Annotated in this window: 38 protein-coding genes and 1 tRNA gene; 13 read left to right on the forward strand and 26 right to left on the reverse strand. The window is 71.8% G+C overall.

The window, feature by feature from the left end:
* Positions 1 to 20: 20 nt before the first annotated feature.
* The 5 genes from AC3WLN_RS09840 to AC3WLN_RS09860 form a co-directional block, all read right to left on the reverse strand.
* Entirely contained in the window at positions 21 to 419 is a 399-nt protein-coding gene (locus AC3WLN_RS09840) for a type IV pilus modification PilV family protein (protein WP_492480824.1), read from the reverse strand.
* Positions 416 to 865 (reverse strand): GspH/FimT family pseudopilin, encoded by a 450-nt coding sequence (locus AC3WLN_RS09845; protein WP_492480825.1) that lies wholly within the window; start codon positions 863 to 865, stop codon positions 416 to 418. Before AC3WLN_RS09845 ends, AC3WLN_RS09840 begins: the two co-directional genes overlap by 4 nt.
* Entirely contained in the window at positions 865 to 1,305 is a 441-nt protein-coding gene (gene gspG, locus AC3WLN_RS09850; RefSeq protein ID WP_492480826.1) for a type II secretion system major pseudopilin GspG, read from the reverse strand. Before gspG ends, AC3WLN_RS09845 begins: the two co-directional genes overlap by 1 nt.
* A 91-nt stretch (positions 1,306 to 1,396) precedes the next feature.
* Positions 1,397 to 2,611 (reverse strand): type II secretion system F family protein, encoded by a 1,215-nt coding sequence (locus tag AC3WLN_RS09855; RefSeq protein ID WP_492480827.1) that lies wholly within the window; start codon positions 2,609 to 2,611, stop codon positions 1,397 to 1,399.
* The gene (locus AC3WLN_RS09860; RefSeq protein WP_492480828.1) at positions 2,611 to 4,365 is read right to left on the reverse strand and encodes a GspE/PulE family protein; all 1,755 of its coding nucleotides are present in this window, start codon (positions 4,363 to 4,365) and stop codon (positions 2,611 to 2,613) included. Before AC3WLN_RS09860 ends, AC3WLN_RS09855 begins: the two co-directional genes overlap by 1 nt.
* Positions 4,366 to 4,499: 134 nt before the next feature.
* Between AC3WLN_RS09860 and AC3WLN_RS09865 the strand changes: the two genes are divergently transcribed.
* Genes AC3WLN_RS09865 through AC3WLN_RS09875 form a run of 3 tightly spaced genes read left to right on the forward strand, consistent with a single transcriptional unit; the run spans position 4,500 to position 6,793 of the window.
* A complete protein-coding gene (locus AC3WLN_RS09865; RefSeq protein WP_492480829.1) occupies positions 4,500 to 5,594 on the forward strand; it encodes a type IV pilus biogenesis protein PilM in 1,095 nt (364 codons plus the stop codon).
* A gap of 30 nt (positions 5,595 to 5,624) precedes the next feature.
* Positions 5,625 to 6,170, forward strand: coding sequence for a GspMb/PilO family protein (locus AC3WLN_RS09870; RefSeq protein WP_492480830.1), 546 nt, complete (start codon positions 5,625 to 5,627; stop codon positions 6,168 to 6,170).
* Positions 6,167 to 6,793 carry a hypothetical protein gene (locus AC3WLN_RS09875; protein WP_492480831.1) on the forward strand — a complete coding sequence of 209 codons (627 nt, stop codon included), beginning with the start codon at positions 6,167 to 6,169 and terminating at the stop codon, positions 6,791 to 6,793. Before AC3WLN_RS09870 ends, AC3WLN_RS09875 begins: the two co-directional genes overlap by 4 nt.
* A 206-nt stretch (positions 6,794 to 6,999) precedes the next feature.
* Here the strand turns inward: AC3WLN_RS09875 and AC3WLN_RS09880 are convergent, their stop codons facing one another.
* The 5 genes from AC3WLN_RS09880 to AC3WLN_RS09900 form a co-directional block, all read right to left on the reverse strand.
* Positions 7,000 to 7,467 carry a response regulator gene (locus tag AC3WLN_RS09880; RefSeq protein WP_492480832.1) on the reverse strand — a complete coding sequence of 156 codons (468 nt, stop codon included), beginning with the start codon at positions 7,465 to 7,467 and terminating at the stop codon, positions 7,000 to 7,002.
* Between the two features lie 289 nt (positions 7,468 to 7,756).
* The gene (gspD, locus tag AC3WLN_RS09885) at positions 7,757 to 10,282 is read right to left on the reverse strand and encodes a type II secretion system secretin GspD (RefSeq protein WP_492480833.1); all 2,526 of its coding nucleotides are present in this window, start codon (positions 10,280 to 10,282) and stop codon (positions 7,757 to 7,759) included.
* A gap of 651 nt (positions 10,283 to 10,933) precedes the next feature.
* Positions 10,934 to 11,194 carry a hypothetical protein gene (locus AC3WLN_RS09890; protein WP_492480834.1) on the reverse strand — a complete coding sequence of 87 codons (261 nt, stop codon included), beginning with the start codon at positions 11,192 to 11,194 and terminating at the stop codon, positions 10,934 to 10,936.
* A gap of 335 nt (positions 11,195 to 11,529) precedes the next feature.
* A complete protein-coding gene (locus AC3WLN_RS09895) occupies positions 11,530 to 11,751 on the reverse strand; it encodes a hypothetical protein (protein WP_492480835.1) in 222 nt (73 codons plus the stop codon).
* A gap of 157 nt (positions 11,752 to 11,908) precedes the next feature.
* Positions 11,909 to 11,983: transfer RNA gene (locus tag AC3WLN_RS09900), tRNA-Val, on the reverse strand.
* A 457-nt stretch (positions 11,984 to 12,440) separates the two neighbouring features.
* On the opposite strand from AC3WLN_RS09900, the gene AC3WLN_RS09905 reads away from it, so the two are divergent.
* The 3 genes from AC3WLN_RS09905 to AC3WLN_RS09915 all read left to right on the forward strand — a co-directional run bounded on the left by AC3WLN_RS09905 (position 12,441) and on the right by AC3WLN_RS09915 (position 23,982).
* Positions 12,441 to 14,648, forward strand: a complete 2,208-nt coding sequence (locus AC3WLN_RS09905; protein WP_492480836.1) for a glycosyltransferase family 2 protein — start codon at positions 12,441 to 12,443, stop codon at positions 14,646 to 14,648.
* A 513-nt stretch (positions 14,649 to 15,161) separates the two neighbouring features.
* Positions 15,162 to 22,580: an SDR family NAD(P)-dependent oxidoreductase gene (locus tag AC3WLN_RS09910; RefSeq protein ID WP_492480837.1), complete on the forward strand. Its 7,419-nt coding sequence runs from the start codon at positions 15,162 to 15,164 to the stop codon at positions 22,578 to 22,580.
* A 25-nt stretch (positions 22,581 to 22,605) separates the two neighbouring features.
* Entirely contained in the window at positions 22,606 to 23,982 is a 1,377-nt protein-coding gene (locus AC3WLN_RS09915) for an aminotransferase class I/II-fold pyridoxal phosphate-dependent enzyme (protein WP_492480838.1), read from the forward strand.
* A 432-nt stretch (positions 23,983 to 24,414) separates the two neighbouring features.
* On the opposite strand, the gene AC3WLN_RS09920 is transcribed toward AC3WLN_RS09915, so the two are convergent.
* Both AC3WLN_RS09920 and AC3WLN_RS09925 read right to left on the reverse strand, forming a co-directional pair.
* Positions 24,415 to 25,806: an Nramp family divalent metal transporter gene (locus AC3WLN_RS09920; RefSeq protein WP_492480839.1), complete on the reverse strand. Its 1,392-nt coding sequence runs from the start codon at positions 25,804 to 25,806 to the stop codon at positions 24,415 to 24,417.
* A gap of 130 nt (positions 25,807 to 25,936) precedes the next feature.
* Positions 25,937 to 27,634 carry a methyl-accepting chemotaxis protein gene (locus AC3WLN_RS09925; protein ID WP_492480840.1) on the reverse strand — a complete coding sequence of 566 codons (1,698 nt, stop codon included), beginning with the start codon at positions 27,632 to 27,634 and terminating at the stop codon, positions 25,937 to 25,939.
* Positions 27,635 to 28,449: 815 nt separating this feature from the next.
* Between AC3WLN_RS09925 and AC3WLN_RS09930 the strand changes: the two genes are divergently transcribed.
* On the forward strand, positions 28,450 to 29,472 hold the full coding sequence (locus AC3WLN_RS09930; protein WP_492480841.1) for a DUF2865 domain-containing protein: 1,023 nt from the start codon (positions 28,450 to 28,452) through the stop codon (positions 29,470 to 29,472).
* Between the two features lie 86 nt (positions 29,473 to 29,558).
* A complete protein-coding gene (locus tag AC3WLN_RS09935; protein WP_492480842.1) occupies positions 29,559 to 30,476 on the forward strand; it encodes an MBL fold metallo-hydrolase in 918 nt (305 codons plus the stop codon).
* A 7-nt stretch (positions 30,477 to 30,483) separates the two neighbouring features.
* On the opposite strand, the gene AC3WLN_RS09940 is transcribed toward AC3WLN_RS09935, so the two are convergent.
* Positions 30,484 to 31,263, reverse strand: a complete 780-nt coding sequence (locus AC3WLN_RS09940; protein ID WP_463776617.1) for a DUF1499 domain-containing protein — start codon at positions 31,261 to 31,263, stop codon at positions 30,484 to 30,486.
* 140 nt (positions 31,264 to 31,403) lie between these two features.
* On the opposite strand from AC3WLN_RS09940, the gene AC3WLN_RS09945 reads away from it, so the two are divergent.
* Complete coding sequence (locus AC3WLN_RS09945) at positions 31,404 to 31,886, forward strand: MarR family winged helix-turn-helix transcriptional regulator (RefSeq protein WP_492480843.1); 483 nt, start codon at positions 31,404 to 31,406, stop codon at positions 31,884 to 31,886.
* Here AC3WLN_RS09945 and AC3WLN_RS09950 read toward each other — a convergent pair.
* The gene (locus AC3WLN_RS09950; RefSeq protein ID WP_492480844.1) at positions 31,883 to 32,611 is read right to left on the reverse strand and encodes an HAD family hydrolase; all 729 of its coding nucleotides are present in this window, start codon (positions 32,609 to 32,611) and stop codon (positions 31,883 to 31,885) included. The genes AC3WLN_RS09945 and AC3WLN_RS09950 overlap by 4 nt on opposite strands.
* Complete coding sequence (locus tag AC3WLN_RS09955) at positions 32,601 to 33,140, reverse strand: hypothetical protein (protein WP_492480845.1); 540 nt, start codon at positions 33,138 to 33,140, stop codon at positions 32,601 to 32,603. Before AC3WLN_RS09955 ends, AC3WLN_RS09950 begins: the two co-directional genes overlap by 11 nt.
* A gap of 102 nt (positions 33,141 to 33,242) precedes the next feature.
* Here AC3WLN_RS09955 and AC3WLN_RS09960 point away from each other — a divergent pair, with 102 nt between their 5' ends.
* The 3 genes from AC3WLN_RS09960 to AC3WLN_RS09970 all read left to right on the forward strand — a co-directional run bounded on the left by AC3WLN_RS09960 (position 33,243) and on the right by AC3WLN_RS09970 (position 36,262).
* Positions 33,243 to 34,640 (forward strand): aminotransferase, encoded by a 1,398-nt coding sequence (locus AC3WLN_RS09960; protein ID WP_492480846.1) that lies wholly within the window; start codon positions 33,243 to 33,245, stop codon positions 34,638 to 34,640.
* A 288-nt stretch (positions 34,641 to 34,928) separates the two neighbouring features.
* Positions 34,929 to 35,144, forward strand: a complete 216-nt coding sequence (locus tag AC3WLN_RS09965; RefSeq protein ID WP_492480847.1) for a hypothetical protein — start codon at positions 34,929 to 34,931, stop codon at positions 35,142 to 35,144.
* Positions 35,145 to 35,311: 167 nt separating this feature from the next.
* The gene (locus AC3WLN_RS09970) at positions 35,312 to 36,262 is read left to right on the forward strand and encodes a metallophosphoesterase (protein ID WP_492480848.1); all 951 of its coding nucleotides are present in this window, start codon (positions 35,312 to 35,314) and stop codon (positions 36,260 to 36,262) included.
* 53 nt (positions 36,263 to 36,315) lie between these two features.
* Here AC3WLN_RS09970 and AC3WLN_RS09975 read toward each other — a convergent pair whose 3' ends face one another.
* From AC3WLN_RS09975 to AC3WLN_RS10020, 10 genes are all read right to left on the reverse strand, one after another.
* Positions 36,316 to 36,444: a hypothetical protein gene (locus AC3WLN_RS09975; protein ID WP_463776593.1), complete on the reverse strand. Its 129-nt coding sequence runs from the start codon at positions 36,442 to 36,444 to the stop codon at positions 36,316 to 36,318.
* 120 nt (positions 36,445 to 36,564) lie between these two features.
* Positions 36,565 to 38,097 carry an acyl-CoA carboxylase subunit beta gene (locus AC3WLN_RS09980; RefSeq protein ID WP_492480849.1) on the reverse strand — a complete coding sequence of 511 codons (1,533 nt, stop codon included), beginning with the start codon at positions 38,095 to 38,097 and terminating at the stop codon, positions 36,565 to 36,567.
* Positions 38,098 to 38,240: 143 nt separating this feature from the next.
* A complete protein-coding gene (locus tag AC3WLN_RS09985) occupies positions 38,241 to 39,191 on the reverse strand; it encodes a phosphatase PAP2 family protein (protein WP_492480850.1) in 951 nt (316 codons plus the stop codon).
* Positions 39,192 to 39,316: 125 nt separating this feature from the next.
* Entirely contained in the window at positions 39,317 to 40,117 is an 801-nt protein-coding gene (locus AC3WLN_RS09990) for an ATP12 family chaperone protein (protein WP_492480851.1), read from the reverse strand.
* A 50-nt stretch (positions 40,118 to 40,167) separates the two neighbouring features.
* Positions 40,168 to 40,842, reverse strand: a complete 675-nt coding sequence (locus AC3WLN_RS09995; protein ID WP_492480852.1) for an HAD-IA family hydrolase — start codon at positions 40,840 to 40,842, stop codon at positions 40,168 to 40,170.
* Between the two features lie 31 nt (positions 40,843 to 40,873).
* Positions 40,874 to 41,323 carry a serine/threonine protein kinase gene (locus AC3WLN_RS10000; protein ID WP_492480853.1) on the reverse strand — a complete coding sequence of 150 codons (450 nt, stop codon included), beginning with the start codon at positions 41,321 to 41,323 and terminating at the stop codon, positions 40,874 to 40,876.
* A gap of 154 nt (positions 41,324 to 41,477) precedes the next feature.
* Positions 41,478 to 42,893 carry an RluA family pseudouridine synthase gene (locus tag AC3WLN_RS10005; RefSeq protein WP_492480854.1) on the reverse strand — a complete coding sequence of 472 codons (1,416 nt, stop codon included), beginning with the start codon at positions 42,891 to 42,893 and terminating at the stop codon, positions 41,478 to 41,480.
* Between the two features lie 91 nt (positions 42,894 to 42,984).
* Entirely contained in the window at positions 42,985 to 44,232 is a 1,248-nt protein-coding gene (locus AC3WLN_RS10010) for an Hsp70 family protein (protein WP_492480855.1), read from the reverse strand.
* 75 nt (positions 44,233 to 44,307) lie between these two features.
* Positions 44,308 to 44,556 (reverse strand): hypothetical protein, encoded by a 249-nt coding sequence (locus AC3WLN_RS10015; protein ID WP_492480856.1) that lies wholly within the window; start codon positions 44,554 to 44,556, stop codon positions 44,308 to 44,310.
* 159 nt (positions 44,557 to 44,715) lie between these two features.
* Positions 44,716 to 46,212: a carboxypeptidase M32 gene (locus tag AC3WLN_RS10020; RefSeq protein ID WP_492480857.1), complete on the reverse strand. Its 1,497-nt coding sequence runs from the start codon at positions 46,210 to 46,212 to the stop codon at positions 44,716 to 44,718.
* Positions 46,213 to 46,635: 423 nt separating this feature from the next.
* Between AC3WLN_RS10020 and AC3WLN_RS10025 the strand changes: the two genes are divergently transcribed.
* On the forward strand, positions 46,636 to 46,914 hold the full coding sequence (locus tag AC3WLN_RS10025; protein WP_492480858.1) for a hypothetical protein: 279 nt from the start codon (positions 46,636 to 46,638) through the stop codon (positions 46,912 to 46,914).
* 170 nt (positions 46,915 to 47,084) lie between these two features.
* On the opposite strand, the gene AC3WLN_RS10030 is transcribed toward AC3WLN_RS10025, so the two are convergent.
* Positions 47,085 to 47,637, reverse strand: a 553-nt coding sequence (locus AC3WLN_RS10030; RefSeq protein ID WP_492480859.1) for a hypothetical protein, incomplete at its 5' end; no start/stop codon positions are given.

The raw sequence follows: 47,637 nt of genomic DNA on the forward strand, positions 1-47,637 counted from the left end.
GGGCGAGGGCGGGGGCCGGCTCAGCCACCGTAACCGCTCGCCACCAGGGTGACGTAGACGGGCCGCCCGTCCGGGCCGCCGCGGGTCAGGCGCACCCGCCACAGGGGCGGCAGGCGCGACCAGCCGAGGCCCGGGCCGATCTCGCCGACGCTCAGGGTCCAGGGCTCGCCGTTGGAGAAGGTGCCCCGCTCCAGGCCGGGGCGCAGGCCGGCGGCCACCCGCAGGGCGACGATCCCCTCCGCCTCGTCCGCCGCGATCTCGGCCGCCGCGACCCGGCCGAGGCCCGCGCCGGTGCTGCCGCCGACCTGGAGGGAGAGGACGAGGCCGAGCGCCACCAGGGCGAAGGCCACCAGCACCTCCACCAGGGTGAAGCCCTCCTGACCCGCCCGGCGCGCCTGGCCCTCGGCGCGGGCGCTCACGGCCTGGCCTCCATCCGATGGGCGAGGCCGATCAGGCTGCCGACCACGAGGACCTGGCCGGCGCGTCCGCGCGCCAGGGTAATGCGGCCGCCGCTGGCGCTGCCGTCGGGCCGGAAACGGATCTCGCCCGGCGTATCGTGCTTGCCGCGCGGGACGTCGACCCGCACGGCGGCCTCCACCGTTATCGGCGCCGCGCCGGGGCGGGAACTGAGGAAGCGGTTGGCGGCGGGCTCGAAGGCAAGGCGCGTGGTGCGGCCGGTGCGCAGGGCCTCCCCGCGCAGGAGGTCGATCTCCGCCCGCAGGGTCTCGGCGCTGCGCTCCAGGCGGCGGGCCGGCAGCACGGCGTCGAGGGCGGGACCGGCGGAGATCGCGGCCAGGGCCAGGATCGCCAGCACCGCGAGCATCTCCACGAGGCTGAAGCCGCCCTCCCCGCCGCCGCGCGCCATCAGTTGCTCGACGCGTCGGCGTCCTCGCCGGTGCCGCCGGGCTGGCCGTCGCGGCCGAGGGTGTAGACCTCGAAGGGGGCGCCCGAGAGCCCCGGGCTGCGGTAGAGGTAGGGCCGGCCCCAGGGATCGGTCAGGCCCTTGGCGTCGCGCACGTAGGGGCCCTGCCAGTTGACGCCGCCGGGGGGCGAGACCAGGGCGGCGAGCCCCTGGCGCGGATTGGGATAGCTGCCGGCATCGAGGTAGTAGAGTTCCACCGAGCGGGCGATGTTCTTGGCCTGCACCTTGGCGGCGTCGCCCTTGGCCCGGCCGAGATAGCCGAGCACCTGCGGCGTCACCATGGTGGCGATCATGCCGATGATCGCCAGGACCACGAGCAGTTCGACCAGGGAGAATCCCTCCTCTCCCGGTGCCGCCGGCGCTGCCGTGCGCGTCTCGCTCATGGACCCTCGCCCCCGTCGTCGTTCCGGTGCAACCCTAGGGCGGGCGGGTAAAGATTGCCTTCCCGGCCGGGACCGCCGCTGACCGCGCGCGTCACTGCGCGAGCTCGCCCACGCTCAGGATCGCGCCCATCACCGACATGATCAGGCCGCCGATCACGCCGCCGAGGATCACGGTGACGAGGGGGGTGAGCAGGGCGAGCAGGCGGTCGATGCGCTCCCGGGTCCGGGTCTCGTGCATCTCGGCGGCGTGGATCAGCACCGGGCCGAGGCGGTTCACCTGCTCGCCGCTGGCGATGAGGTTGAGGGTCGAGGGCGCGTGCGGGCGCAGCAGCGCGAGGCCGGAGGCGAGGCTCGCGCCCTCCGTCAGCCGGCGGGCGGCCTGGTCGAGGGCGGCCCGGAACAGGTGGTTGCGCGCCAGGGGCCGGGTCGCCGCCACCGCCTCGGGAATCGGAACCGCCGCGTTCAGGAGGGTGCCCATCACCCGGCAGAGCCGGCCGAGTTCGGCCCCGACCACGATCTCGCGCACCAGCGGCAGCCGCAGGGCCCAGCGGCTGCGCGCCGCCGCGAAGCCGGGATGGTTCCAGCGCCGGGCGAGGAGGAGGGCCAGCAGGGCCGTGCCGGCCAGAAGGTGGGGCCACCAGGCGGCGAGGCCGTCGCCGAGGGCCCCGGCGGCGCGGATCGCGAAGGGCGGCGGCCGGCCGGTGCCCTCGAACATCGGCGCGAGGGCGGGCACGAGGACGCCCACCACCATCGCCACGGTGCCGAGCGCCATCAGCAGCAGCAGGCTCGGATAGACCATGGCCGAGGAGAGGTGGCGCCGCACCGCGTCGCGCCGGGCCAGCGATTCGGTCAGGCTCGCGATGACGTCGACCAGGGTGCCGGTGGCTTCGCCGGCGCGCACCGCATCGACCATGTCGCGCGGGAAGGCCGCCGGATGGGCCGCCATCGCCTTCGAGAGGGAGGCGCCCGCCACCACCCGTTCGAGGAGATCGCCGAGGACGGGCTTCAGCGCCGCCGAGGCCTGGCGCTGTACGAGGCGCAGGGCCTGGTCGACGGTGAGCCCGGCGCCCAGCAGGGTGCCGAACTCCTTGAGGAAGCCGATGCGGGCGCCGTCGTCGACGCGGTCGCGCCCGAACAGGTCGCGCTTCCAGAATGGCACGCCCCCCGCCGCGGCGGGCGCGATGGAAAAGACCCGCAGGCCGTCGGCGCGCAGGTCCGCCACCGCCCGTTCGCGCCCCCGCGCCTCGATCCGCCCGGTGCGCACCCGCCCGGCCGGGTCGTAGGCCCGGTAGCTGAAGGCCGGCATCAGACCCGGTCCTTGAAGATCTGCCCCTCGAACACCCGGCCGATCTCCTCGAGGGTGGTCTCGCCGGCCAGCACCCTGGCCCGGGCGGTCTCGGCCAGGGTCGCCATGCCGGCGGCCCGGGCGCGGGCCGTGAGGGCGCCCTCGTCGGCCCCGGCGCAGATCAGGGCGCGCAGCTCCGCGTCGAGGGTCATCACCTCGGAGACGACGCTGCGCCCGCGATAGCCCGAGCCGTTGCAGGCCGGGCAGCCGCAGGCCCGGCGCAGGCGCAGGGGCGGGCCCTCGGCCGGGTGGCCGAGGCGGATACGCTCCTGCGGGGTCGCGGCATCCTCGGTGGCGCAGGCGGCGCAGACCCGACGCACCAGGCGCTGGGCGACGACGCCGTTCAGGGTCGCGGCGATGAGGAAGGGCTCGACGCCCATGTCGACGAGGCGCGTCACCGTGGCGGGGGCCGAGTTGGTGTGCAGGGTCGAGATCACGAGGTGGCCGGTGAGCGAGGCCTGGACGGCGATGCGGGCGGTCTCGGCGTCGCGGATCTCGCCGACCATGACCACGTCCGGGTCCTGGCGCAGGATCGAGCGCAGGGCGGCGGCGAAGTCGAGCCCGATGCCCGGATGGGCCTGGACCTGGTTCACCCCCGGCATCCGGTACTCCACCGGGTCCTCGACGGTGACGACCTTGAGATGGCTGCCGTTGATCCGCCGCAGGGCGGCGTAGAGGGTCGTGGTCTTGCCGCTGCCGGTGGGGCCGGTGACGAGGACGAGGCCGTTGGGCCGGCGCGTCATCGCGTCGATCTCGGCGATGGCGGCCCCGTCGAAGCCGAGCCCGGCAAAGTCCTCCACCCGGCGCGAGCCGTCGAGGACGCGCATCACCACGCTCTCGCCGTGGGCGGTGGGCAGGGTCGAGATGCGCAGGTCGATGTCGTGGCCGCGGTCGGCCACCTGCATGCGCCCGTCCTGGGGCAGGCGCCGCTCGGCGATGTTGAGGCCGGCCAGGATCTTGATGCGGGTGGTCAGCGCGAGCTGGACCGACTTCGCCAGGCGCTCGGATTCCACCAGGACCCCGTCGACCCGGTAGCGCACCCGGACATCCGCCTCCTCGGCCTCGATGTGGATGTCCGAGGCCGAGAGCTCGAAGGCCTTGCGCACCAGCCGCGCGGCGAGGCGCACGATCGGGGCCTGGCTCGCCACGTCCTGCAGCCGGGCGAGGTCGCCGTCGAGGACCGCGCCGTCGGCGTCCTCCGCCTCGCCGTCGCCGTAGACGGCCCGGTGCGCCCGCTCGAAGGCGCCGGGGCCGACGAGGCGCAGCGCGATCCGCCGGTCGGTGAGGTGGGCGAGCGCGGCCGGCGTCTCGGCGTCGAAGGGGTCGACCACCGCGACCGCGAGGTCCCCGTCCCGGTCGGACAGGGGCAGGATGCGCGCCCGGGCGGCGTAGTCCCCGTCGATGACATCGGGCCGCACGGGCTGGGCCGGGACCTCGTCCTCGCGCAGGATGCCGAGGCCGGTGGCGTCGGCCAGCGCCGTCACCAGGGTGGCCTCGTGCAGGAGGCCGCTCTCGGTCAGCAGCACCGGCAGGGGCCGGCGGCCCGGCCGGTCGAGGGCGGCCAGCGCCTGGTCGAGGCCGGCGGCGTCGAGGGCCTGGGTCCGCACCAGGTAGTCGAGGAAGTCGCGGGCGGCGTCGGTGCCGTCGCGGCCCGGGGCGCGGCGGTCGGGCCGCGGCTGGCGCGGACGGCTCTTGGCGGCCCAGATCGAGAGCATGCGGGAGGTCCGGTTCCACGGCAGGTTGAGGCGGGCGGCCGGCGACCCGCGCGACTTAAGGCAAATGAAACCACCGCAACGGTAAAGATTGCGTCTCGCCGCCCCGCCCCGCGCGGCCGATTCCGGAGGCTCCGTTGAGCGGATACGTCGCCGGCCTGGCCGAGGCCGGGCAGAGGATCGAGGCGGCCCTGGCCTGGTGGGCCGCGGAACTCGGTGGCGTGGTGGGGGCCGAGGCCAGCCCCGCGCCGGCCCGCAGCGACCTCGCCCTGCATCTCGGACCCCCCGGCGCGGACCAGGACCTCGTCCTGATCGACCGGCGCAGCGCGCCGCCCCGGCGCTACACCCTGGCCGCCGGGAGCGACGACCTGTCCGAGCGCCTCGCGGCGATCCGGGGCACCGGGCGGAAAGCCGTCTCGGTCGCCGTCCTGGTCGATCCGGCCGCCTGCTTCCTGCGCAGCCTGCACCTGCCGGCCGCCGCCCTGCCCCGGATGCGGGAGGTGCTGGCCCAGGAACTCGAGGCGGCGACGCCGTTCCGGGTGGCGGGCATCCATGCCGACTGGTTCGTCGAGGGCGAGGACGAGACCGGCCTGCGGGTGCGCCACGTCGTGCTCAAGCGCGCCCGCCTCGACCCGATCCTGGCCGTGCTGGCCCGGGCCGGGCTGCAGGTCGAGGCCGTCGGCGTCGGCCCGTCCGAGGACCGGGCGCTGCCGGTGGACCTCCTCAGCGGCGGCCGCCGCCCGATCCCGCGCCTGCTGCGGGGCCTGACCTGGGGCGACGGCGCCGCCCTCGCCCTGGCGGGCCTCCTCGCGCTCGCGGCCTTCGGGCTCTGGCGCGCGCACCAGGAGGCGACCCTCGGCGCCCTGGAGACCGCCACCTTCGCGGCGCGCCGGTCCGCCCCGCCGCGGCTCGCGCCGCCGGTCCAAGCCCTGGCCGGCGCGCTGGCGGCGGAGCGCGCGGCCCGCCCGCCGCTCGCCCTCCTCTGGTCCGCCCTGGCCGGAGCCCTGCCGGCGGGCGCCTTCGCCGAGACCCTGCATCTCGGGCCGGAGGGCGCGAGCGCGACCCTGCGGACCTCCGACCTCGACGGCACCCTGCGGGCCCTGCGGACCGCGCCCGGCCTCGGCCCCGTGGCCGTGCGCGAGCAGGACGCCGCGACCGGGCGCCTCGTCATCGGTCTGCTGACGCGCCCCTGGACCGACCCCGCCGGCGGCCCGACGCGGCTGCGTCCCTGATGCGGTGCTCCCCATGATCCGGAAACGCCGATGACCCGCGACCTGCCCGGCCTCCTGCGCGGCCGCCTCGGTGCCCTGCTGCTCCTCGGCCTCGCCGCGGCTGCCGGCACCGGGCTCCTGGCGCAGGCCTGGGGCGAGATCCGCGACGCGGGCGAACAGATCGCCGGCAGCCGGGCGCTCCTCGCCCGCACCCGCGCGGCGGCGGACCGGCCGGCCCCGCCCGCGCCCCTCTGGGGGACGGACGAGGCGGCGCTCCTGGCCGCCTTCCGGACCCGGCTCGACGGACTCGCGGCGGACCGCGCCGTCCTCCTCGACGAGACCCGCCTCGAGCGCGACGCCGACCGGCCGACCGCGCCGCGCCTCGCCGCCGCCCTGCGCGGCACCGCGGAGGGCCTGCACGGCCTCCTCCTCGCCCTGGAGACCCAGGCTCCCCTGGCCGTGGTCGAGAGCGCCGACCTGTCGGCCCTGCGCCCGGCCGATCCCGAGACCGGCGGCCCCACGGTGATGCGGCTCTCGCTGGCCCTGCGCGGCGCCCTCGCGGCGGCCCCGGCCGAGGCCGCGGAGGCCCCGCGATGAGCCGCATCCCGGCCTCGGTCCGGACGATCCACCCGGCCTGCCTCGGGCTTCTCGGCCTGACCGGGCTCGCCGGCCTGGCCGCCGGGCTCTGGCCGGTGGACGCTTCCGCGCCGCCGGCGCCGCCCGGCCCGCCGCCCCTCGACCTCGCCGCCCTCGCGGCGGCCGAGACCGGCGCGGCCGTGGCCGCACCCCTGTTCGACCCGGAGCGCCGGCCCTGGACGGCGCGGGGCAGCCGGGCGGATCTCACCGCCGAGGCGTCGCCGCCGACGATGCTGTCGGTGCGGGGCATCCTCATCGAGGCCGGTGCGCGCCGCGCCCTCGTGGCGGACGGCACCGGCGCCCCGGCCTGGCTCGCCCCCGGCGAGGGACAGGGCGCCTGGCGCCTCGTCTCGGTGGACCCCGAGGCGGTGGTGGTGGCGGATGCCGGCCGCCACTACACCCTCGCCTATCTCGGCGCCCCGGTCGCCCTGCGCCCGCCGCCGCGCCATCCGGGACCGGCCGTCCCGGGCCTGCGCCCGAGCCTCGGCCCCGGCGAAGCCCCGCCCCGGCCCGAGGCCGCCCCGGTTCCGCCGCGCGCCGCCGCACCGGTGCGGCGCATCGCGATCGACCCGCCCGGGCGCTGAGCGGACGACGCGCGCGTCGAGACGCAACGGCTGACGGGGTGACGGTGCGGGACGGGGGGTGACCGGCCCCCGGACGTTCGCCGGGAGGCAGACGTCCGGCTGTCGATCCATGGCGGTTCGCGGGCTTCGGGCCTGTCGATCAGGCCCCTGAGCCCGGAGGCGCGACGCCGGCGCGGGTCACCGACGGACCGTCGCGGCGATCGCGGTCAGGTCTTGTCCGGCTCGGTCGAGGGAGCGGCAATGGCGCCGACGCCGTGACCCAGGTCCAATCCCCGATGGGGCGGGACGCCGCTCGGCACGATGGGGGCGGCCGAGGGCTCGTCCCGCACCTGTCCGAGACCCGCCTCCACCTCCTGGAGAAGGTCCGCCAACTTGTACGGCTTGCTGAGCAGGCGCGTCCCCGGCGGCAAGGCGCGCTGAAGGTCGGCCCCGGCTCCGGAGGTGACGATGATGGCGATCCCGGGCCAACGGTGGTGAACGAGGTGGGCGAGGGCAACGCCATCGCCCACGATGCTGCGCCCGGTGATCAGCATCCGCACGTTGGCCGGTCCTCGAAGCACCGCCAGCGCTTCGGCGGCGGTACGGACTTCCAAGGCCTGATAACCAAGATCCGTCAGCATGTCGGCGGTGACCATACTGACGATCGAGTCGGCCTCCGCCAGGAGGATCGCCAAAGGCTTGGTGTCTGACACGAACGTGCTCCGCGAATTCAGGGCGGGAGCACTCTCTACTCTCAGGCACTGGCGGCCGGGACCGAAGCCAGTGATGGTTGTTCGTACTCCGATTCCCGGCCGGGCGCGATGGCAGGGGGGTGTGGCAGCTTGATCCCCATCACGGTCGCCGGTCTGTCTCCACCGGGCGGCCGGGAGGCGGGCCTTCGCCGGGCTCCGCGAAGGGTCGGCCCCTGGCGCCGCGGCAGCCCGGCGAAGGACGCCCGGGCCCTCGCGACGGCCGCGCCCCGGCTCAGTCCATCGCGCGGCGCAAGATGCCCGGCGGCCCATCGGGCGTGGCGGCGAGCGGCCGGGGGGCCGGCACGGGGCGCACCGGCATCATCGCCCGGACCTGCTCGCGAAAATCCTGGCTGATGCGGTCGGCATCCGCGGTGCCGCGGATGACGCGCGGGCGGATGAAGATGATCAGCTCGGTGCGCACCCGACTGTCGACCCGGTTGCGGAAGGCCGGCCCGATCAGCGGCAGGTCGCCCAGCACCGGCAGGCTCTCGTTGGTGATCAGCGCCTTCTCCTGCACCAGGCCGCCGATGGCGAGGCTGTGGCCGTCCTGCACGGCGATGCTGGTGGCCACCCGGCGCTGGCGGATCGTCGGCGAGTTGATCGAGGAGGTGGTGGTCGGCACCACGTCGCTGACCTCCTGGTTGATGTCGAGCACCACGAGGCCGTTCTTGTTCACCCGCGGCGTCACCGAGAGGATGACGCCGGTGTCCTTCATCTCGATCTGGTTGAGGATCGGCGCCCCCGCCGCCAGGGCGCTCTGCCCCGTCTGCTTCACGATCGGCACCTGGTCGCCGACCTGGAGCTTGGCCGTGCGGTTGTCCATCACGGTGAGGTTGGGCGAGGAGATCACGTTCACCCGCGTGACGCCCTGGAGGGCGTTGACCACGACGTTGAAGTCGGTGGCGTTGAGGAGGTAGTTGAAGCCCGGCACGCCCCGGGTGGCGGCCGCCACCAGCCCGGCGGTGCCCCCCGTGGCCATCGCCGCGACGGTGTTCGCGGGCGCGAGGTTGAACTGGCCCTGGCCGCCGTTCTTGAGGAACCACTGCACGCCGAAGCGCAGCTCGTCGTTGAGCGTGACCTCGGCGATGATCGTCTCCAGCAGCACCTGCGTCGGCATCGCGTCGAGGCGGGCGAGGATCTTGAGGATCTTGTCGTACTGGTTGCGGGTGGCCGAGATGACGAGGCTGTTGTTGGCCTCGTCCGGCATGATGCCGATCTGGTCGCGGCGCGGGCCGGCGGTCGCGGCGGCCATCCCGGGCGGCATCGCCCCGGCCCCGTAGGCGCCGGCCTGCATCCCGCCCTGTCCGCCGGGATCGAAGCCGCCCGCCCCCGCGCCGACGCCGAAGCCGGCATCCGCACCCATGCCTCCGGGATTCATGCCTCCGGAATTCATGCCTCCGGAATTCATGCCTCCCGAGCCCAGACCGCCGGACCCCATGCCTCCGGACCCCACGCCTCCGGACCCCATGCCGTAGCCGGCCCCGTTCCCGCCGCCCGCGTTCAGACTCGCCGAGCCCATACCGCCCGAGCCCATGCCCCCCGAGCCCATGCTTCCGGTTCCCATCCCGCCCGCGCCGGGCAGGCCGAACCCGGCGCCGGCCCCCGAACCGCTGGCGTCGCCGAAGCCGCCGGCGCCCGGGCCGAAGGCGCCGCCGCCGCCATAGGCGCCGAAGGTGCTGCTGATCGCGGCGCTCACCCCGGTCTCGGCCGCGACGACGCCCTGCAGGACGATGGCGAGTTCCCGGGCCGAGCGATTCTGGATCCGGTAGACGAAGAGCTGGCGCTCGCGCTCGGCCGCCATGGTTTCCAGGCGGGCGATCCAGGCGCGGGCGCGGTCGAGATAGGCCGCCCGCGCGCTCACCACCAGGATGGCGCCGAGGGCCTCGTTGGGCACGAACCGGATGATGTCGCCGGTGCCGGCGGTCTCGCTGCCGAAGATCTGGACGAGGTCCCGGGCGAGGGCCGCGGGATTGGCGCTGCGCACCGGGATCATCGCCGTGGACATGCCGCTCATCCAGTCGACGTCGAACACCGCGATGGTCTCGCGCAGGGCCTGGATCTGGGCGCGGTCGCCGGACAGGATCAGCATGTTGCGGGTCTTGTCCGCCCGCAGGATCACGTCGCGGGGCGCCACGGCGGAGAGGATCGCCTGCATCTCCGCGGCGGAGATCCAGCGCAGGGGAATCGCCTGGGCCCGGGCGCCGGGCTCCCCGGCGAGGTCCGGCACGCTGCGGACCGGCAGGATGCCGGGCGGGCCGCCGCTGGGCACGATCTCCACCGTGGCGCCGCGCCGGCGCAGGGCGGCGCCCCGGGCCGCGAGGGCGGATTCGAACATCGCCAGCAGGGTCTCGCGCCGCACGGCGCCGGCGGTCTGCAGGGTCACGGTGCCGGTGACGCGCTCGTCGATCGTGTAGTTCCAGCGCAGGGTCTGGGCGAGCACCGCCTGGGCCGCCACCGGGATCGGCACCTCGACGAGGTTGAGGCTGACCGGGCCGCCGGGCAGCGGACCGGCGACCACCGCCTCGCCGCCGATGAAGCGGTCGCTGCCGCGCTGGACCAGCGGGGCGCTCCGCGCCGACGGAGCGGCCGCGAGGGCATCGGGCGGGACCACGCCGGATTCCGGGCGCCCGGAATCCGAGAACACGAGGCCGGCATCGGCCGCCCGGGCGCCGGTCCCGGCCACCGCCTCGGCCAGGAGGCCGAGCACGAGGCCGATCCGGAGGGCCTGGCGTCCCAAAAGATGTGCCGGTGTCGCCATGTCCCCCGGCGCCTGAAAGTCTGGAAGGTCCGTATCGGGAGCAGGATTAATGGATTTATGGTTAAAGTTTAATTAATCGACTGCATCTCCGTCTTGATAAAGATGTTCTGCAAATCAATCTGTCGATGGATCGTCATCGTGGTGGCGTCTCATGTAGAGATCCGCGCATCGCACCGATGTTGTTCGGGCGTCGATGCGAACTGATGCGGATCTGTGCCGGACGAAAGCTCCCGTCGTCTGCCGCCGCTCAGGGCTGGCCCCGATTTCGGCTGCCCGCATCGCGACGACAACGGTCGAGGGCCTCTGCCTCAGGCGTCGAGGGGTCGGCGCGACGACCAAGCCTTCGCCGGCGCGGCATGTCAGGGGCGACGGTCGCGAGCCACGGCGATTCGCCGGTCCACACGTGCGGCGCTCCCGCGGACGAGGAAGAGATAGAACCCCGCGAACAGCAGGGGGATGGCGGGCGGGCCGATGAGGGCCAGGGCGCCTGTCCCGGCGTAACCGTTCGGCAAGGCAACGGCTATCGCGGCGGTGGTCACCTCTCGGTCATGCCGGCCGCCTATTCGGCCCGCTCGTTCAAACGCATGGCGGCATAGCCCATCCCGATCACGACGAGAGGGAGCACGACGTAGGCGTAGACCCACAGACCTGTCATTTGAGCCTCCTCAACGTGCGACGCGCCATCCAGTGGAGCGAACCGGACGCTGCCAACCAGAGCGCGCTCCCGAGCACAAGGGTAACACCGTGCGCGCCCGATGTCGTCGCCCCGACTCCATATAGGGTGGCGACGATCGGGCCAAAGACCCCGACCGTCAGGCAGGCTGTGGAGGCGCGATCCAGCGCGTTCGCCACGAGCTTGGTGCTCTCGTTCGCGATCAGTTTCTTGCGTTGTTCAAGCTCATCAGATGCCAAGCCGTGGCTCCTTTCTGTGGCGAGAACCCCCACCATGGGTCTCCTGTAGGAAGGACGTTGCGGCTATCTGTTTTTACGCCTGCGAGACATCTCGACATCTCGGCGAGAAACGCCAGAGCTTAAGCTCTCAATGTCTTCGGCCATCTCTTGATCGGACGCCGCTCAGAAGTCCTCCGGCAGCTTCGCAAGACTTTTCGCGAAATTCTGGTGAACGGCCGGCTCTTCACGATCGACGAAAGCCGGGTGAAGGACAAGGAGACCAAGCTGCGGGTCCTCTCGTACAAACGCGCGTGCTACGCGACACTCTTCAGGCACCTCTACGGCCGAGGCTGGGATCACAGGGGGCAGCCGCAGGGCGAACCCATGTCCGGCGAGCCTCGCACGGAGGAGCCAATCCAGGTCCGCCGCATCCGCATCTCGTCGTGCAGCAGCGATGCCTCGTCTGCAAATGCCGCGAACTTGGTTCGACGCAGCACCCAAGCGCGAAATGCCGGATCGGCGATCAGGCTCTCTGCGAACGGTTGCGCGTAGGTCAGTTCGAGCGATCCGTATGACATTGAGGGCTCGTGCTACTGTCGCGCATCGCAATCGAGGATCTGTCGATCGTCGCGCGTTGTCGATGCCGGCGGGTCGTCGAGGTATCCGCACACCTCGGAAACGACGAAGGCGGCCCGAGGGCCGCCTTTCGTGAACCATTCATCCCGTTAGGAAAAATGGTGGGCGCGACAGGGATCGAACCTGTGACCCCTACCATGTCAAGGTAGTGCTCTCCCGCTGAGCTACGCGCCCTCACCGGGGCCGCTCGGCCGCCGGTGGAGGGGGCTATAGCCTGGGGTTTTGAGGGGCGCAAGGGCTCTCATGCGGCGAATATGCGGCCGCGTCCCGGGCGGCCGCCGGTTCGTGCGTCGGCGCTGCGCGGGCGTTCGAAATGCGCTAAGGCCCCCCTGGCCCGGTGGGGTGGCGACACGCGACAATCCGGTCGGCCGTCCCGCGCGACCGGGCGACGGGGCAGCGGGCGGGGCATGCGGGTCATCGACGGGCGCGATCGGGACACGGGCCGACGGGGGCGGGGCGATCCGGCCCGGCCCGGGCGGTCCGACCGTGTCGCCCCGGGACCGGTGCGCGCCTTCGCCGGACCCCGGCCGGAGCCGATCCGCCTCGGCCCCGGGATGCGCGCCCGCCCCAGCGGGGATTCGGTGCGCCCGGATCATGGGCGCAAGAATGGGCGCAGGAGTGGGCGCAAGAGATGGAACGCCTGACCATGTCCGCGCCGCCGCTCACGGCCCTCCTCCCCCGTCTGCGCGGGCGCGGCACCCGCACGGGGCCGGCGCGGCGGCCCTTCACGGCCGACGGCCCCGCTCTGGACCTCGACCTCGGGGAGGCCGGGCTCGGCGGCACCTGGGCGACGATCCGCTTCCGGGACGTCGGGAGCGGCGGCGTCTGCCGGCTGGTGCTCAGCGCCCGGTTCGCCGGGCCGGACGGGGCGCCCAGGCTGATGGCCCTGTCCGAGGAGGCGGAGGGCGGGGATCGCTTCGCCTGGACGGGCCGCCTGCCCGAGGGCCTGCTCGCCCTACGGCTGGCCCCCCTCGCCCGCGAGACGCCCTTCCAGCTCGACGGCTTCACGATCCGGCGGGGCCGGCGCCTCGGCCTCGTCGCCCGGGCCCTGCGCCGGAGCCCGGTCCTCGCCGCCCGCGCCGTGTACTGGCGTGCCCTCGGCCTGAAGGTGCGCGGGCGCGCCCTGCTCCTGCGCGCGCTGCACGACCGGGCCGAGACCGGCTACGCGGCCTGGATCGCCCGGTTCGACACCCTGACCGAGGCGGACCGGCGCCGCATCCGCGACGCGGTCGCGGCCTGGACCGATCCGCCGCGGATCTCGGTGGTGATGCCGGTCCACGACCCCGCCCCGCGCGTCCTGGAGGCCGCCATCCGGTCGGTCCGCGCCCAGCTCTATCCGAACTGGGAGCTCTGCATCGTCGACGATGCCTCGACCGATCCGGCGATCCCGCGCCTGCTCGCCCGCCACGCCGGGCAGGACCCGCGCATCCGCGTCCTGCGGCGCCCGGAGAACGGCCACATCGCCCGCGCCACCAACGACGCCCTCGCCCAGGCCGGCGGGGCCTTCGTGGCCTTCCTCGACCACGACGACGTGCTGGCCGAGAGCGCCCTCTACCACGTGGCGGCCGCGATCCGCGCCGCGCCCGACCTCGTGCTGATCTACAGCGACGAGGACAAGATCGACGCCCGCGGGCGCCGCTTCGAGCCGCACTTCAAGTCGGACTTCGACCGCGAGCTGCTCTACGGCCAGAACTACATCAATCACCTGACGGTGATCCGCGCCGAGGCGATCCGGGCCGCCGGCGGCCTGCGTCCCGGCTTCGAGGGCAGCCAGGACCACGATCTCCTGCTGCGGGTCACGGCCCGGCTCGCGCCCGAGCGCATCCGCCACATCCCGCGGGTGCTCTACCACTGGCGCGCGGCCGGCGGCTCGGGGACCTTCTCCGACCGGGCCCTGGAGCGGACCGAGCTGGCCCGGCTGCGCGCCCTGGCGGAGGTCGCCGCGCCCCTGGGGGCGACCGCCACCCGGGGGCCGCTCGGATTCAACCGGCTGGTGCGCCCGGTGCCGGAGCCCGCGCCCCTGGTCTCGGTCATCGTCCCGACCCGGGACCGGGCGGAGCTGCTCGCCGTGGCCCTCGCGGGCGTGCTCGAGGCGACGGACTACCCGGCCGTCGAGGTCATCGTGGTCGACAACGAGAGTCGGGAGGCGCGCACGCGCGACCTCTTCGCGCGCCTCTCGATATACGAGCCGCGCGTCCGCATCCTGCCGGTGCCGGGGGCGTTCAACTTCTCGGACCTCTCCAACCGCGGCGCGGCGGCGGCGCGGGGCACGCTCCTCCTGTTCCTGAACAACGACATCGAAGTGATCGAGCCCGGCTGGCTGCGGGAGATGGTATCCATCGCGCTCACCCCCGATATCGGCGCGGTGGGCGCCAAGCTTCTCTACCCGGACCGCACGCTCCAGCATGGCGGCATCGTGCTTGGTATCGGTGGCGTGGCCGGCCACAGCCATCCCGGCCTGCCCGAAGACGATCCCGGTTACTTCGCCCGGATGGTGCTGACCCAGGAAGTCTCGGCCGTGACCGGCGCCTGCCTGCTCCTCCGGGCGGAGGTTTTCGCGGAGAGCGGCGGCTTCGATGCCGATGGGCTCACGGTCGCCTTCAACGACGTGGATCTCTGTCTGCGGTTGCGCGCCCAAGGTTATCGCAATGTCTGGACGCCCCACGCCCGGTTGATTCACCACGAATCGAAGAGCCGGGGGGCGGAGGATACGCCGGAGAAGCGGGAACGCTTCGAGCGCGAGGTCCGGGTGATGCAGGAACGCTGGGGCGCGGACCTGCGCGCCGATCCCTATTACAACCCGAACCTTTCTCGCGACGCGGCGCGTTACCGCCTCTGATGCTGCGGCGCGGCAGCGCTGCGGCGCACCGCAAAGTCGCCGCAATCCGCCGCTTAATCCCTGCCTCTGGCGATGCGAACGACACCCGTGCCGCCGCGGACCTCTATCTGCCGGCGCTCATCGGCCTCGTTTCGGGGGAACGAGGGTCGTCGGCATCCCCTCGGGCCCTCGATCGAGCCGCTTCCGAAGCAAGGAAGCGACGGGTTTGCTGCAGCGATCCGAGACGGCAATGGAGCCGGATCGGGCCACGATGTCCGAATTGTGACAATTGTTGGAAAATAACTGTTCAAGATCGAGGGATAGTCGCCGGTTGTTTGGGCCAATTGCTCCCTCGTCTTGCCGGGAAGATTGATGAATACGTGCAACAGGGTCGATGTTCCCGATCGGTGACTGCCCTGATTCCAGGTGCTCCGGTTGGACAGTAGCCTGGAGCCATACTAAGGATCGGGCTGGTTGCCGCCGGTGGTGCAAGTCGATCCTGTCCCCCCGTTCAAGAGCGTGTGCGAATCGAACGTGACACAACGTACAGACATCGCGATCATCGGCCGTGCCTGCCGGCTTCCCGGCGCCTCGAGCGTCGACGGGCTCTGGCAGCTTCTCACCGAGGCGCGATGCGCCGTCGGCCGTATCCCGGATGACCGCTGGTCGCTGGAGCGCTTCGGGCACCCGCGCGCTCAGGAGCGGGGCAAGAGCTACACCTGGTCCGCCGGTGTCCTCGACGACATCTGGTCGTTCGACCCGGGCGTCTTCGGCATCTCGCCCCGCGAGGCCGAACAGATGGACCCGCAGCAGCGCCTGCTGCTGGAGCTGACCTGGGAGGCCCTGGAGGATGCGGGGCTGCGTCCCTCGGACGTGGCCGGCACCCAGATCGGCGTCTTCGTCGGCGCCTCCTCCCTCGATTACGGCAACCTGCGCGTCCTCGACACCTCGTCGGGCGATGCCTACGCGGCCACCGGCAACACGCTCTCGATCCTGTCGAACCGCATCTCCTACATCTACGACCTGAAGGGGCCGAGCTTCACCGTCGACACCGCCTGCTCGTCGTCCCTCGTTGCGCTCGACGCCGCCGTGGCGGCGATCTCCAGCGGACGGATCGACACCGCCGTCGTCGCCGGCGTCAACCTCCTGGCGAGCCCCTTCAACTTCATCTGCTTCTCGAACGCGCAGATGCTCTCGCGCACCGGCCTGTGCCAGGCCTTCTCGTCGAGCGCGGACGGCTACGTGCGCTCCGAGGGCGGCGTGGTCCTCGTGCTCAAGTCTGCCAAGGCGGCCCTGCGGGACGGCAGCACCGTGCGCGGCGTCATCGCGGCGAGCGGGGTCAATTCGGACGGTCGCACCACCGGCATCTCCCTGCCCTCGGGCTACGCGCAGGGCGCGCTCCTGGAGCAGGTCTACCGCGAGGCCGAGATCGATCTCGACTCCGTGGTCTTCGTCGAGGCCCACGGCACCGGCACGCCGGTGGGCGACCCGATCGAGGCGAGCGCTATCGGCGGAAAGCTCGGTCGCCCGCGCAAGGCGCCGCTGCCGATCGGGTCGATCAAGAGCAATATCGGCCATACCGAGCCGGTCTCGGGCCTCGCCGGCCTGCTCAAGGCGAGCCTCGCCCTGGAGCACGACCTGTTCCCGACCTCGCTGCACGCGGCCGAACTGAACCCCGAGATCCCCTTCCGGGAACTCAACCTGTCGGTGACGAACAAGCCCCTGCCGCTCACCCGCGACGGCAAGGCGCGCTTCGCCGGCGTGAACTCCTTCGGGTTCGGCGGCACCAACGCGCACGTCGTTCTGACGGACGGGCCGCCGGTCGGTGCCGCCGGTGCCTCCAAGGCGACCCGCGCGCCGGAGGTGCTGCTGCTTTCGGCCCAGAGCCGGGCCGCCCTCAACGAACTCGCCCTCGACTATGCCGAGCGCTTCGACGGCGCGGACAAGGCCCAAGCCGCCCGGATCGCGGCCGCTGCCGCCCATCGCCGCGAGCGCCTGTCCTCCCGTCTGGCCGTGCCCCTGGAGGCCGATCTGCCGGCGGTGCTGCGCGCCGTCGGCGAGGCCGAGGATGCGCCCGAGGCCCTTCTCGGCACGGCCGTGGATCGCGCGGCGGAGGTGGCCTTCGTCTATTCCGGCAACGGCAGCCAGTGGGCCGGCATGGGCCGCGAGGCCTATGACGAGAACGCCGCCTTCCGCGAGGCCTTCGACCGCATCGACGGCCTGTTCCACGCCCTGTCCGGCTGGTCGCTGAAGGAGGCTCTGTTCGCCGAGGATCTGGAGGAGCGCCTCGCCCTCACGCGGGTGTCGCAGCCCCTCATCTTCGCCATCTCCAGTGCCTCGACCACGGCCCTGCGGGCCCGTGGCCTGAAGCCGAGCTACGTCCTCGGCCACAGCGTCGGCGAGATCGCCGCGGCGGAAGCCGCCGGCATCCTCAGCCTCGAACAGGCCGTGAAGGTCATCTTCTACCGCAGCAAGCACCAGGAGACGACGCGCGGCTTCGGCACGATGGCGGTGCTGCTGGCGCCCGCCGACGAGATCGAACTGTTCCTCAAGGATTACCCGAGCCTCGATATCGCGGCCTACAACAGCCCGAAGGCCATCACGGTGGCGGGCCCGGTGGACGACATCGACGCCGCGATGAAGGCGCTGGCGCGCAAGCGCCGCCGCGGCCGCAAGCTCGACCTCGAATACCCCTTCCACGGGCGGCTGATGAACCCGACCGAGAAGCCGCTGCTGCGGGATCTCGCCGGGTTGAAGCCGCATCCCGCGACGACCCCGATGGTGTCGACCGTCACCGGCAAGGTGCTGGCCGGCGACCAGTTCGGGGCCGGCTACTGGTGGCGCAACATCCGCGAGCCGGTGCGCTTCTGCGAAGCCGTGCAGGAGGCCACCCGCCAGGGGGCCCGCGTGTTCATCGAGGTCGGGCCCCGCGCCACCCTGCTGTCGCATATCGGCGACGCCATCGAGCCCCTCGGCATCGAGAACGCCACCATCGGCGTCCTGCACCGCAAGCCGGCCGGCGGCGATCCGATCGCCCGCACCGTCGCGGCCGCCCTCGTCCAGGGTGCCGCCGTCGACGAGGCCACGGTGTTCGGCGAGAACCCGGTCGGCGACGTCTCGCTGCCGCTCTATCCCTGGCAGCGGCGGACCTTCCGCCTCGCCGAGACCACCGAGGGCGTCGGTGCGGCCACCCCCCGCCCCTACCATCCGCTCTACGGGTCCCGCGTCGCACCGGACGGTCTCGAATGGCACGGCCATGTCGATATCGCGACGGTGCCGGAGCTCGACGATCACCGCATCGACGGCCAGGCGATCCTGCCCGGCGCGGCCTTCATCGAGATGGCGCTCGGCGTCGCCCGTGAGGCGATGAAGACCGACAGCGTGGTGCTGGCCGAGTTCGAGATCCAGTCGCCGATGGTGTTCGGCGAGGAATCCCTGCGCGAGGTCGCGGTGCGCGTCGCCGGTTCCGGCAATGCCATCCAGATCCTCAGCCGGCCGCGCCTGACCCAGGCCGCCTGGCAGCTTCATGCGGCGGCCAAGATCATCGACGGCAGCTTCCCGGCGCCCGCGCCGGTGGACATGCACGTTCCCGCCGAGCACGCGGTGGCGGGCGAGGGGCTCTACCGCCTGGCCGCCGCTTCCGGCCTCGGCTTCGGTCCGAGCTTCCGCCAGGTCGCCGTGAGTGCGCGCCTCGACGAGACCACCATCGTCTCCGAACTGCTGCCGGCCGAAGCCGACGCCCGCTTCGGGCTCGTGCCCGCGCGCCTCGATTCCTGCTTCCACGGGCTCATCCTCCTCTTCGCCGGGCTGATGGGCGAGGGTTCGACCAAGGCCTACGTCCCCGTCCGCTTCGGCGAGATCCGCCTCGTGAAGCCCGGCGCCGTCATCGCCCGGGCGATGATCCGGACCCGGCGCGCCAACGAGCGCAGCATCCTGGCCGACTTCACCCTGGTGGATGCCGAGGGCGAGGTCATCGCCACCCTGCGCGAGGGCCGCTTCCAGGCTCTGCGCGCCAAGAACGGCAGCGATCTCGCGGCCTATGCCATCGGGCAGCGGCCGGAACTCGCCACCGAGCCCACCGCCATCGCGATGGAGCGTGGAAAGCGCGTCGCGGACGCGATCCGTCCGGCCTGTAAGGCCGCCGTCGCCCCGGCCGAGGCCCCCCTGGCACCGGGACACCTTCTTCTCGAGGGCTGGGCGACCTCGATGGCCTACCGCCTCGCGGAAGGCCTGCAGCGGTCCGGCACCGTGGCGATCGACGAGCGGGTGCCGGAGGCGATGCGTCCCTGGCTCCTCAACGCCCTCTACGCCCTGGAGAGCAGCGACCTCGCCACCCTCGACGGCGAGCGCTGGACGCTGCGCAAGGACGTGTCCCTGCCGGCGCCCGACGAGATCATGCGCTGGATCGCCGCCGACCATCCCGAGCTCTCGGCCGAACTCGTGCTCACCGCCGACATCGGCGCGGTGGTCGGGCGGCTGCTCTCGGGCGACCTCACCGAGGCCCCCACCCTCTCGCAGAATGCCCTCGACGCCTTCATCCTGCGCAGCGCGACCGCGCGCGCTTCCGCCGACGTGATCGCCGACCTCGCCGAGGCCGGCCGGACTGCCCTGCCCCGCGACCGCGCCCTGCGGGTGCTCCAGGTCGGCTTCGGTCCGCTCGCGGCCCAGGCCGCCGCCTTCGCCGACGGGATCGAGGCGCAGCTCACGGTCTACGAGACCGACCGCCGCCTGGCGGAACGTGCACGGCTCGCCCTGCCGCGCGGCGTCACCGTGATCGAGGATACGGCCGATCTGACGCCCGGCAGCTTCGACGCGATCCTGGCGAGCAACGTCCTGCACCGCTCCGAGCGGGCGCTCCTCGGCAAGGTCGCCGATGCGCTGGCCACGGGCGGCTTCCTGGTCGCCGTCGAGCCCGGCGCCTCGCTGTTCCGCGACCTCGTCTTCGGCCTGACCCCGGACTGGTTCGAGGCCGGCGCCGACATGCCGGTGGGCCGCCTCGACGACATCACCGGCTGGCAACGCGCCCTGAGCGACACGGGCCTGGTGCGCGTGGCGGTCGATCGCGCGGTCTCGGCCAATGGCGACGACCTCCTGTTCATCGCCGAGGCTCCGGTCCGCGCGAGACCGGCCCCGGGTCAGACCTTCGCCTTCGTCATCGGCTCGCACGATGCCTTCGCGGCCGAGACCGCGTCCTCGCTGGCGACCTTGCTGGTCGCGAGCGGCGTCCACGTCTCGATCATCCTCGATTCCGAGCAGTCCCTGCTCGAACTGGAGCGGGAGACGCCGGACACGGTCGTGTTCCTCGCCGGCGCCTTCAACCATTCCGGCGCGGCGGCCGATCGCCTGCGCGAGCGCTGTCTCAGCCTGAAGCGCTGCGTCGAGCATCTCGGCAGCCGCCAGACCCGGCTCTGGGTCGTCTGCCCCGGCGCGACCCGCGATGCCGGCGACCCGACCGGGTCGGTGGAGGCCGGCGTCTGGGCCTTCAGCCGGACGCTCGCCAACGAGGTGGCGAACCTCGACGTGCGCCGGATCGATCTCGCCGAAGATCTGTCCACCAAGGCCGCCGCGGAGCGCCTGCGCGACCTCATCCTCTCGGGCACGCTCGAGACCGAGATCATCCTCGACGCCGACCGCACCCGGGTGATCCGGTTCTCGCCGGGTCAGCTCTCCCGCCGTCCCGGCGCCGACGCCGTTCCGGCCCCTGCCGCGCGCCTCGAGCGCAGCAACACCGGCGGTCTCAACGAGATGGCCTGGGGACCGGCGACGCGCCGGGCGCCGGGTCGCGGCGAGGTCGAGATCGCGGTGGAGGCCACCGGTCTCAACTTCCGCGATGTCCTCTGGGCCCTGTCGATGCTGCCGGAGGAGATCCTCGAGGACGGCTTCGCCGGACCCCGCCTCGGCCTCGAAGTCGCCGGTCGGGTCCTCTCCGTCGGCAAGGGCGTCGAGGCCTTCAAGCCCGGCGACCGGGTCGTCGCCTTCGCGCAGTCGGGCTTCGCGACCCACATCGTCGTGCCCGAGCTCGTCGTGGCCCCGAGCCCGCCCGGCCTCGATCCGCAGGCCGCCGCCACCGTGCCGGTCGCCTTCCTCACCGCCTATTACGGTCTCGTCAGCTGTGCCCGCCTGCGCCGCGGCGAATGGGTGCTGGTCCATGGCGGTGCCGGCGGCGTCGGCCTCGCCGCCCTGCAGATCGCCAAGCTCAAGGGGGCGCGCGTCATCGCCACCGCGGGGTCGCGGGAGAAGCGCGCCCTCGTCAAGGCGCTGGGTGCCGAGCACGTGCTCGACTCGCGCTCCCTCGCCTTCGTGGACGATGTCCGCCGGATCACCGGCGACGGCGTCGGCGTGGTGCTCAACAGCCTGTTCGGCGAGGCGATGGAGCGCAGCCTCAACGTCCTCAAGCCGTTCGGCCGCTTCATCGAGTTGGGCAAGCGCGACTACGTCGCCAACACCCATATCGGCCTTCGCCCCTTCCGCCGGAACCTGTCCTACTTCGGCGTCGACCTCGACCAGGTCCTCCAGCACCAGGGCGAGGACGGAGCCCGGCTGTTCCGGGAGGTGATGTCCCTGTTCAAGGAGGGTGGCCTGAAGCCCCTGCCCTTCCAGCCGTTCACGGCGGACGAAGTCTCGGACGCCTTCCGGCTGATGCAGCAATCCGGGCATGTGGGGAAGATCGTCATCGCGCCGCCCAAGCCCGGCAGCGTGATGCAGGCCGAGACCTCCGCCTTCACGATCTCGTCCGAGGGCGTCCACCTCGTCACCGGCGGCCTCGGCGGCTTCGGCATCGAGGCGGCCCGCTGGCTCGCCGACCGGGGCGCGAAGCACATCGTCCTCGTCGGCCGCAACGGGGCCGCGAGCCCCGAGGCGAAGCAGGTGGTGGCCGATCTCGGCGCCCGCGGCGTCAACGTCGCCGCGATGGCCTGCGACATCACCAGCCGCAAGGCGGTGGACGCGCTGCTGACCGAGGTGGAGCGCAAGGGCCGGTCCCTGGCCGGTGTGATCCACGGGGCGATGGTGCTGCAGGACGGCCTCATCGCCAACATCGATGCCGCCGCCCTCGACACGGTCATCCGCCCGAAGGTCATCGGTGCCGAGCACCTCGATGCGGCGACGCGCGGGCGCACGCTCGACTACTTCGTGATGTTCTCCTCGGCCACGACCTTCATCGGCAATCCCGGCCAGGGCGCCTACGTCGCCGCGAACGGCTTCATGGAAGGCCTCGCCCGGCGTCGCCGCAAGCTCGGCCTGCCGGCTTTGGCCGTCGCCTGGGGCGCGATCGGCGATGTGGGCGTGCTGGCGCGCAACCGGGCGGTGATGGAGACCCTGGCCGGCCGCGTCGGCGTGACCCCGATGGAGGCCCGCCACTGCCTCGACCTCATGGCCGACGCGCTGGAGGGCCAGGGCACGAACCCGGACGACGCCGTGATCGCCATCGCGTCGATGCATTGGGGCAAGGCGCGCGAGCGCCTCGCCACCATGAAGAGCCCGAGCTACGCCGAACTCGGTTCGGACCAGCAGATGGAAGCCGGCACGGTGGCGGCCATCAACATCGGCATGCTGCTGAAGACGCAGGACATCGACACGGTGCGCAAGACGGTGGCGGACGCCATCGTGGAGGACATCGCGCGCATCCTGCGCCTGCCCAAGGACGACATCAGCCGCGTGCGCCATCTCTCCGAGATCGGCCTCGATTCGCTGATGGGCGTGGAGCTCGGCGCCAGCCTGCAGGAGCGCTTCGCCCTCGAGGCGCCGCCCTCCGGCATCTCGTCCGGCCTCACCGTGAACGAACTCACCGAGACCCTGATCCAGTCGATCGCGGCGCCGGTGGACGAAGCCGCGGCGGCCGTGATGAGTCTGGCCCAGCGCCATGCCAGCGAGGGCGTGGACGTGCGCACCCTCGAGCCGTTCCACGCGATGGTCGAAGAGAACAGTCTCGCGATCAAAGAAATCCTTCCGTGAGCCAATTCCCCTTGAGGCATGCCGCATGAGCAATTCCGCGAGACCGGACGGCGGACGCGCGGCCCTGGCAGGCTTCGTCACGAACCGCCTCGGGCGCAACGCCAACCGGACGGCTCCCGCCCGTCCGGCGCAGCGTCCTTCGGGTGATCCCTCCGTACAGAACTTCGAGTCGCTGCCGGGCTACCGGGAACTGCGCCTCCAGCGCTCGGCCGCCGACCTGATCGGCCTCGGCAATCCGTTCTTCCGGGTGCACGAGACCAGGGCCGGCGCCACGACGCGCATCGCCGGCAAGTCCTTCGTCAACTTCTCGTCCTACGATTATCTCGGGCTGAACGGGCATCCGGACGTCAATGCGGCCGCCGCCCGCGCCATCGAGACCTACGGCACCTCGGCCTCCGCGAGCCGGATCGTGGCCGGCGAGCGCCCCGGGCACCTCTCCCTCGAGAAGGCCCTGGCCGATCACTACGACACCGAGGCCTGCGTGGTGATGGTGAGCGGACACGCCACCAACGTCACCACGATCGGCGCCCTGCTGGAGCCGGGCGACGTGATCTTCCACGACGCCCTCAGCCACAACAGCATCGTCACGGGTGCGCAGCTGTCGGGCGCGCAGCGCCGCTCGTTCTCCCACAACGACCTCGACGCCCTCGAGACGCTGCTCGGCGCCACGCGCCACGAGCATCGTCGGGCCCTCATCGTGGTCGAGGGCCTCTACAGCATGGACGGCGACGCGCCGGATCTGGCCGCCCTCATCGCCCTCAAGCAGCGCTACGACGCTTGGCTGATGGTCGACGACGCCCACGGACTCGGCGTCCTCGGCCGCACCGGCATCGGTCTGGCCGAGCATTGCGACGTCGATCCGCGCGGGGTCGACATCTGGATGGGGACCCTCTCGAAGACGCTCTCGACCTGCGGCGGCTACGTCGCCGGACCGGCGGCGCTGATCGAGTACCTCAAGTGCACCGCCGGCGGCTTCATCTACAGCGTCGGCATCTCGCCGCCGCTCGCCGCCGCGGCCGAGACGGCCCTCGAGATCATGCATGCCGAGCCCCAGCGGGTGGAGCGCCTGCGCCAGAACGGCCACCTGTTCCTGTCCTGTGCGAAGAAGCACGGCCTCGACACGGGGACGAGCCTCGGCCTCGCGGTGATCCCGGTCATCGTCGGCGATTCCCTGAAGTCGGTGACGCTGTCGGACCGCCTCTACAAGCGCGGCATCAACGTGCAGCCGATCATCCACCCGGCGGTGCCGGAGCGGGCCTCGCGCCTGCGCTTCTTCATCACGTCCGAACATACCCCCGAGCAGATCCGCGAGACCGTCGATGCCGTCGCGGAGGAACTCGCGGCCATCGAGAAGGGCGGCTCGCTGATCGAGCAGCTGATGGCCAAGCGCGGCAAGCCGTAGGGCCCGACGCGAACACCCGGGCCGCGTCCCGGGGGCGGACGCGTGGCGCGGTGGAGAGACCCACCCGCCAGCCATCGATATGCCTCCCGTCGAGGCACCGGCGTCCCGCGCCGGTGCTTTTTTGCGCCTGTCCCGCGAATGCGGCGGATTGCCCTCGACCCCTGAGCAGGAGACACTGGTCTCGCTATCTGTGTCTCATCGCAACCGGAACCCGGCCCGGAATGCGACGTTCGTCCTCAGCCCGTCGGTCAGGAGCCCGTCATGAGACAATCGACTGTCGCCTCCCTCGCGCGACGTCTGATCAAAACCGTTGCCGAGGCCAGCCGCTCGCTGATCGGTGCGATCCTCGAAGGTCCGATGTCTGCGCCTCAGCCCGTTCCGGTGCGCGTGCGCGCCGACCGTCGCCGCTGACTCCGCCTGATGCGGCGCCGCTCAGGCGCCCATCACGGTATCGAACAGAAGCTTCACGTTCAGCACGACGATGACGGTGGCGATGGCCCAGGACAGGATCCTCAGCCAGGACGGGATCGCGTGGACGCCCATCTTGCGCTTGTCCGAGACGAACCCGACCAGCGGGATCACGGCGAAGGGGAGCTGCATCGACAGCACCACCTGGCTCAGCACCAGCAGCTTCGCCGTACCCTGTTCCCCGTAGAGCGCCGTCACCCCGACCACCGGCACGATCGCGATGGCGCGGGTGATCAGGCGCCGCGCCCAATCTGGGATGTGCAGGCGTAGGAAGCCCTCCATCACGATCTGCCCGGCCAGCGTCGCGGTGACGGTAGAGTTGAGGCCCGAGGCCAGCAGGGCCACCGCGAACAGCGTCGAGGCGATGCCGGCTCCCAGCAGGGGCGAGAGCAGCTCGTAGGCTTGTTCGATCTCCTGCACGTCGGTGCGTCCCTGCGCATGGAACACCGAGGCGGCCATGATCAGGATCGCGGCGTTCACGAACAGGGCGAGCATCAGCGCGATCGTCGAGTCGGTCACCGCGAAGCGAATCGCCCCCCGCCGGCCCGCCTCGGTACGCGGATAGGCCCGCGTCTGCACGATCGACGAATGCAGGTAGAGATTGTGCGGCATCACGGTGGCGCCGATGATGCCGATGGCGATGTAGAGCGCGGCCGGGTTCAGCACGATCTCGGAGGAGGGAAGGAAGCCGCCGAGCACCGCCTGGATCGGCGGCGCCGCCAGGGCGATCTGGATGCCGAAGCTCACGAAGATCACCACCAGCAGCGCGATGACGAAGGCTTCCAGGGCGCGGAAGCCCCGTCGCATCAGGAGCAGGATGAGGAAGACGTCGAGCGCCGTGAGCGTGGCGCCGACGACCAGGGGCAGGCCGAACAGGAGCTTGAGGGCGATGGCGGTGCCGATGACCTCGGCGAGGTCGCAGGCGATGATGGCGGCCTCGCAGGCGATCCACAGGACGAAGCTGACGGGCCGCGGATAGTGGTCGCGGCAGGCCTGGGCGAGATCACGCCCCGTGGCGATCCCGAGCCGGGCGGACAGGGCCTGCAGCACGATGGCCATCAGGTTCGAGAGCAGGATGACCGATAGCAGCGTGTAGCCGAACTGTGCTCCGCCCGCGATGTCGGTGGCCCAGTTGCCCGGGTCCATGTAGCCGACCGAGACCATGTAGCCGGGGCCGATGAAGGCCAGGAGGCGGCGCAGCCAGGTCCCGTCGGCCTGGACGGGGACGCTTCCGTTCATGCGCCCGAGGCTGGGCTGGGCGTGCGTCTCCTGGCTGAAGCGCCAAGCCCCTTCCGCGGAGGGGGGCTTCTGCGCCGAGACGGGACCCGGAGCCGGAGCGTGTTCGTATCGAGCCATGTCTGCGCGTGTTTCCGACGAAGGAAGAACCGGACGCCGCGGGGCGACCCTCCGCATTATAGCAGGGGCTATAATAAGAGCAAACGGCTAAGTTCGTCGGGTTCGCCGATGGGTCGGCTTCGGCGCGTGCTCAGGAGGCCAGGGATTGCAGACTGCGATCGATGTCCGCGACGCCATGAGCCGCGGTCTGCATGCTCATCGAGATCTCGTTGGTCACGGCGCTCTGCTCTTCCACCGCCGAGGACACGCCCGTGACGAAGCCCCGGACGGCATCGATCGACTGCCCGATCGCGGTCAGGGTGGCGACCACGTCGCCCGAGACCGCCTGCATCGTCTTGATGTCCTCGGCGATCCGGGCGGTGGCGTTCGTGACCTGGTTGGACAGGTTCTTCACTTCGCCGGCCACCACGGCGAAGCCGCGCCCCGCCTCCCCGGCCCGGGCGGCTTCGATGGTCGCGTTGAGCGCCAGCAGGTTGATCTGCGCGCCGACGCCCTGGATGAGCTGGACGATGCCGTTCATCGACGCGGCCGCGCCCGCGAGTTCGCCGGTGGATCTTTCCGCCCGCTGCGCGCGCAGGTCCATCTCGTCGACCTCCTGGCGCGATCGGGCTAGGCTGCTGGCGATCTCACCGATCGAGGCGTTCAGCTCCTCGGCCGCCGCCGCGACGGTCTGGACGTTGACCAGGGTCTGGGACGAGGCGCCGGCGGCCCCGATCTGCGAGCGCATGCGGGTCGTGATGTCGGTGGCGTACTTCACCACCTTGAACGGCTTGCCGCTCGTGTCGAAGATCGGATTGTAGGAAGCCTGGATCCAGATCGCGCGTCCACCGGCGCCGACGCGCTGGTAGATGCCGGACTGGAACTCGCCCCGGCGCAGGGCCGCCCAGAAGGCCTGATACTCGGACGAGGCGCCGTAGGACGGGTCCACGAACATGCGATGGTGCTGCCCCCGGATCTGGTCGAGGGGATAGCCCAGCACCGACAGGAAGTTCGGGTTGGCGTCGAGGACATGCCCCGCGAGGTCGAAGTGGATCACCCCCTGCGAGCGTCCGATCGCCTCGACCTGCCCCCGCAATTCCGCATTGCGCAGCTTCTCGGCGGTGATGTCGGTGGCGAACTTCATCACCTTGATGGGACGTCCGGCCGGATCGAGGATCGGGTTGTAGATCGCCTGAAGCCAGATCTCGCGGCCGTCCTTCCCGACGCGGCGGAATTCGCCGCTCTGGAACGCGCCCTGCGCGAGCCCTGCCCAGAAGGCGCGGTAGCCCGCGCTGTCCCGCTCGGGTTGATCGACGAACATGCGGTGGTGCCGGCCCTTCACCTCGTCCAGGCTGTACCCGACCACGCCCAGGAAATTCCGGTTGGCGGTGAGGATCGTCCCGTCGAGATCGAAGGCGATCACCCCCTGCGACCGGTCGATCGCCTCGATCTGGCTCAGGGTGTCGGCGCTGCGCAGCTTCTCGGCGCTGATGTCCGTGGCGAACTTGACGACCCCGATCGTGCGGCCGTCCCGGCCCTGGATGGGGTTGTAGGTCGCCTGCAGCCAGATCTCGCGACCGCCCTTGCCGATCCGCCGGTACTCGGCGCGCTGGAACTCGCCCCTGGCCAGGGCCGCCCAGAAGGCTCCGTAGGCCAGGCTCTCGCGATCCGCCGGGTCGACGAACATCCGGTGGTGCCGACCCTGGATCTCCGCCAGCGTGTAGCCCACGGTCTGCAGAAAATTCTCGTTCGCCGTGACGATCGTCCCGTCGGGAAGGAATTCGATCACCGCCTGGGACCGATCCAGCGCCTGAAGCTTCGCGGTGGTGCGCGAATTGAAGAACGTCATCGGCGGTATCCCTGGATGTGAGGCGTTCCACTGCCATTCGGACATGTCGGCGCCGCCCGGTGGATCGCGAGACCGGTCCGGCCACGGGTGAAGGAGAGGGCTCGCGTTTCCACAGGCGGATTGTGCTGTCGATCCGACCGTCCGAAGCGCTCGACGTCATCGAAGCCTGTTGTGCCTTTGACCGTCACGGTTGTGGCCGACTTTCCTTTTTGTTTGTATTGCTTGTGGCAGAGAGAGTTTAAATCATCCTTAAAGTCCGATAACGTCTTTGTGATCATGCGTCATGATTAGTAATCCTGATCAATATCATAGATGAAGATCAGTCGTGCGCCTCCTATTGATCGTCGAGGCGCAACCCGTACCCAATTCCAATGTTGGTCCACTCAGCTCCGCCGCGTTGCCAGGTCGCTTCGCCTCCGATCTTCGGACGCGTGATGGCTCGCGCGGCGCGCAGGATCAGGGCTCGATCGGAGACTGACATTCGCAGAGCTTTCCGGGAGGCTGGACTGCCCTTCACCAGTGTCGGCTTCGGGCGGTATGACTGTCCCTCGAGGTCGGCGGGATCGATCCAGGAACCTCTTCGGAGCGATACCGGTCGCTGTCGTGCAGGGATGGCCTGGGTTCGGGCGCGAGGCGGTCGTCGGCCGCGATCCGATCGGGTGTCGCCCCGGGTTCATCGACGGCCGCTGGATACCGTGCGTCTCGGTTGTTTGCCGCCGTTGCGCCGCGTCCGCGATGCTGTGTACCTGACGAGGCTGCAGCCGACCGGTGATGCGGCCAGGGTCGTCGAGGCGACGCAAGCGGAGCCGGCAGGTATGAATTGGCAGCGTCTCGCCCCGGCCGGAACCCGTCAGCAGATGGTGGTGACGGCGCTCGCCGGCCTCCTGCTCGGGCTCGGCGGGGTCACGGCCGGCACGACGATCGTCAAGGCGTCCGAGCGGGGCGGCCTGTTCGATTTCCTGGAGACGATCTTCCGCGGCCCGGAACCGGCCCCGACGGTGACGATGCCCGCGCGACGCCCGGCGCATTACGCCTCGCTGCCCGATGCCCGCCGGGTCACCGCGGCGCGGACGATCCGGCAGACGCCGAGGCCCGTCGTCGAGGCGACGGCCCGGCCGGCCCGGGTCCGGCGCCCCAGGGGAGCGGCGCCGGTGACGCGGGTGGCCCTCGGTCCGGAGGCCGGCGGCCGCCCGGCGCTGACGGGCGCGCGCACCGTCTGCGTGCGGTCCTGCGATGGCTACGTCTTCCCCCTCGGGCGTCTCGGCGCCCGCTCCGACCTGCCGGTCCACGAGGCCGCCTGCGCGGCCGCCTGCCCGAACACGCCCACGCGCCTGTTCACCCTGGGCTCCGGGGAGACGGAGCTCGACCGCGCCGTCGGCCTCGACGGGCAGCCCTATCGCAGCCTCGCGGTGGCCAACCTGTATCGGACGAAGCGGGTGGAGCATTGCAGCTGCCAGCCCGAGCAGGGTGTCGCCGCGCCGCTGCCGATCCTGCAGGACATGACTCTGCGCGCCGGCGACGTCGTGGCCACCGAGGCGAGCGCCGCCGTCGTCACGCCGGTTCGCTCCGGCGGCTTCGGCGTGGTCGACTTCCGCGAGGCCCGGGGCCTGTCGCGTCGGGCGCGGCGCGACATCGACGCCAAGGTCGATGTGATCCGCCGCGAAGCCGATGCCAGGGCCTTCCGCCGGGAGCTTCGCAACGCGGACCGCCCGAACCGCCTGCGGGTCGCGGCCTCCGGCGGCTTCGAATCCGTGGCGCCGCCGATCGAGGTCGAGCCGCGTTTCGTCGCGGTACGGGCCCCGACGCGCGTCGTGATGGCATCGCCCTTCGTCTACTGAAGGGGCCGCCCGCCCGACGGCGTGCGTTGTCCCCGGTCCGGCGATGGCGTACGGCCGGGGCCGGTCCCACGCGGTCAGGAGCCGGCATGAGCGAGACGCAGTCCGACCCCGTCTTCGACGGCGCGTTGCCTCCGAGCGGCGAGACGGTGCGGCTCTCGCCCCTGGTCCGGCGACGGATCGCGCCGAACGGCGGTCCGTTCACGGCCACCGGGACCTGCAGCTACATCGTTGGAGACGAGGCCGTCGCCGTCATCGATCCGGGCCCGGCGGACGAGGGGCACATCGCGGCGCTCGTCGAGGCCTGCGCGGGGGCCGTCGTCTCCGCCATCCTGGTCACCCATACGCACCGGGACCACTCGCCGGGGGCCCGCCTGCTCCGGGCGCGCACGGGGGCACCGATCCTCGGTTGCGGGGCGCACAGGGCGGCCCGCGACCTCTCGGAGGGCGAGATCCCCCATCTCGATGCCAGTGCCGACCGCGACCATTGCCCCGACCGCCACCTGCGCAGCGGCGAGACCGTCACGGGTCCGGGCTGGACCCTGGAGGCCCTGGAGACCCCCGGGCACACCATGAACCACCTCGCCTTCGCGCTGCGGGAGGAGGCGGCCCTGTTCTCCGGCGATCACGTCATGGCCTGGTCGACCACCGTCGTGGCGCCCCCCGACGGGGCGATGCGCGCCTACATGGAGTCCCTCGAGGCCCTGCGCGACCGCGACGAGACGATCTACTGGCCCGGCCATGGCGGTCCGGTCCGCGATCCCCGCCGCTTCGTGCGCGGCCTCGCCACTCATCGGCGCCAGCGCGAGACCGCGATCCGCAGCCGCGTGGAGGCGGGCGACCGCGACATCCGCGCCATCGTCGCGGCGATCTACCAGGGCCTGAATCCGGCCCTGCACGGCGCGGCCGCCCTGTCGGTCTTCGCCCACCTGGAGGATCTGGTCGAGCGCGGGATCGTGCGCAGCGACGGCCCGGCCCGGCTCGACGGCCGCTACGGGCCGGCCTGATCTCCGGTCACTTCACCGCGATGGCGAGGTTGGCGACCTCGTCGAGATAGGCCCGGATGCGGTCGGCATTGTTGCCGAGATCCCGGGTGCCGAGGCGCGAGGCCGAGCGCACGTCGATGCGGGCCCCGTCCGCCCGCGGATGGACGCGCACGGTGACGTCGTCGGCGAGGTTCAGGATCGGGCCGCGCGAGACCGCCTCGATCCGCCCGTTGCCGATGCGGCCGCCGGGGCGGATCGCCTCGACGATCTGCCAGCGCCGGTTCACCGCCGCCTTGCGGGCGAGCTCGAAGGCCTCGTCGGCGTCGAGATCGAGGGTGAGCGGGGCGATCTGCGGGTAGGCGGCGCGCTGGGCGGCCCGCGCGGCGGGGCCGGGATCGGGCGGATAGCGCCCCTCTCGCGCCGCGAAGGCCACGCGCGAGCGCGAGAAGGCCGGCGGGTTCTCGGTGTCGGTGGTCACGTCCGCGATCGCCGGGAGCCGCAGGCCGCGCAGGGCCGCGAAGGCCGGATAGGCGAGGACGAGGCTCGCCAGGAACAGCCCCGCCAGGGCCGCGCCGAGGCCCCGCGCGCCCTCGCGCCAGACCTGGACGAACGCGACCAGGGCGATCAGCACCGCGAGTCCCGCCAGCACGAGGCCGGCGCCGAGGGTGGCCAGGGCCGGACCGGCCTCGGCGCGGGGATCGCGCACCAGAACCAGGGCGAAGAGGCTGACGAGGACGGCCAGGACCGCGACGGTCCGCGAAACCGGGCCCGCGCGGGTGACGGGATCCTCATAGGGCAGACGACGCATGCTGTGACGGGATTCGCTGTCTGGAAGATCCGCGGGGCCGTGGGAGGGAAGCTTTACCGGGCCCCGCCCCGCGGCGCCACCCGGGCCATGCGTCGCGCCGCTTCCGGGGGGCGCGGTCCGTCTGCTATAGCCCCGCGACGATGCCCGCGCCCCCGCCCTGCCCGATTCCCGCCGAGGCCGCCGATCCGTTGCGGGTCTGGTTCCGCTTCATCCGCCTCAATCGCCGGGTCACCGCGGCGATGGCCGGGGAACTGCGCGGACTGGGCTTGTCCATTCCGCAGTTCGATGCGCTCTCCACCCTCACCGAGCGGGAGGGAATGACGCAGCAGGACCTGGCGGAACGGCTCTACGTCACGAAGGGCAACGTCTCCGGCCTGATCGACCGCCTGGTCGAGGCGGGCCTCGTGGAGCGTCGCCCGATCCCGGGGGACCGGCGCTCGCATGCCCTCTACCTGACGGCCGCCGGGACCGACCTCGCGACCCGCGGGATCGTGGCGCAGAAGGCCTACGTGGCCCGCACCCTGGGCCGGTTGCCGGCCGGGGACATCGCGGATTTCGAGCGCCTCGTCCTCAAGTGGCGCGATCTGGCGCGCGAGCAGGCCGCCCCGGGCGGAACGGATTAAAGGCCGAGCAGCGCCGGCAGGTCCGCGGCCGAATCCAGGATGTGGTCGGCCAGCGGCGCCATCTCGGCCCGGGCCGCCGGACCGAGGGGGCCGCTCAGGACCGCGATCGAGATCGCTCCGGCGGCCCGGCCCGCCACGAGGTCGTAGGGCGAATCCCCGACCATCGCGATGCGGTCCGCCGGCACCGCGAGATGGTCGGCGAAGGCCTGGACCATGCCGGGTTCCGGCTTCGATCCATGCCCGGAATCATAGCCCACCACGAAGCCGCAATGGCGAGCCAGGCCGAGGGCCGCGCATTGCGCCCGGGCCGAGGCCTCGGCGTCGTTGGTGGCGATGCCGAGGGCGTAGCCGGCGGCGGCGAGACGCGCGGCGAGATCGGCCGGCGTTCCGATCGGCGTCAGCGCGACCAGGCCCGCTGCCCGGAACAGCGCATCCATCTCGCCGTAGAGCGCCGGGCCTGCGGGGCGATCCAGCACCTCGGCCCAGAGCGGGCCGTAGCCCGCCGAGGAGCCGGCGATGAGGGGCGAGGTCGGCGCGAAGCGCCGCCCGGCCTCGTCGTAGTGGCTTACCCGCATCAGGGCCTCCAGGCGCACCCGATCGCCGCCCGACAGGTCGGACATCACCGAATAGGCCGCCGGGCCCCAGGTGCGGTCGAAGTCGACGAGGGTGCCGTCCTTGTCGAACAGGATGCCGCGGATCGTGCGTCCGAGGGGCTCAGGCCGCATCCCGCACCTTCTCGACCTCGATGACGACGCCCTGCGGCGTCATGCGCTCGCGCGCCACCATCCGGTCGCCGGGCTCGAAGACGCCGAGGGCGACGTCGCGGTCCGGCAGCACCACGGTGGTGGACTTGTTGAGGTGGACGAGGACGTGGCGCTTCTGGGCCAGGGACGAGGCCGCCCAGCGCTTCAACTGGCCGTAATAGGGTTCGCGCCGCCAGGCGTTCGGCTGCCCCGGATCGACCTGCACGTTCATGTGGCGCGAGACCGGATCGAGGCTCAGCACCAGCTTGGCGCGCTCGGGCTTCCATTCCGGGCCGAGCCAGGCCTCCGTCATCCAGAGGCAGTGGAAGGCGCGGCAATGGTCGGGCCGCGTCGCGTGGATGGCGCAGCCCCTACCCTGCTTCGTGTGCCGGCACCATTGCCCGGCGACGGAATCCACCGCCGGCACGTCGTAGACCTTGCAGCAGAGGGTGCAGGTTCCGCAGGCGCGGCCCGGGGCCGGGTGGGCCACGATGGTGGCGGGGTCGAGCATGGCGTCAGGTCCGGTTGCGACGTCGCGCGGGTTTCTACGGGGGGCGCCCCTCGCTACAGTCGGGCACCCATGTCGGCCATCGGTCAACCGTCAGGCAAAAATATGCTCTCGAACCTCGCCGCCCGCGACGTCGAAACCCTGATCCACCCCTACACCAACCTGGAGACCTTCCGCGAGACGGGCCCGCTGGTGATCGAGCGCGGACACGGGGTCTGGGTCTATGACAGCGACGGCCGGCCCTATCTCGAGGGCATGGCGGGCCTGTGGTGCACGGCGCTCGGCTATTCCAACGAGGAACTGGTGGAGGCGGCCAGCGAGCAGATGGCGCGCCTGCCCTTCACCCACCTGTTCTCGGGGCGCAGCCACGATCCCGCGATCGAGCTCGCCGAGACCCTGAAGGAGCTGATGCCGGTTCCGACCTCGAAGATCTTCTTCACCTCCTCGGGCTCGGAGGCCAACGACACGCAGGTCAAGCTGACCTGGTACATGAACAACGCGCTCGGCCGGCCCCGCAAGAAGAAGATCCTCTCGCACATCAAGGGCTATCACGGCGTCACCGTGGCCACGGCCTCGATGACGGGCCTGCCGGCCAACCACGCCGATTGGGACCTGCCCCTGCCGGGCTTCCTGCACGTGGGCTGCCCGCACCATTACCGCTTCGGGCTGGAGGGCGAGAGCGAGGACGCCTTCACCACGCGGCTCGCCGCGGAACTGGAGGCGGTGATCCTGCGCGAGGGCCCCGAGACCGTGGCGGCCTTCGTGGCCGAGCCGGTGCTGGGGGCCGGGGGCGCCATCCTGCCGCCCGCGGGCTATTACGCCAAGATCCAGGCCGTGCTCGACCGGCACGACGTGCGCTTCATCGCCGACGAGGTGATCTGCGGCTTCGGGCGGCTCGGCACCTGGTTCGGGTCGGAGGCGATGGGCATGCGGCCGGACAGCCTGTCCTTCGCCAAGGCCCTGACGTCCGGGTACCTGCCGCTGGGCGGCGTCTCGGTGGACGAGCCGCTCTATCGCCTCATGGTGCAGCAGAGCGCCAAGCTCGGCACCTTCGGCCACGGCACCACCTATTCCGGGCATCCCGTCGCCTGCGCCGTCGCCCTCAAGACCATCGCGATCTACAAGCGCGACGGCATCATCGCGGGCGTCGCCGAGAAGGCGCCCCAGTTCCAGGCGCGCCTCGCGGCCTTGGGCGACCACCCCCTCGTCGGGGAGGCGCGCGGGATCGGCCTGATCGGCGGCATCGAGCTCGTGGCGGACAAGGCGTCCCGGCGCCAGTACGCGCCGAAGGCCGGCGTGGCGGCGCGCGTGGTCGCCTTCGCGCAGGCCGAGGGGCTGATCGTGCGCTTCCTCGCCGGGGACCGCGTCGCGGTCTGCCCGCCCCTGGTGATCGCGCCGTCCGAGATCGACACGCTGTTCGACCGGCTGACGCGCGCCCTCGACCGCACTCTGGCATGGATCTCGGAGCAGAAGCTGGAGGCGGCTCCGCTCGTCACGCCCTAAGGATTAGGACAGCATCGCGAAGATGCTCTTCGCGATGCATCATGTCCTTCGCACTGCAGTCGTGCCTCTGCTTAAGTGTTTCGCGACCGGGATTAAATCTCGTGCCCGCGTCCGTCGAGAGATCGTGAGAGCCTTAAGCTTTCATTCAGGTACGACGCGGCTGTATGGTGCTCACGTCGTTCGATATGCGTCCGGGTGGAGCCTTTCGGTGCCCGTGAGACGTGCATGGCTCAAGATCAGGCACGAGAACCTGAGCGGGTCCGTCGAACACAACAGGACACCCGTCGCATGTACCCGCGCCAGCAGACCTCAAGCACCGCTCGACGTTCGGACCGTTCCACGATCATCGTCGATCACCAGGCCGAAACATTGCGGCCGGTGGCATTGCCGGCGCTCGCCGCTGCCGTACGGGTCGTCTCGACCGCGCAGACAGCGCCCCGCACGGGTCGCGTGAGCAGCCCCCGCTCCGCGCGCTTCGAGCACGAGGACACGCCCCTCGGCTGACAGTCCGGCTTCGGTTGTGTCGCGAGGCACGATTCCGCGGTTTTCGTAGTCCTTCCGCAACGTCTCGGTCCTATCCGTCGGCACGGGCGTCGCGTGCTCCTCGATTTCGTCACCATTGGCGGCGAGAGAAGCGTGCCGCGCCCGTCGCGCGACCGAGGAGCCTGACGATGCTGATCCTGCCGAGCCGCCGGCAGTTCCTGACCGGGCTCGGAGCGAGTGCGGGTGTCGTCGGGTCGACCGGTGTCTACGCGTTCGGCATCGAGCCGCTCTACCGCCTGGTCGTCACGCCCTACGCGCCCGTCCTGCCGAACTGGACGCCCGGCCTGAGCCTGCGTGTCGCCGTGCTGGCCGATTTCCATGTCGGCGAGCCGTTCATGCCGCTCGACCGGATCGCCGAGATCGTCGACACCACGAACGCGCTGAAGCCCGATCTCATCTTGATGCTGGGCGACTATCCGGCCGGGCCGAGCGTGACCTACCGGAAGATCCCCCTGACGGACTTCGCCCGCGTGGTCTCGGCGCTGCGCGCGCCGCTCGGCGTCTACGCGATCCTCGGCAACCACGACTGGTGGGACGACAAGCAGGCCCAGGCGCGCCTCGACGGGCCCGTGGCGGCGCAGCGAGCCCTTGAGGATGTCGGTATCCCCGTCCTGGAGAACGATGCCCTGCGCCTCGAGAAGGACGGGAAGCCGTTCTGGATCGCCGGGGTCGGCGACCAGATCCCGTTCCTCCTGCGGGACATCGAATGGGGTCGCGACGACCTTCCGGGCACGCTCGCGAAGGTCACCGATGCCGCGCCGGTGCTCCTGATGATCCACGAGCCCGACCTGTTCATGCAGGTGCCGGCGCGGGTGGCCCTGACGCTGGCCGGCCATACCCACGGCGGACAGATCCGGCTGTTCGGCTACTCGCCGGCGATCCCGTCGGTCCACGGCAACGACTTCGCCTACGGCCACGTGGTGCGGAAGGGCCGGCACATGATCGTCTCCGGCGGCTTCGGCGTCAGCCGCATCCCCGTGCGCCTGGGCGTGCCCCCCGAGATCGTCCTGCTGAATCTCGGGAGCCCGTCCGATCCGGCGGGCAAGACCGTTGAGGGCGCGGGGCCCGCCCACGGCTGAGGCCCGGGCCGGCGCCGCCTGCGGGATCGGCCAGCGGCGGCACCGGCGACGTCCTACTTCTTGCCGGCCTTCGGAGCGGCGATCACCATGCCCTTGGTCGAGGGCGCCGCCGCGATCGTCTTCGTCACGGGCTTCTTCGGCTTCTTCGCCTCGCGACTTCCACGCTTCTGTTCCGTCGCCATGCCATGTCTCCTCCCGGTGTGGGTGAGGGATCATGGCAGTCTTCCGGGAATAGGCCACCGGAATGTTTTGCGCGGCCCGGCCCGGCCCGGCCCGGCGGGGGGCCGGGCCGGGCTCCGGCCTCAGAGCGGGATGTTGTCGTGCTTCTTCCAGGGCTGCTCCATCTCCTTGGTGCGCAGCATGCCGAGCGCCCGGGCGACGCGCTTGCGGGTGGAGTGCGGCATGATCACCTCGTCGATGTAGCCCCGCTCGGCGGCCACGAAGGGCGAGAGGAAGCGGTCCTCGTACTCGCCCGTCCGCTCGGCGATCTTCTCGGCATCGCCGATCTCGCTCCGAAAGATGATCTCCACCGCGCCCTTGGCGCCCATCACGGCGATCTGCGCGGTGGGCCAGGCGTAGTTGAGGTCGGCGCCCACGTGCTTGGAGGCCATCACGTCGTAGGCCCCGCCGAAGGCCTTGCGGGTGATGATGGTGACGAGCGGCACGGTCGCCTGGCTGTAGGCGAAGAGCAGCTTGGCGCCGTGCTTGATCAGGCCGCCATATTCCTGCGCGGTGCCCGGCAGGAAGCCCGGCACGTCCACGAAGGTGACGATCGGGATCGAGAAGGCGTCGCAGAATCGCACGAAGCGGGCCGCCTTGCGGGAGGCGTCCGAGTCGAGCACCCCGGCCAGCACCATCGGCTGGTTGGCGACGAACCCGACGGTGCGGCCCTCGATGCGCCCGAAGCCCGTGATGATGTTGCGGGCGTAAGCGCCCTGGATCTCGAAGAAGTCGCCCTCGTCGGTCACCCGCCGGATCAGCTCGCCCATGTCGTAGGGCTTGTTGGGATTGTCCGGGATCAGCGTGTCGAGGCTCATGTCGAGGCGCAACGGATCGTCGAAGCTCTCGATCTCGGGCACGCCGTCGATGTTGTTGGCGGGCAGGAAGTCGAGCAGCCGGCGGATCTGCAGGATCGCCTCGACGTCGTTCTCGAAGGAGCCGTCGGCGATGGAGGACTTGGTGGTGTGGACCTTGGCGCCGCCGAGTTCCTCCGCCGTCACCACCTCGTTGGTCACGGTCTTGACCACGTCGGGGCCGGTCACGAACATGTAGCTCGTGTCGCGCACCATGAAGATGAAGTCGGTCATGGCCGGCGAGTAGACGTCGCCGCCCGCGCACGGCCCCATGATCACCGAGATCTGCGGGATCACGCCCGAGGCCGCGACGTTGCGGCGGAAGACCTCGCCGTAGCCGCCCAGCGCCGCGACGCCCTCCTGGATGCGGGCGCCGCCGGCATCGAAGATGCCGATGATCGGCGCGCGCATCTTCAGCGCCATGTCCTGGACCTTGACGATCTTGGCCGCGTGCGCCTCCGACAGGGAGCCGCCGAACACCGTGAAGTCCTTGGAGAACAGGAACACGGTACGGCCGTTGATGGTGCCCCAGCCCGTGACCACGCCGTCGCCGGGAATCTTCTGCTTCTCCATGCCGAAATCGGTGGAGCGGTGCTGGACGAACATGTCGAACTCTTCGAACGACCCGTGGTCGAGGAGGAGTTCGATGCGCTCGCGCGCCGTCAGCTTGCCGCGCTTGTGCTGGGCGACGACGCGGTTCTCGCCGCCGCCCAGGCGGGCCTGGGCGCGCCGCTCTTCGAGCTTCTCGAGAATGTCCTTCATGGGGGTGCGCCTCGTGGCTTGTGCTGGCGTTTCCGGCCACGAGCCGCCAGCCCCTCTCGCGGCGAGCTTGGCGGTCGGCCTCGATCGGCCATAGCACAGGGATTTCGCCACGAAAATCAATCGTTGGTCGTGCGCGAAGCCGTTCAGGCGGAGGTCGGACCGAGGCGGAGGGAGGCAGCCGGGGCGCCGCCGGCCGATCGCGACGTCCGGCCCGCGAGGCGGGCGCACGCGATGGCGGCGCACGCGATCAGGGCGCCGGCGCCGACATCGACGAAGTAGTGGCCCCCGTCGATCGGGGTCGCGGCGATCAGCATCGCGTTCAGCGCCAAGCCGGGCCAGCGGGTGAGCCGGGACAGCCAGAAGTAGCGGATGAACAGGACTCCGAGCGCCGCGTGAAAGCTCGGGAACGTGATGATGCCCTCGATCTGGCCGAGGGCGATGATCCGCAGCGTCCCATCGCGCAGGCCCGAGAGAGGAGCGAGATGAACGTAGGCGGCGGCCGGCTGCAGGCCGGGGAAATCCTCCGGCCGCAGCCCGAGATGCACGAACATCGCCATCGCGGGCATGAGGCCGGAGACGAGGACGGCGACGAGCCCGGCGATCACGAAGGCCAGCACGAAGTCCTGCAGCGCGGCCAGCCGGCCGCTGAAGCCGAGCACGATCACCAGGAGGATCGTCTGCGGCATCAGGCTCCGATAGGCCAGCGACAGCACGAGCCCGAGTTCCGGGCGATCGTTCAGGGCCCGCAGGTAGGCCAGCCAGTCGAGGCCGAGCGAGCGGTCGAGGGCGAGGAAGCTCTCGTCCCAGAGCGGACCGCCCCCGGCCGCCACGGCGTAGGACAACAGGCCGGCGCAGGCGCTGAAGGCGATGACCTGCGCGAGGCAGGTCAGGGTCGCGGCCAGGCGCGGCTCCGGCCGACGGGTCGCGTAGAACGTCGCCAGGAGTTCGATCCCGGCGCAGCCGAGAGCGGGGGGCAGCGCGCTCGCGAGATCGAGGGCGAGGCCCGCCGCGCGCATCCAGGCTGCGGTGAGGATCGCGCAGGCGAGGATCGCGAGCCAGAGGCGCGCGCGCATCGACCGGGGAACGGGCGGCATCAGGCTCCGCCGTGGGACTGCGCCTTCCTCGTTCTGCCCGGACATCGCGCGCCGCTCTCGTGTCCGGAACGGCGTAGCATCGGGGGCTTAACGAATCCCGCGCGGGTCGCGCGCGCCCGCGGCGATCAAACCGGCCCCGCGAGGGCGGCGAGGCGTGCCGCGGCCTCGAACTCCGCCTGCCGGAGGGCGTGGCGGGCCTCCGCCTCCGCGTCGCCGCCCCAGACGCTCGCCTGATAGGTCTCGTCCACGTGGGCCGCGGCCCAGGCCTCGTCCGGGCTCAGATGCGCACGCAGCACCGCCAGGGCGAGGACGAGCGATCCGGTCAGCGTCGTCAGCGTGTGCAAAGCTGCGAGCCGGAACGGGCCCTCGGTTTGCGCGATGGCCCGGCGCAGCGCCGCGACCGTGGTGTCGGGCTGCGTGACGTGCATCACGCCCTCGCCGAGGATGAAGCGGGCGCCGAGCGCCGCGTGCGCCCAGTCCAGGACGGGGTCCCAGGCCTCGGCCTGCGCCCGGACGAGGCGGTCCGGCTCGCCGGCCCGATAGGCGAGGAGATCGGTCCCCGCATAGGCCGAGAGATCGTCCACCACCGCGTCGCGGCGGGGCGCCACACCGTCGATGGCGGTATTGGCGAGCCGCGTCAGCGGCATGGTGGCGGGATCGATGACCGCGACCTGCGCGCCCCATTCGGCGGCCACGGCCTCGGCCAGGCCCGGCGTCGGCAGAACCAGGGCGTTGCGGGCCGGTGTGTTGGCCGGGCGGCCGTCGAGGGTCAGGCGAAAGCCGTCCGCATCCGGGGCGAGACCGGCCCGTTCGTAGAAGCGCTTGGGCAGCGCGGGCTTGGCCGGGCCGCGGGCCGCTCGGGTCGGGTCGGGCGGGGGGGCGCCGCCGGGGCTGCCAAGCCAGTCGGGTGTCGGATCGTCGCTCATGCGGCCTCAGATAGGGCATCGGCGCGGCGGCTGCGAGCGCCCCCGTGCGCTCAGGGCCGGAGCGCCGGAGCGCGGGCGGGCCCCGGGAACAGCGCCTCGAGATCCGCCGCGGTCTCGACCACGATGGAGGCGCCGGCGCCGAAGAGCGCCCCCACCGGATGGTAGCCCCAGGACACGCCGACCGCGGCGGTGCCGGCATTCACCGCCATCGTCATGTCGTAGGTGGTGTCGCCGATCATCACCGTGGCGCCGGGCTCGGCACCGGTCTCGGCCATGGCCCGCATCAGCATGGCGGGGTCCGGCTTCGAGGGCGCGTCGTCGGCGCTCTGGGTGGTGGCGAACCACCCCTCCCAGCCATGGGTCTCGATGAGGCGGTCGACGCCGCGCCGGGCCTTGCCGGTGGCGATGCCGAGCCGCACGTCGTCGCGCGCATGGAGCCGGGTCAGCAGCTCGCCCATCCCGGGGAACAGCGGCTCCTCGTAGTTCGGGTCGATGCGCAGGATGTTGAAGGCGCGCTTGTAGCTTTCCGAAAGGCCCTCGATCGGCCCGTCGTCGCCGACCAGGCGGCGGAAGGCCTGCGGCAGGGACAGGCCCACCACCGAGAGCGACTCGCTCCGGCTCGGGGCCGTCAGGCCGTGTTCGGCGAAGGCCATGACCTGCGCCGCGACGATGAGATGCTGGCTGTCGACCAGGGTTCCGTCGACGTCGAAGACGATGAGCTTCAAGGGAGCGACCTCGCCATGCGGGTGGCTCTCCTCAGGGCTGGCGGGCGGGCGCCGGCTGCGGCTGCCCGGTGCGGGGCCTGTCGTAACCGAGCTTGCACCGGACGAGGAAGCGGCGCCGCGCGCCGCCCCGCAGACCGCGGGCATGGGACATGCGATTGCAGGCCGCGTAGGAGGGCCGGCGCGACCGTCCGACCTGCGCGGCGCCGCGGCCGCCGCCCGTGCCGGCGACCTGTCCCGGTCCCGCGGTTCGCGACGGACCCTGCGCCGGAGGCTGGGCGGCCGGTGCCGCCTGAGGCTGCCCTCCCGGCTGGGTTTGAGGCGGCGCGGGGTTCTGAGACTGACCCTGGGGCCGGCTCTGTCCTGCGGGATTGCCCTGTGCCATCGCCGACGTGCCGAGGGACGGGCCGGCGCTCCAGGACGCGAGGGCGAGGAGCGCACAGCCGATCACGGTCGCGGGCGTCAGGATCGTGTCTCGATGCATCGTGGCGCGACAGTCCTTGGCCGGCGGCGAGGCGCCGGCCGGGATGGATCGAGAGGATAAGGCATGGCGGGCGCTTGCCAAGGTCCAACCCCGGCGCCCGCCCCGCCTCGTCCTCCGGCGAGGTGCCGCACCTCCCGACGGGCGGCGGGGACGTTCAGGCCTCGGGCGCCTCCACGATGGGGTCGTAGCGGGACGCGTCGAAGCCGAGCAGGTTCCAGCTCTGCGCCATATGCGGCGGAAGCGGGGCCGTGACGTCCACCGGCTGCCCGGTGCGCGGATGCGGGATCACGATTCTGCGCGCGAGCAGGTGCAGGCGGTTCTGGATGCCGCCCGGCAGCTCCCAGTTCTCGATGCTGAAGTATTTCGGGTCGCCCACGATGGGGTGCCCGATATGCGCGGCGTGCGCGCGCAGCTGGTGCGTGCGCCCGGTCACCGGCTTCAGCGACAGCCAGGACAGCTTCTGCGCCGCGTTGTCGACCATGGCGTAGTAGGTCAGGGCGTGCGCGGCCCCCTCGTCCCCGTGCTTGGCCACCCGCATGCGCGCGTCCGCGTCCGTTGGCTCCTCCTTGGCGAGGTAGGTCGAGATCCGGCCCTGCGCCACCCGCGGCACGCCGGCGGTGAGGGCCCAGTAGACCTTGCGGGCCGAGCGCGAGCGGAAGCTCTTGGCCAGGGTCGCGGCGGCGAGCCGCGTCTTGGCCACGATGAGGCAGCCGGCCGTATCCTTGTCGAGCCGGTGCACGAGGCGCGGCTTCTGCCCGTCCTTGCCGGTCAGCGCCTCGAGGAGGCCGTCCACGTGGCGCACGGTGCCGGAGCCCCCCTGCACCGCGAGGCCGAAGGGCTTGTTCAGGATCATCATCTCGGCATCCTCGTAGAGGATGAGCGAGCGGATGAAATCGGCGTCGGTGGCGTCCTTCGCGGCCGAGCGGGGCCGCTCGCCCTGCGCCTCGAGCTTGAGCGGCGGCACGCGCACGCTCATGCCGGGCTCCAGCCGGTCGTTGGGCTTGGCCCGCTTGCCGTCGACGCGCAGCTCGCCCTTGCGCACGATACTCTGGACGCGGGTGAAGGGAAGCTGGGGGAAGCGGGTCGTCAGGAAGCGGTCGATCCGCATCCCGGCCTCGTCCGCCTCCACCGTGAGGGTCTGGACGCCGGAGGCCAGGGTGGCCGAGGCGGCCGCGCGCTGCTCGCGCCGGGTCGGTCCCTCCGGCGCCGGCACGGCCTCGCGCGGGGGGGCGCCCGGGCGCCGGGCCGGCGCCGGCCGCTCGGCCCGAGTCCGCGGTGCGCGCCGGGGCGCCTCCTCGAATGCCTCGGGGGCATCCCGCGGGGCCGCCTCGCGGTCGCTCGCCTCCTGGCCGGGGCGCCAGGGCGCATGCTTGGCCGCGGCGTCGCCGCGGCCCTGCGCCGCGCGATGGGCGGCATCGAGGGCGCTGGTGCGCGGACCCGTGCGCTCGCGGTCCGGCCGCCGGAAGGCGCCCGGCTTGCCCGGCCGGGAGGCGCGGCCGGGAGGGGCGCCGCGGCCCGGACCGGCGCCCTTGCGCCCGGAGCCGCCGCGTGAAGGTGGTCGTGTGGTCATGGCCTGCTCGTAACACCGGCCGGCGCCGCCACAAAGGGCGCGGGGACCCGGGCGCCGCCGCGGGCGCGCTTTTCCCGCCCTTCGCCCGCCGTCAGGCCGCGCGCCGGGCCGCCTCCAGGGTCAACCCGGTGCCGACGGAACCGAAGGTGTCGCCGTCGACCACGCGCGCGTTCGGCACGCCGGCGGTGAGGGCGGCGCGGACATGGGGCAGGCCCGTGGAGCCGCCGGTGAGGAAGATCGCGTCGATGCGGTCCGCCGTCAGGCCGGCCTGCGCGAGGCAGCGGGCGATCCGCTCGGCGATTCGGCGGGCGAGTTCGTCCGTATGGGCGACGAGGCCGGTCCGGTCGATCTCGGCGCCCAGGTCCGTCTCGACCCAGTCCAGGTCGATCCGGCCCCGCCCCGCCTCCGAGGTCGCGATCTTGGCGCCCTCGACCTCCATCGCCAGGGAATGGCCGCGCTCGGCCTCCACCACGGTGTGGAGCCGCGCCAGGAGCTCGGGGCGCTGCGCGTCGCGGCGGACCTCCTCAATCTCGCGCAAGGTCCTGGCGTTGTAGAGGCGGTTGATGCTCGACCAGGTGGCGAGGTCGTGGAAGTAGCCCGAGGGCACATCGATGTCGCCGCGATTCATTGCGCTGCCGAGGCCGAGGAGCGGCATCACGGTGCCGAGGCTGAGACGGCGGTCGAAATCCGTCCCGCCGATGCGGACCCCGTCATTGGCCAGGATGTCGCCGCTGCGGTCGGGCCGCGCGTGCCGCTCCGGCGAGAGCCGCACGATCGAGAAGTCCGAGGTGCCGCCGCCGATATCCGCGATCAGGGCGATCTCCTCCGACCGGACCTGCTGCTCGTAGTCGAGGGCCGCCGCGATCGGCTCGAACTGGAAGGAGACGTGACGAAAGCCGATGCCGAGGGCGATCGCCCGCAGGGCATCCTCGGCCCGGGCGTCACCCTCGGGGTCGCCGTCGACGAAGTGGACCGGCCGGCCGTGGACCACGGTGTCGAGGACGCGGCCGGTCTCGGTCTCGGCCCGCGCCTTCACGGCCGCGAGGTAGCGCCCGATCACGTCCCGGAACTTGATGCGCTCGCGGCCGACGGGGGTCGTCTCCTCCAGAAGGGAGGAGCCCAGCACCGACTTGAGGCTGCGCATCAGCCGGCCCGGCGTTCCCTCCAGGTACTCGGCCATGGCGGCGCGGCCGACGACGGGGGCCTGCCCCGGCGGGAAGAAGATCGCGCTGGGGATCGTGAGGTGGCGCCCCTCCAGGGGCACGAGCTGCGGGCGCTGTCCCGTGACGAGGCCGAGGGTTGTGTTCGAAGTGCCGAAGTCGAGGCCGCAGGCCGCCATGGAGGTCTCCGGACACGGGTCCGCTGGATGAAGGGCCGCCGACCTACAGCCTGCGCCGCGCCGGGTCCACCGGGTTCAGCGCTCGGGATCGCCCGCCCGGGTCGCTTCCAACGCGGGGCTGCCGCCGTCGAGGCGGCGCTTGGGGCGCAGGTCGCGCACCCGAGTCAGGGGCGTTCCGACGATGTCCGGCCGGCGCGGACGCGCCCGGCGCCGAAGGCCCTCCGTGTCCCGATCGACGTCCGCGAGCGGCCTCACGGTGCCGTGGGCGCGGACCACCCGGAACACGATTCCGTCCACGATTCCCGGCGGCGCGAGGATCACCACCCGACGCGCCTTGCCGCCTGATCGAGGGAATTCCCGGATGCACGTCCGGGCGCGAGCCTCGGCTCGCAGGCGGTGCGGCGCAGCCCCGCAGGAGCGGGCGGCGGGTGAAGACGACCGGGATCGCCGACATGCCACCGAGGGCCGTCCCGGCCGCGCGGATCAGGTCTCGCCGAGATACCGATGGTGGAGGTGGCCCAGAAAATCCTCGGCACCGAGGGGCTTGCCCGTCGCCGCGACGAGGAGCTCATCGGTCTCCAGCAGGCTGGCGCGGGCGTGCACGGTGTCGCGCAGCCAATGGCGCAAGCCCGAGAAATCCCCCGCCGCGAGGCCGACGGAGAGGCCCGGCACCTCGGCGCGGGCGGCCCGGAACAGCTGGGCCGCCGCCATCGCACCCAGGGTATAGGTCGGAAAGTAACCGAAGCTTCCGCTCGGCCAGTGGATGTCCTGCAGGCAGCCCTGCCGGTCGTCCGGGACGGTGAGCCCGAGGAGATCGCGCAGGCCGTCGTTGAAGGCCCCGGGCAGGTCCGCCACCGCGAGGTCGCCCGCGATCATCGCCGTCTCCAACGCATAGCGGAGCAGGATGTGGGCCGGGTAGGTCACCTCGTCGGCATCGACCCGGATGAGTCCCGGCGCGACGCGGGTGTAGTGGCGATGCAGGTTCCCGGCGCTCCAGGCGGGCCCTTCCCCGCCGAAGGCCTGCGCCAGCACGGGCGCGAGATAGGCGCAGAACTCGGCCGAACGGCAGGCCTGCATCTCCACCAGCAGCGACTGGCTCTCGTGCAGGGTCATGCCCCGGGCCGTTCCCACGGGCTGGTGATGCCACGCGGCGGGCAGGCCCTGCTCGTAGAGGGCATGGCCGGTCTCGTGCAGCACGCCCATCAGGGCGCCGGAGGCGTCGGCGACATCGTACCGGGTGGTGATCCGGACGTCGTCGGTGGCGCCCCCGCAGAACGGATGCAGGCTGACGTCGAGCCGGCCCCGTTCGAAATCGAAGCCGACGGCCCGCATCAGGCGCTCGCCGACCGCCTTCTGCGTCTCCACCGGGAACGGGCCGGGCAGCGGCAGCGGCGCCGGCTCTCCCGCCTGGCGGTCGCGGACGGCCGCGATCAGACCCGGCAGCGTCGCGCGCAGATGCCCGAACAGCGGGTCGATCGCGGCGCGACGCATCCCGGGATCATAACCGTCGAGGAGCGCGTCGTAGGGATCGAGTCCGAGGGCTGCGCCCTTCGCCTCGCCGACCGCCCGCTGCAGGCGCAGGGTCTCGGCCAGGGCCGGCGCCAGCATCGCGAAATCGGATCGCGCCCGGGCCTCGCGCCAGATCATCCCGGATTGCGACGACGCCTTGGAACTCGCCGCCACGAGATCGGCCGGCACCGCCGAGGCATGGAGATAGGCTCGGCGCATCTCGCGCAGGTTCGCCCGCTCCCACGCGCCGAGGCCCGGGGATTCGTCGAGGGCCTGGGCGATCAGGTCGCCGGTCTCCGCCGCCGTCAGGATCTCGTGGCCGATGACGGCGATGTGCGCCAGCTGCTCGGCCCGCATGGGGGCCGCACCATTGGGCATCAGCGTCTGCCGGTCCCAGGAGAGAAGTCCGGCCGCGTCGCTGAGGACGCCGAGGCGGGTGAAACGGGCGGAGAGACGGGTATAGGCCTGCATGGTGTGCGGGTGCTTCCTCGCGTGTCCCTGGCCCTCGCCCGGCACGGTCGGGGCCGGCGGCAGAGCCGACGTTTCATGGGTCGAGGCCCCGCGATCGGGGCGATGCCGCCGCGGTGTCGGACGTGACCCCACCATGCCGGCGGCTCGGGTGCAAGGTCGGCGCAAGGTCGGTTCCCGCGCCTGCCGCTGACCCTGCTCCGCCCCCTGCGGCCAAAGCTTTCTCGGTTCGATCAGGCGGACTCCGATCAAACAGACTCCGCCACTGTTCGAAACAGGTTCGCCTGCCCCGGCCGGCAGTTAACACCGTGTTAGCCGCGGGGCGCCAATCTGATCGACATGGATAACCTGTCTCTTCCATTCAGCTCCGACGCCGCTGTCTTCGACTTCAGCGCGCTGCCGGTGTCGTCGGGCACCCGACCCGTCATGGCCCCCGGGCCCGCAGCGGTTCCGGACCCGGACTCGGACGGGCTGGAACTGAGGCTCATCCTCCGGAAGCTGTTCCCGTGGATCACCGCTCAGGTGGTGGCGGCCCTCGGGCTCGGCACATGCTTGGCGCAGGCGATGCCGCCGGCCCCCTCGAAGCCGATGCCCGGCGACGACATGAATTTCACCCTGCGCCTCAGCGAGGCGTCCGAGGCGATCGGACCCGTGCCGCACGCGATCCGCGACGGTTTCCATCTCCGGATCGGCTCGATCGACTGACGCGCCCTCGACCCCCGCGACGGGGCCCGGCCGCGCCAGGGCTTTTTCGCGGAAGGCCCTGTCGCGCCAGGGGCGGTCGGCCATCGCCGGGCCGGGACGGCCTGCGGACCCGGCCTCCGGTGTGAACGACTGGATGCCGGGTCCGTTGCGTCGACGGGTCGTGGAGCGTCCTAGTGCAGGTCGTAGTGGAAGGCGAAGTTCGACGCCGTCAGGCTCTCCGCGACCACGCCCTTCAGCAGGATATGATCGGCGGGGCTGAAGGTGATCAGGGTGTCGTGACCCGTGGTCTGCATCATCCCCTTCAGCTGCGCGAAGTTCGACGCCAGGGTGGCGTTGAGATCGATCACGTCGTGACCGACGCCGGTGCCCGCATCGAAGCCGGTCACCGCGCTGCCCCCGAACGCCTTCTCGAAGACCAGCGTGTCGCTCTGTCCCTTCAGGGAGATCGAGTCCGCGTGTCCATCGACCTTGAAAGCGACGTTCGATCCGTTGACCGTCACCATGTGCGAACCGTCGGCCTTCGTCACGTCGAGGTAGAGGTTCTTCGCATCGGTGCCGTACTTCTCGTGGTAGGCCACGTAGTCCCGGCCGGTGACGCCGTTGGCGTAGACCTCGTAGGACTTGTCGGCGTGCAGGACGGTCTTGTTGGTGAGGGTGCCGGCCGCGTCGTAGGTTTCCGTGGTGGTGTCGATCCCGACGACCTTCTTCATCAGCAGGCTGCCA

The organism is Methylobacterium sp. FW306-05-D (genome assembly GCF_058782155.1).

Bases quoted from the DNA above. Each gene is read 5' to 3' on its own strand.
- AC3WLN_RS09970 (WP_492480848.1), top strand. From the start codon at position 35,312: ATGCTGATCCTGCCGAGCCGCCGGCAGTTCCTGACCGGGCTCGGAGCG.
- AC3WLN_RS10000 (WP_492480853.1), bottom strand. From the start codon at position 41,323: ATGCATCGAGACACGATCCTGACGCCCGCGACCGTGATCGGCTGTGCG.
- AC3WLN_RS10005 (WP_492480854.1), bottom strand. From the start codon at position 42,893: ATGACCACACGACCACCTTCACGCGGCGGCTCCGGGCGCAAGGGCGCC.
- AC3WLN_RS09870 (WP_492480830.1), top strand. From the start codon at position 5,625: ATGACCCGCGACCTGCCCGGCCTCCTGCGCGGCCGCCTCGGTGCCCTG.
- AC3WLN_RS09860 (WP_492480828.1), bottom strand. From the start codon at position 4,365: ATGCTCTCGATCTGGGCCGCCAAGAGCCGTCCGCGCCAGCCGCGGCCC.
- AC3WLN_RS09975 (WP_463776593.1), bottom strand. From the start codon at position 36,444: ATGGCGACGGAACAGAAGCGTGGAAGTCGCGAGGCGAAGAAGCCGAAG.
- AC3WLN_RS09940 (WP_463776617.1), bottom strand. From the start codon at position 31,263: ATGCGTCGTCTGCCCTATGAGGATCCCGTCACCCGCGCGGGCCCGGTT.
- AC3WLN_RS09895 (WP_492480835.1), bottom strand. From the start codon at position 11,751: ATGTCATACGGATCGCTCGAACTGACCTACGCGCAACCGTTCGCAGAG.
- AC3WLN_RS09935 (WP_492480842.1), top strand. From the start codon at position 29,559: ATGAGCGAGACGCAGTCCGACCCCGTCTTCGACGGCGCGTTGCCTCCG.
- gspG (WP_492480826.1), bottom strand. From the start codon at position 1,305: ATGAGCGAGACGCGCACGGCAGCGCCGGCGGCACCGGGAGAGGAGGGA.
- AC3WLN_RS09985 (WP_492480850.1), bottom strand. From the start codon at position 39,191: ATGCCGCCCGTTCCCCGGTCGATGCGCGCGCGCCTCTGGCTCGCGATC.
- AC3WLN_RS09925 (WP_492480840.1), bottom strand. From the start codon at position 27,634: ATGACGTTCTTCAATTCGCGCACCACCGCGAAGCTTCAGGCGCTGGAT.
- AC3WLN_RS09950 (WP_492480844.1), bottom strand. From the start codon at position 32,611: ATGCGGCCTGAGCCCCTCGGACGCACGATCCGCGGCATCCTGTTCGAC.
- AC3WLN_RS09920 (WP_492480839.1), bottom strand. From the start codon at position 25,806: ATGGCTCGATACGAACACGCTCCGGCTCCGGGTCCCGTCTCGGCGCAG.
- AC3WLN_RS09845 (WP_492480825.1), bottom strand. From the start codon at position 865: ATGGCGCGCGGCGGCGGGGAGGGCGGCTTCAGCCTCGTGGAGATGCTC.
- AC3WLN_RS09915 (WP_492480838.1), top strand. From the start codon at position 22,606: ATGAGCAATTCCGCGAGACCGGACGGCGGACGCGCGGCCCTGGCAGGC.
- AC3WLN_RS09955 (WP_492480845.1), bottom strand. From the start codon at position 33,140: ATGCTCGACCCCGCCACCATCGTGGCCCACCCGGCCCCGGGCCGCGCC.
- AC3WLN_RS09855 (WP_492480827.1), bottom strand. From the start codon at position 2,611: ATGCCGGCCTTCAGCTACCGGGCCTACGACCCGGCCGGGCGGGTGCGC.
- AC3WLN_RS09960 (WP_492480846.1), top strand. From the start codon at position 33,243: ATGCTCTCGAACCTCGCCGCCCGCGACGTCGAAACCCTGATCCACCCC.
- gspD (WP_492480833.1), bottom strand. From the start codon at position 10,282: ATGGCGACACCGGCACATCTTTTGGGACGCCAGGCCCTCCGGATCGGC.
- AC3WLN_RS09875 (WP_492480831.1), top strand. From the start codon at position 6,167: ATGAGCCGCATCCCGGCCTCGGTCCGGACGATCCACCCGGCCTGCCTC.
- AC3WLN_RS10020 (WP_492480857.1), bottom strand. From the start codon at position 46,212: ATGCAGGCCTATACCCGTCTCTCCGCCCGTTTCACCCGCCTCGGCGTC.
- AC3WLN_RS09980 (WP_492480849.1), bottom strand. From the start codon at position 38,097: ATGAAGGACATTCTCGAGAAGCTCGAAGAGCGGCGCGCCCAGGCCCGC.
- AC3WLN_RS09965 (WP_492480847.1), top strand. From the start codon at position 34,929: ATGTACCCGCGCCAGCAGACCTCAAGCACCGCTCGACGTTCGGACCGT.
- AC3WLN_RS09930 (WP_492480841.1), top strand. From the start codon at position 28,450: ATGAATTGGCAGCGTCTCGCCCCGGCCGGAACCCGTCAGCAGATGGTG.
- AC3WLN_RS09905 (WP_492480836.1), top strand. From the start codon at position 12,441: ATGGAACGCCTGACCATGTCCGCGCCGCCGCTCACGGCCCTCCTCCCC.
- AC3WLN_RS10010 (WP_492480855.1), bottom strand. From the start codon at position 44,232: ATGGCGGCCTGCGGCCTCGACTTCGGCACTTCGAACACAACCCTCGGC.
- AC3WLN_RS10025 (WP_492480858.1), top strand. From the start codon at position 46,636: ATGGCCCCCGGGCCCGCAGCGGTTCCGGACCCGGACTCGGACGGGCTG.
- AC3WLN_RS09945 (WP_492480843.1), top strand. From the start codon at position 31,404: ATGCCCGCGCCCCCGCCCTGCCCGATTCCCGCCGAGGCCGCCGATCCG.
- AC3WLN_RS09990 (WP_492480851.1), bottom strand. From the start codon at position 40,117: ATGAGCGACGATCCGACACCCGACTGGCTTGGCAGCCCCGGCGGCGCC.